Source organism: uncultured Nisaea sp. (genome assembly GCF_963974195.1).
In the GTDB taxonomy this organism is placed as follows: domain Bacteria; phylum Pseudomonadota; class Alphaproteobacteria; order Thalassobaculales; family Thalassobaculaceae; genus Nisaea.
This window is the reverse complement of sequence record NZ_CAXBDC010000029.1, coordinates 1-43,284: the sequence shown is the minus strand read 5'-3', so window position 1 is coordinate 43,284 and position 43,284 is coordinate 1. Positions and strand designations below refer to the sequence as shown.

The 43,284-nt window shown below is 63.4% G+C and carries 27 protein-coding genes; 20 read left to right on the top strand and 7 right to left on the bottom strand.

Translation table 11 applies throughout. From position 1 onward, the window contains the following. Positions 1 to 1,794: calcium-binding protein (locus AAC126_RS08625; RefSeq protein WP_339852214.1), on the bottom strand; the 1,794-nt coding region annotated here is incomplete at its 3' end. Between the two features lie 449 nt (positions 1,795 to 2,243). Between AAC126_RS08625 and AAC126_RS08620 the strand changes: the two genes are divergently transcribed. Further along, positions 2,244 to 2,915 (top strand): glutathione S-transferase family protein, encoded by a 672-nt coding sequence (locus AAC126_RS08620; RefSeq protein WP_339852211.1) that lies wholly within the window; start codon positions 2,244 to 2,246, stop codon positions 2,913 to 2,915. A 56-nt stretch (positions 2,916 to 2,971) separates the two neighbouring features. Here AAC126_RS08620 and AAC126_RS08615 read toward each other — a convergent pair whose 3' ends face one another. Continuing rightward, positions 2,972 to 19,372, bottom strand: a complete 16,401-nt coding sequence (locus AAC126_RS08615) for a calcium-binding protein (RefSeq protein WP_339852209.1) — start codon at positions 19,370 to 19,372, stop codon at positions 2,972 to 2,974. A 384-nt stretch (positions 19,373 to 19,756) separates the two neighbouring features. On the opposite strand from AAC126_RS08615, the gene AAC126_RS08610 reads away from it, so the two are divergent. The 3 genes from AAC126_RS08610 (at position 19,757) to AAC126_RS08600 (ending at position 22,492) form a co-directional block, all read left to right on the top strand. Then, positions 19,757 to 20,341 carry a D-sedoheptulose 7-phosphate isomerase gene (locus AAC126_RS08610; RefSeq protein WP_339852207.1) on the top strand — a complete coding sequence of 195 codons (585 nt, stop codon included), beginning with the start codon at positions 19,757 to 19,759 and terminating at the stop codon, positions 20,339 to 20,341. Further along, positions 20,341 to 21,816, top strand: coding sequence for a D-glycero-beta-D-manno-heptose-7-phosphate kinase (rfaE1, locus tag AAC126_RS08605; protein ID WP_339852205.1), 1,476 nt, complete (start codon positions 20,341 to 20,343; stop codon positions 21,814 to 21,816). Before AAC126_RS08610 ends, rfaE1 begins: the two co-directional genes overlap by 1 nt. 133 nt (positions 21,817 to 21,949) lie before the next feature. Further along, entirely contained in the window at positions 21,950 to 22,492 is a 543-nt protein-coding gene (locus AAC126_RS08600; protein ID WP_339852204.1) for a hypothetical protein, read from the top strand. On the opposite strand, the gene AAC126_RS08595 is transcribed toward AAC126_RS08600, so the two are convergent. Continuing rightward, positions 22,467 to 24,659, bottom strand: a complete 2,193-nt coding sequence (locus AAC126_RS08595; RefSeq protein ID WP_339852202.1) for a tetratricopeptide repeat protein — start codon at positions 24,657 to 24,659, stop codon at positions 22,467 to 22,469. The genes AAC126_RS08600 and AAC126_RS08595 overlap by 26 nt on opposite strands. 136 nt (positions 24,660 to 24,795) lie before the next feature. On the opposite strand from AAC126_RS08595, the gene AAC126_RS08590 reads away from it, so the two are divergent. The 4 genes from AAC126_RS08590 to AAC126_RS08575 are packed head-to-tail and all read left to right on the top strand — an operon-like array spanning position 24,796 to position 27,119. Then, entirely contained in the window at positions 24,796 to 25,548 is a 753-nt protein-coding gene (locus AAC126_RS08590) for a biotin/lipoate--protein ligase family protein (protein ID WP_339852201.1), read from the top strand. A gap of 13 nt (positions 25,549 to 25,561) precedes the next feature. Beyond that, entirely contained in the window at positions 25,562 to 26,593 is a 1,032-nt protein-coding gene (locus tag AAC126_RS08585; RefSeq protein WP_339852200.1) for a DUF6352 family protein, read from the top strand. A 26-nt stretch (positions 26,594 to 26,619) separates the two neighbouring features. Continuing rightward, positions 26,620 to 26,826, top strand: a complete 207-nt coding sequence (locus AAC126_RS08580; RefSeq protein ID WP_339852198.1) for a DUF6494 family protein — start codon at positions 26,620 to 26,622, stop codon at positions 26,824 to 26,826. A gap of 5 nt (positions 26,827 to 26,831) precedes the next feature. Then, entirely contained in the window at positions 26,832 to 27,119 is a 288-nt protein-coding gene (locus AAC126_RS08575; RefSeq protein WP_339852197.1) for a hypothetical protein, read from the top strand. Between the two features lie 21 nt (positions 27,120 to 27,140). Here the strand turns inward: AAC126_RS08575 and AAC126_RS08570 are convergent, their stop codons facing one another. Continuing rightward, complete coding sequence (locus tag AAC126_RS08570; protein ID WP_339852196.1) at positions 27,141 to 29,171, bottom strand: 4Fe-4S binding protein; 2,031 nt, start codon at positions 29,169 to 29,171, stop codon at positions 27,141 to 27,143. 120 nt (positions 29,172 to 29,291) lie between these two features. On the opposite strand from AAC126_RS08570, the gene AAC126_RS08565 reads away from it, so the two are divergent. The 11 genes from AAC126_RS08565 to AAC126_RS08515 all read left to right on the top strand — a co-directional run bounded on the left by AAC126_RS08565 (position 29,292) and on the right by AAC126_RS08515 (position 39,199). Further along, positions 29,292 to 29,837: a DUF3305 domain-containing protein gene (locus AAC126_RS08565; protein WP_339852194.1), complete on the top strand. Its 546-nt coding sequence runs from the start codon at positions 29,292 to 29,294 to the stop codon at positions 29,835 to 29,837. Next, positions 29,830 to 30,483, top strand: coding sequence for a DUF3306 domain-containing protein (locus AAC126_RS08560; protein ID WP_339852191.1), 654 nt, complete (start codon positions 29,830 to 29,832; stop codon positions 30,481 to 30,483). Before AAC126_RS08565 ends, AAC126_RS08560 begins: the two co-directional genes overlap by 8 nt. A 169-nt stretch (positions 30,484 to 30,652) precedes the next feature. Next, positions 30,653 to 31,255: a molecular chaperone TorD family protein gene (locus AAC126_RS08555; protein ID WP_339852188.1), complete on the top strand. Its 603-nt coding sequence runs from the start codon at positions 30,653 to 30,655 to the stop codon at positions 31,253 to 31,255. A gap of 86 nt (positions 31,256 to 31,341) precedes the next feature. Next, positions 31,342 to 31,536, top strand: coding sequence for a twin-arginine translocation signal domain-containing protein (locus AAC126_RS08550; protein WP_339852186.1), 195 nt, complete (start codon positions 31,342 to 31,344; stop codon positions 31,534 to 31,536). A 112-nt stretch (positions 31,537 to 31,648) separates the two neighbouring features. Further along, positions 31,649 to 34,519, top strand: coding sequence for a formate dehydrogenase subunit alpha (locus tag AAC126_RS08545; RefSeq protein WP_339852184.1), 2,871 nt, complete (start codon positions 31,649 to 31,651; stop codon positions 34,517 to 34,519). A 12-nt stretch (positions 34,520 to 34,531) separates the two neighbouring features. Continuing rightward, positions 34,532 to 35,128, top strand: coding sequence for a formate dehydrogenase FDH3 subunit beta (gene fdh3B / locus AAC126_RS08540; protein ID WP_339852181.1), 597 nt, complete (start codon positions 34,532 to 34,534; stop codon positions 35,126 to 35,128). Positions 35,129 to 35,311: 183 nt separating this feature from the next. Beyond that, positions 35,312 to 35,518: a hypothetical protein gene (locus AAC126_RS08535; RefSeq protein ID WP_339852178.1), complete on the top strand. Its 207-nt coding sequence runs from the start codon at positions 35,312 to 35,314 to the stop codon at positions 35,516 to 35,518. A 20-nt stretch (positions 35,519 to 35,538) separates the two neighbouring features. Next, positions 35,539 to 36,624, top strand: coding sequence for a formate dehydrogenase subunit gamma (locus tag AAC126_RS08530; protein ID WP_339852175.1), 1,086 nt, complete (start codon positions 35,539 to 35,541; stop codon positions 36,622 to 36,624). Positions 36,625 to 36,676: 52 nt separating this feature from the next. After that, entirely contained in the window at positions 36,677 to 38,026 is a 1,350-nt protein-coding gene (locus AAC126_RS08525; protein ID WP_339852172.1) for a c-type cytochrome, read from the top strand. 10 nt (positions 38,027 to 38,036) lie between these two features. Continuing rightward, positions 38,037 to 38,168, top strand: coding sequence for a hypothetical protein (locus AAC126_RS08520; protein WP_339852171.1), 132 nt, complete (start codon positions 38,037 to 38,039; stop codon positions 38,166 to 38,168). Positions 38,169 to 38,287: 119 nt separating this feature from the next. Continuing rightward, positions 38,288 to 39,199: a helix-turn-helix transcriptional regulator gene (locus AAC126_RS08515; RefSeq protein WP_339852170.1), complete on the top strand. Its 912-nt coding sequence runs from the start codon at positions 38,288 to 38,290 to the stop codon at positions 39,197 to 39,199. An 18-nt stretch (positions 39,200 to 39,217) separates the two neighbouring features. On the opposite strand, the gene AAC126_RS08510 is transcribed toward AAC126_RS08515, so the two are convergent. From AAC126_RS08510 to AAC126_RS08500, 3 genes are read right to left on the bottom strand one after another with little or no spacing between them, the layout of a single operon-like run. Continuing rightward, positions 39,218 to 40,048, bottom strand: coding sequence for a substrate-binding domain-containing protein (locus AAC126_RS08510; protein WP_339852167.1), 831 nt, complete (start codon positions 40,046 to 40,048; stop codon positions 39,218 to 39,220). Between the two features lie 38 nt (positions 40,049 to 40,086). Next, positions 40,087 to 40,866, bottom strand: a complete 780-nt coding sequence (locus tag AAC126_RS08505; RefSeq protein WP_339852165.1) for an ATP-binding cassette domain-containing protein — start codon at positions 40,864 to 40,866, stop codon at positions 40,087 to 40,089. After that, positions 40,859 to 41,566, bottom strand: coding sequence for an ABC transporter permease (locus AAC126_RS08500; protein ID WP_339852162.1), 708 nt, complete (start codon positions 41,564 to 41,566; stop codon positions 40,859 to 40,861). The genes AAC126_RS08505 and AAC126_RS08500 overlap by 8 nt, the downstream gene beginning before the upstream one ends. Before the next feature lie 214 nt (positions 41,567 to 41,780). Here AAC126_RS08500 and boxC point away from each other — a divergent pair. Then, a partial coding sequence (boxC, locus tag AAC126_RS08495; protein ID WP_339852160.1) for a 2,3-epoxybenzoyl-CoA dihydrolase occupies positions 41,781 to 43,284 on the top strand: 1,504 nt, incomplete at its 3' end.

Here is a 43,284-nt window from a genome sequence, read left to right as displayed (position 1 = left end):
GGTGTCCGTGCCGTCGGTTGCGTCAATCGTATCGTCGCCGGCACCGCCGTCGATGACATCATTCCCGGCGCCGCCGGTGATCTCATCGTTACCTGCGCCGCCGTCCAGGACGTCGTCGCCGTCGCCAGCGGAGACGGTATCGTTGCCGCCGAGGGCGGAGATGGTGTCGGCATCGTTGGTGCCGACGAGGGTGTCATCACCGTCCGTCCCGGTTATCGGGCCGGTGACGAAACTGAGGCTTGTGCCGTTTTCGCCAACGGACACATTGATCGATTCGAAATCGCCTTCGATGGAGAAATAATATTCGGGCCAGCCATTGCCGTCCGTGTCGATGACGACATAGGTGGTCCCGTAATAATTCATCAGCGAGACATCGTCGGAATCAAGACTGATGTCGGTCAGAAGCAGGGTGTCGCTGCCGTCCAGTTTGAGGTGGTCGCCCTGGAATTCGGAGGCCTTGCCGGTGATCAGGTCGCTGCCGTCGCCGCCATCGATGGTGTCGTATCCGCGGCCGCCTTCGATGGTGTCGTCACCGTCGCCGCCCGAAAGGCTGTCATTGCCGTCGCCACCGGTGATCTGGTCATTGCCCGCGCCGCCATGGATGGTGTCGTGCTCATCGCCGCCATCCAGAACGTCGTCGCCGGTGCCGCCGTCGAGACTGTCATTGCTGCCGGCGCCGGTCAGCGTGTCATCTCCGGCGCCGCCGATGAGTGTGTCACGGCCGTAGCTGCCGCTCAGGCTGTCATCGCCATCGCCGCCATCGATAGCGTCATTACCGCCGCCACCGATGATCGTGTCGTTACCGCTTCCGCCCTGGAGAGAGTCATTGCCATAACTGGCGCGCAGATAATCGTTCCCGGCACCGCCATCGATGGTGTCGTTGCCGCCGCGTCCGGAGATCGTGTCGTCGCCGTCCCCGCCGGAGATCAGATCGTTGCCCGACTCGGCGAAAATGCTGTCGTTGCCGGCTCCGCCGTCAATGCTGTCATTGCCGCCGCGCCCGGAGATCGTATCGTCGCCGGCTCCGCCGAGAAGCGTGTCCCTGCCGCTGTCGCCGGACAGAAGATCGTCGCCCGCGCCGCCATCGATGGTGTCGCTGCCGCCCCGGCCATAGAGCGTGTCGTTGCCATCACCGCCGTTCAGCGCGTCATTGCCGTAATCACCGGAGACAGTATCGTCGCCGGCACCGCCATCGAGGCTGTCATTACCGCCGCGGCCCCGGATCAGGTCGTTGCCGTCACCGCCCTGGATGGTGTCGTTGTTGTAGTCCCCGGAGATGGTGTCGTCGCCAGCCCCGCCATCGATGCTGTCATTGCCCGCACCGCCGGTGATCCGGTCATTGTCGGCGCCGCCAAGAATGGTGTCGCTGCCCTGGCCGCCGGTGATTGTGTCCTCACCCGCGCCGCCGTCGAAATAATTGTTGCCGCTGGTATCGCGCAGGGCGTCGTCGCCGCCATTGCCGATGATCGTATCGTTGCCGTGACCGCCGGAGAGGGTCTCCGCATCATCGCCGCCATGAAGATAGTCTTCGCCGTTATCGCCGAACAGGCTGTTGCTGCCATCGCCGCCATACAGCGTGTCATTGCCATCGCCGCCGCTCAGCGTGTCGTCGTCTGCTTCGCCATAGAGAATATCGGCACCGTCACCGCCGACCAGATAGTCTCTGCCATCGCCGCCAAAAAGCTGGTCGTTGCCGCCCGCGCCGGAGAGCGTGTCACGATCTCCATACCCATAGATCGAATCATCATCGGACGAGCCGGTGATGGCGTCACGGTCATTATCGCCGGTAATCAAACCAGACCTCTGAGTATCTCTGTCATACGACGAGCGCCGTGCCATTTTTTTGCTCCGGTTCGCGGGCGATTGCGGCTGTGTTCTATAGCCGGGAAGTCCGTTGACCTTACGTTACCTTGGAATACGGATGTTTGAGGATAATTTCAATAAAAATTTATCTAAATTCATCCTATTAGGAGGTGACGTGGACCCTGACTTTATCGGGCAACCACTAAGAAATGGTTATCTTTGTGCGACATAAAAGTAAATTTATATGCATTGACGATCTGTTTGGAGGCAATCGCGCCGCCAGTCGCCCGCTACATTGACGGGGTATCTATTTTGTTTCTCTTTGCCAATTCAGAACCGGGACATGAGCGTATCGGGCATCTCTGCGATGACGGAAATGCGCGCCAGGGAATAGAGCCAGAAGATAGAAGTAAGTAAACTACCAGTTGGGGGAAAATGAGATGACCATCAAGATATGGGGGCGTCCGTCGTCAGCGCGGACGCAGAAGGTGCTGTTAGCCATGGCTGAGCTCGGCCTGCCGCATGAGCTTGTTTTGGCCAGCGGGACCATGGGAGCGGGCGGCCATGTGGCGAAAGGGAATCAGGCTTTCGGGGTGGTGAATACGCCGGAATACAGGGCGATGAATCCGAACGGCACGGTGCCGACGATCCTGGATGACGGCTTCGTTCTCTGGGAATCGAACGCGATCCTGCAATATCTTGCGATGAAATACGATCCGGACGGGTTCTACGGCGCGGACATTGCGTGCTTCGTGTCGGCCAGCCGCTGGATCATGTGGGAGAATAACGAGCTGATCCCGCCGATGCATACCCTGGTGAAACATACCATCAGGCTGCCGGAGGAGCAGCGCGAGCCCGCTGTTGCGGAGGCGGCCCGGACGGCATTGCTCAAGGCATGGGATATTGTCGAGGATCAGCTCTCCCGGACAGAACATATCGCGGATGATCGCTGGAGCTACGGCGATATTCCGATGACGATCCGGGTGCATCGCTGGGCGCTTCTGGCGGGAGAGGAAGCGCTGTCGCCGAACCTTGCGCGTTACTACGGCCAGGTGTCCGCCCGGCCGAGTTTCGATGCAATTCGTGATCCGGCGATGCATCTGGCGGGATAAAGAAAAAGGCCCCCGGGGACGCAATCTGTCTCCGGGGGCCTTTCTTGTAACTGAGCCTAGATGAACGGCGTGTCGATGTAATAGTGACCGCCCTGAACAACCTTCTTCAGATCGCTGCCATCCATCTCCCAATAGGAAACGCCGTCGTTGGCGGCGGATGTGATCTGGATATCCGCATTGCCGTCGCCATTGACGTCTGCAATGTCTGTGATGCTCTCGCCGGCACCGAGGGACTTCACGAAGCCCTTGTTGGTCGCCATCGAGCCATCCATCTCCCAGACCGTGACCGCACCGGTCGCGGTGTTTTCCGCCAGGATGTCCGCCTTGCCGTCGCCGTTGAAGTCGGCCAGGCCGCGGACGGCCCAGTCGGCGGTAAGATCACCCGCATACCCGGCATTGAGCAGGGTGGCGCCATCCATCTCCCAGACCGAGACCGCACCGCTGTCGCTGCGCACCAGCATGTCGTCCGTGCCGTCGCCATTGAAGTCCGCGAAGCCTTCGACGGACCAGCCGCTGTTGAGGGTGCCGACATAGCCCTTGTTCGAGGCGACGCCGCCATTCATTTCCCAGACCGAGACGGTGCCGTCGGCGGTATTCCGAAGGACCAGATCGTCCGTGCCGTCGCCATTCATGTCGGAGACATGCTCGACGGACCAGTCGGAGTTCAGGGTGCCGGCATCGCTCTTGCCCGAGGCCGTGCCGCCATCCATTTCCCAGACCGAGACGGTGCCGGTATTGCTGCTGCGCAGAAGCAGATCGTCCTTGCCGTCGCCATTGAAGTCGGCAACCGATTCCAGAGTCCAGTCCGCACCGATGGTCCCGGCATTGCTCTTTTCGAGCGCTGTGGAGCCATCCATGCGCCAGACCGAGGCGGTTCCGTTATCGTTCCGGGCGAGGAAGTCTTCCTTGCCGTCACCGTCGAAATCGCCAGTACCGAGAATATCCCAGTTGTTACCGAGGAAGCCGGAGAAGCCCTTGGCCGGCTCGTCTGTTCCGTCGATTTCCCAGACCGAGACCGCATCGGTGGCACTGTTCCGGATCAGCAGATCGTTGGTGCCGTCGCCGTTGAAGTCCTTGATGGCCTCAACCGACCAGTTGTCGTCCAGGGTGCCGAGATTGCTGCGCTCGACCACGACGGAGCCTTCCATGGCCCAGGCCGTGACCTTGCCGCTATCGTCGTTGCGCCAGATCATGTCCTCGTCGCCATCGCCGTCGATATCCGTCGAGGTCAGGAGGGACCAGCCGGATTCCCACGATGCGTTCGCGGTGAGTTCGATCTGTTCGACATTCTGGAAGTCCGCGCCGTCACGGGCATCCCGGATATTGATGAAGGCCCGGTCGAAGCCGTCTCCACCGTCAATCACCTGATCGTCCGCATCGGCATAGAGGCTGTCGGCACCGTCGCCGCCATGCAGGCTGTCCGCGCCATCGTCGCCGCTGACCCGGTCGTCGCCGGCACCGCCATAGATCACATCGTCGCCAGCCAGGCCGTTGAGAGTGTCGTTCCCGGCCAGTCCGTCCAGCGTATCGTCAAGTTCGGTCGCGCCGAGGGAGTCGTCGCCCTCGGTGCCGTAGATGGCGTCGTCTTCCCCGTCGTCTTCGCCCGCATCGGCGGAGAAGGTGAGGGTGGTGTCGCCATCGGCGGAAACAGTCACGCTTTCGAAGCTGCCGACCAGCAGGAAGGAGGTATCCGGCACGCCGTCATTGTCGGTGTCGAGCCAGACCCGGGTGTTCGCGCCGTCCGCCATCAGGCTGACATCGCCGTCTTCGAGAGACAGGCCGGTCAGGGTGATGGAGTCGCCCTGCTGGTAATCGGCGATGCGGTCGCCTTCCAGCTCCGCTGCCGTGCCGCGGAAGACGTCGTTTCCGGCGCCGCCCACCAGGCTGTCCGCCCCTGTGCCGCCGGAAATCACATCGTCACCGGCACCGCCGACAAGGGTGTCGTTCAGGCTGGCTTCGGTAATCTGCCGCAGCGAGACATTGTCGATCAGGGCACCGTACTGGTCGGAGGTGCTGTCGGCATCGCCGCCGCTGAAGGCGATGACATGGGCGCCTGCCGTCAGGCTGACGGATAGTGTCTGGTGCGACCATTCCCTGGCCGCGTCATCGATCTTCAGCACCTGCTCGCCATCGACCCAGACAGTGATCTCGCTGGTTTCCTCGACCTGATTGCCGAGCTGGCGCGCGGCGAAATCGAAGCTGAAGCGGAAGTCGCCGTCTTCCGTGATATTGACGGTCTGTGCCATCAGCACATTGGTGTCGCCGACGGTGCCGCCGGTTTCCGGATGGCTGTCGAGCTCGGCGACATGGTTGTCGTCCGCCCATTCATCCGGCTGCTGCGGCGTGCCGTCCAGCTCGCCCCGGTGGATTTCGATCGGCGCCGTGCCGCCGCTGGCCGGGGTCAGGTCTTCGGCGGTCCAGCCGTTGATGGCCGTGAAGGTGCCCCAGTTGCCGTGCTGCAGATTGCCGGGCAGATCCTCGAAGTCGCCATTGACGATCAATTCCGGGCCAAGTTCTTCGGAGGCGCTGGCATCGCCGCCGATCAGCGTGTCATTGCCGTCACCGCCCTCGAGCAGATCGTTGCCGGCCCCGCCATCAAGAACGTCGCTGCCCTGCTGTCCGTAGAGGACATCGTCGCCTTCGTTGCCGATCAGGGTATCGTCTGCCGCGGCCGAGAGGCTCGGGTCGGTGGTCACCTCGATGCTGCGGATCAGGTAATCGCTGCTGTCATGGGCATTGCCGTCATCGCCGCCCGCATAATCGGTCGCGGAGAAGACAAGCCTGTCGAAGCCGCCATCGATATCGATGCTGATTGTCGTCTCGTCGCCGCTCGCGGCTGTGAAGTCCGCCTCACCGACAAGCTCGCCGTCCCGGTATGCCGCCCAGTGACCCTGCTCGCCGCCATTCCCCTCGTTGGAGAACAGTCGGAGGATATCGACGCTGGCGCCGGTGGCCATGTCGTCGAAATCGACGATCAGTTCCTCGGAGAAACCAAGGGCCGGGTCGTAGCCGAGCTGATCCGGAATGCCGCCCGGGGTCATGGTGCCATCGACGCCGAGTGCATCCCGCTCGACAACGATGTTGTCGACGCTTGCATCGCTCTGGCTGCCGTCCGGAAGCGCCCGGGTCGCGGTGACCGTGAAGCCGCTGCCGGTCTGGCCGAAGTTCGAGGAGTCGATGCGGAAGGTTTCGGTCTCGCCACCCGGAGCGCTGTCTCCATCGCCATAGAGCGTGTCGCTGCCGGCTCCGCCTTCAAGACGGTCGCTGCCAAGGCCGCCACTAAGGGTGTCGTCACCCTCGCCAGCCGTCAGGGTGTCATTGCCGGTACCGCCGTCGAGACTGTCGTTGCCCGTGCCGCCGCCAAGGGTGTCATCGCCGGAGCCGCCGAGCACGGTATCGTCGCCCGCGCCGCCGGTGACCGTGTCATCACCCGCACCGCCGGAAACCAGATCGTTGCCGTCGCCGCCATCGATGGTGTCATTGCCGCCGAGACCGTCGATCGTGTCACCCGCAACGCTGCCGAGCAGGCTGTCATCGCCTTCGGTGGCGCTGTCCTTGACCGGTTCGGCCGGGGTGAAGGAGAGGGTGGTCTTGCCGTGATGGCTATCCGCCTCGACCGCCGTGAACGTGCCGTTCAGGACGAAGGTCGCTTCGGCATGGCCGTTATGATTGGTGTCGATGGAGACCGTGGTCTTGCCATCCGCAACCGTCAGCGTGATGTCGTCCTCGTCGATAGTGCGATCGACGATCACGACGTCGCCGTCATCGGTGCTGTAATCCTCGATGACATCGCCGTCGAGATCGGAGAGCTCGCCATAGAAGCGGTCCGCACCAGCCCCGCCGGAGAGCGTATCGCTGCCGGATTCGCCTTCCAGGAAGTCGTCGCCCGCGCCGCCGACCAGCACGTCGTTGCCGCTGCCGGCCGTCAGGGTATCGTTGCCGGCCCCGCCGTCGAGGCTGTCATCGCCGCGTCCGCCGCCGAGCGTATCCTCGCCCTCGCCGCCGAGAACGGTGTCGTTTCCGTCACCGCCGGTGACCGTGTCGTCTCCGGTGCCGCCATCGAGAACATCGTCTCCGTCATCGCCGGAAATGCTGTCATTGCCCGCACCGCCGGAGATCGTGTCGTTACCGTCATTGCCGCGCAGGTAATCCCTGCCATCGCCGCCGTCGAGGCTGTCATCGCCGTCGCCGGCAATCACATAGTCGTCGTCCGCCCCGGCTTCGACTGTGTCGTTGCCGTCGCCCGCGATTATCCGGTCGTTACCATCACCGCCGATGATGGAATCGTCACCATCCTCTCCTGACAGGCTGTCGCGACCTGCGCCGCCGTTGAGCACGTCGTTACCGTCGCCGCCCTTCAACTCGTCATTGTCATTGCCGCCGTCGAGCGTGTCGTCGCCCTTGCCGCCGATCAGGGTGTCTTCATCGTCATTGCCCGCGAGACTGTCGTCGCCGTCGTCGCCACTCAGGCGATCCCGACCTTCGCCACCCGAAAGGGTGTCATTACCGTCACCGCCGCTGATCTGGTCGTGGCCTTCACCTCCGTTGACCAGATCGTCGCCGTCACCGCCGTCAACCCAGTCCTGGCCGTCGCCGCCGAGCACGGTATCGTTTCCGTCTCCACCTGCGAGCTTGTCGTCGCCATCGCCACCGTCGAGTGAATCGTCACCGTCGTTGCCGCTCAGATAATCGTTGCCGGCATCGCCAATCAGACTGTCATTTCCATTGCCGCCGCTCAGGATGTCCGCGTTGCCGCCGCCATCGAGCAGGTCGTTGCCGTTACCACCGTACAGCCGGTCGAAATCGTTTCCGCCGCTGAGGGTATCGTCACCGTCACCGCCATACAGCCGATCGTCGCCGTCCATGCCGGAGACCAGATCGTCGCCATCGCCTGCCTGGACAACATCGCTGTTACCGAGGGCGCTGACCGTATCGTCCCCTTCGGTGCCTGAAATGTAGTCCTGATGTGGGGTGCCGATGATGACCCGGCCCTGCACTTCCTCGGTGAAGACGAGATCCGTGCTGCCATTGCCGTCGGTGGCGATGACGCCGCGATATTCGCCGTCGATCGTGAAGGTGGTGTCCGCACTGCCATTTCCGGTGCTGTCGATCGCGACCGTGGTCTGGCCGTTTGCGACCGTCAGGGTCACGGCGTCCGGACCAAAGGCTGCGTCGGTGATGGAGACCACCTCGCCACCGGTGTAATCCGCGAGCGTGTCGCCGTTCAGGTCAGCTGCGGTGCCTTGATAGAGGTCTTCGCCGTCTCCGCCGCGCAGTGTATCGGCCCCGGTGCCGCCATTGAGCGTGTCGTTGCCTGCACCGCCCTCAAGGCTGTCCGCGCCGCTGCCGCCGTTGAGCACATCGCTCCCGGTACCGCCCTCGAGCGTGTCCGCATCGCTGCCGCCGTCGAGCGTGTCCGCACCGGCGCCGCCGACCAGGCTGTCCGCGCCGCTATTGCCGTCGAGCCTGTCATTGCCCGCGCCGCCATCCAGCGTGTCGTCGCCGGAATTGCCGGCCAGCCAGTCATTGTCGGCCCCGCCGTCGAGATAATCCTCGCCCTGGTTACCCCAGAGCACGTCATTGCCTTCGCCGCCGATCAGTGTGGCGTCGCCATAGCCGTACCGGTTGCTGGCGAGATCGAGCACATCGTCGCCCGAGCCGCCATCGATGACTTCGATGCCCTGCAGCCGCTCGCCACCGAAATCAAGAGCGATATTGTCGTTGCCGTCGGTGCCGGTCAGCGTGTCGATGCCGGTCTCGCCGTCATCCTTGTAATTGTCGTATTGGGCGTGGCCCGGGTTGGCCGGATCGAACGTTTCCGCCGCGCCGATCAGGGTCGGATTGTCCGGATCGCCAGTCTGGTGATGGCGGATATTGCTGTTCGAGTCGACGCTCCATTCGTACAGGTCGCCGCCTTCGCCGCCATTCAGGCTGTCGCGCCCGGCGCCGCCGGAAAGGGTATCGGCGCCTTCGCCGCCAACCAGCGTGTCGTCACCGGCCCCGCCGTCGAGACGGTCGTCCCCGGCATCGCCGGAAAGTGCATCGCTGCCGTCGCCGCCGGACAAGATGTCATTGCCCGCGCCGCCTTCGGCAACATCGTTGCCTGCGCCGCCGACCAGTGTGTCATCGCCGTCGCCCGCGGTCAGAATATCGTTGCCGGTGCCGCCGTCGAGGCTGTCATTGCCGGTGCCGCCGCCGAGCGTGTCTTCACCCGCTCCGCCAAGCACGGTGTCGTCGCCCGCGCCGCCGGTAACCGTGTCATCACCGTCGCCGCCATCGACCAGATCGTTTCCGTCGCCACCATCGATGGTGTCGTCCCCGGCGAGGCCGGTGAGCGTGTCATCCCCGTCGCCGCCGACGAGGCTGTCATCGCCTTCGGACGCGGTGACGTCCGGCGAGAAGGTGATCGAGGTCGCACCGTCTTCTGTCACCGTGCTGACCGAGTTGAACTCGCCGGCCAAGGTGAAGGTGGCTTCGGCACTGCCGTCGCCATTGCTGTCGATCACGACGGTGGTTTCGCCATTCGCGACGGTCAGGGTAACCGCATCGTCACCGAATTCGGCATTGGCAATCACCAGATCGCCGTCTTCCGGATTGTAGTCGGTGATGCTGTCGCCGTTCAGATCGGTGAGGGAGCCGACAAAGCTGTCCGCGCCGGAGCCGCCGGTCAGCGTATCCGCACCCGCGCCGCCTTCCAGCACATCGTCATCGTCGCTGCCGTCCAGCACATCGTCTCCGATGCCGCCGGAAAGCTGGTCATTGCCCGCCCCGCCGATGAGGCTGTCCGTGCCTTCGCCGCCATCGAGCGTATCGTCGCCCGCGCCGCCATCCAGCGTATCCGCGCCATTGCTGGCGTCCAGGCTGTCATCGCCGTCGCCACCGTCGAGCGCGTCATTGCCGGTGCCAGCCGAAAGCGTGTCATCCCCGGCCCCGCCATCCAGCACGTCATCACCGTCGCCGGCCAGGACCGTATCGTCGCCTGCACCGCCGGAAAGCGTGTCGTGACCCGTATGGCCGTCGAGGACGTCATTACCGTCACCGCCATCGAGGCTGTCATTGCCATCGCCGCCGCTGAGAATGTCGTCACCCGCGCCGGCCGACAGGGTGTCGTTGCCGGTATGGCCGTCGAGACTGTCATTGTCCGCGCCGCCATCGAGGTAATCATTGCCGTCGCCGCCGCTGAGCGTGTCATCGCCCGCGCCTGCCGTCAGGATATCGTCGCCGGTATGGCCATCGAGGCTGTCGTTACCGTCCCCACCGCCGAGCGTATCGTTGCCCTGGCCGCCGAGCACAGTGTCGTCTCCGGCGCCGCCGGTGAGTGTGTCGTCACCCAGTCCGCCATCGACGAGATCGTTTCCGTCGCCGCCATCCAGCGTGTCATTACCCTGACCGGCCGTCAGAATGTCGTTTCCGCTGCCGCCATCGAGGCTGTCATCGCCAAGCCCGCCGCCGAGCGTATCGTCGCCCGCGCCGCCGAGAACGGTATCGTCCCCGTTGCCGCCGGTGACCGTGTCATTGCCGTCACCACCATCGAGCAGATCGTTTCCGTCGCCGCCATTGATGGTGTCGTTACCGCCAAGGCCGGAAATGGTGTCGTCGCCGCTGGTGCCTGTCAGGCTGTCATCGCCTTCCGTGGCGGTGACGTCCGGCGAGAAGGAAATCGAGGTCGCACCGTCTTCGGTCGACGTGACAACCGAGTGATATTCGCCGTTGACCGTGAAGGTTGCGCTCTCGCCGCCTGCGTCGATGGAGACCGTGGTCTGGCCGTTCGCGTAGGAGAGGGAGACCGCGTCGTCGCCGAATTCCGCATTGGCAATGACGAGATCGCCTTCATCCGCGTCGTAATCGGAAATCAGGTCGCCATCGAGATCGGCAACATCGCCAACAAAGCTGTCCGCACCGGAGCCGCCCTCAAGCGTATCCGCACCCGCGCCGCCTTCTAGAACATCCGCGCCGCTGCCACCATTGAGCAGGTCATCACCGGCGTCACCCTGCAGCGTGTCATCGTCCGATCCGCCTGAAAGGATGTCGTTCCCGTCACCGCCTTCAAGCATATCGTCGCCGCTGTCGCCGAGCAGCGTGTCTTCGCCGTCGCCCGCGGTGAGAATGTCGTTGCCTTCGCCGCCATCGAGGCTGTCATTGCCGAGGTCGCCGCCGAGGGTATCCTCGCCCGCGCCGCCGAGCACGGTGTCGTCGCCAGCCCCGCCGGTGACCGTGTCGTCACCGTCCATGCCGTCGACCAGGTCGTTACCGTCGCCGCCGTCGATGGTGTCGTTGCCGGCAAGACCGGAGATCGTGTCGTCGCCATCCGTGCCGATCAGGCTGTCGTCGCCCGGTGTCGCGGTGATGTCCGGTGAGAAGCTGATCGAGGTCTGGCCGTTCTCGGTCGCGGTGGTGACCGAGTGGTATTCACCGGTCACCGTGAAGGTTGCGTCGGTGCCGTCCGCGTTGATGGTAACTGTTGTCTCGCCATCCGCGTAGTTCAGCGTAACCGCATCATCACCAAACTCTGCATTGGCGATGACGAGATCGCCGTCTTCCGGATTGTAGTCGGTGATGCTGTCGCCGTTCAGGTCCGCAAGATCGCCGACGAAGCTGTCCGCACCGTCGCCGCCCGCAAGCGTGTCGGACCCTGCGCCGCCTTCGAGGACGTCGTCGCCGTCCCCGCCATCAAGGTTGTCCGCACCCGCGCCGCCGCTGAGCGTATCCTCGCCCGCATCGCCGGAAATCCGGTCGTCGCCATCACCACCTTCGGCGAGATCGTTGCCGGAACCGCCTTCAAGCGTGTCGTTACCTTCGCCAGCGGTGAGGATGTCGTTTCCTTCGCCGCCATCGAGGCTATCGTCGCCGAGGCCGCCGCCGAGCGTGTCTTCACCCGCGCCGCCAAGAACAGTATCGTCGCCCGCCCCGCCGGTGACCGTGTCGTCACCGTCCATGCCGTCGACCAGATCGTTTCCGTCGCCGCCATCGATGGTGTCGTTACCGGCAAGGCCGGAGATCGTGTCGTCTCCATCCGTGCCGATCAGGCTGTCGTCGCCCGGTGTCGCGGTGACGTCGGCCGAGAAGGCGAGATAGGTGTTGTTACCGTCCATCGTGGAGGTGACGGAGTTGAATTCGCCGACCAAGGTGAAGGTCGCGTCATTGTCGCCGTCGCCGTCGATATGAACGGTGGTTTTTCCGTCCGCGACCGTCAGTGTGATGTCGCTGATATCGAACGCCGCCGGGGTGGAGACGCCATCTGAATAGACCACAACCTTGTCGCCGGCATCGGCGTCATAGTCCGTGATGGTGTCGCCGTTCAGTTCCCAGAGCTGGCCGGAGAAGGTATCGGCACCCGCGCCGCCTTCCATGGTGTCGTTGCCGCCGCCGCCGTCGAGCCGGTCGTCGCCATTGCCGCCCTGCAGCAGGTCGTCGTCGTTGTAATGGTTCTCGATCAGGGTGTCGTTGCCGTCACCGCCAATCAGCGTGTCGTTATGGTCGCCGCCGATCATGTAGTCGTCGCCGTCGCCGCCGTCGAGAAGATCCTCGCCGTCCCCGCTGAACAGGGAATCGTTGCCTTCGCCGCCGGAAAGCGTGTCGTTTCCGGCCCCGTCGGCGAGGTTGTCATTACCCGCGCCACCGATGATCAGGTCATCTCCGTGGTCTCCGGTGCCGTAATGAACCGTATCGTCTCCGGCACCACCGAGGACTGTGTCGCTGCCCTCACCGGTATAAATGGAGTCGTCGCCCGCGCCGCCTTCGATACTGTCATCGCCGTTGCCGGCATTGATCGTATCGTCGCCGTCGCCGCCGAGCAGGGTGTCGTCGCTGCCGGATGCCGCGGTCTCGGTGGTGAACTCAATGGACTTGATCAGATAGTCGCTTGAGTCGCTGCCGCCGTTCGGGCCGTTCGCATAATCGGTTGCGGAGAAGACGAGTTTGTCGAAGCCGCCATCGATATCGATGGAGAGGGTTGTCGAAGAGCCGCCCTCAGCCGTGAAATCGGCTTCACCGACAACCTCGCCATCGCGATAAGCTGTCCAGTGACCCTGTTCACCGCCATTGCCTTCATTGCTGAAGAGGCGGGAAATCTCGATCGTGGCGCCCGTGCTCATATCGTCGAACTCGACGATCAGCTCTTCGGAGAAGCCTAGCCCGGTATCGTAACCGAGCTGTCCGGAGGGGCCGCTGCCGTTGGCGCCGTCGACGCCGAGGCCGTCGGAGCTTGAGGTCACATAATCGACGCTCGGCTCGCTGCGGCTGCCATCACCAAGCGAACGGGTCGCGGTGATGCGGAAACCGCTGTCGGTGGAGGTGAAATTGCTGCCGTCGATGCGGCCGGTTTCGGTAACCGGCTCGCCCGTGCCGTCGCCGCCCGTCAGGCTGTCATTGCCTTCGCCGCCTTCGAGCAGATCGTTTCCGTCGCCGCCATCAAGCGTGTCGTCGCCTTCACCAGCCGTCAGCGTGTCGTTGCCGGTGCCGCCATCAAGACTGTCATTACCGGTGCCGCCACCGAGCGTGTCGTTACCCTCGCCACCGAGCACGGTGTCGTCGCCCGCACCGCCGGTGACCGTGTCATTGCCTTCCTGGCCGTCGACCAGATCGTTCCCGTCGCCGCCGTCGATCGTATCATCGCCAGCCAGGCCGGTGATCGTGTCGTCACCATCCGTGCCCGTCAGGCTGTCATCGCCCGGGGTCGCGCCAGAGACGGTGTCATTTCCGTCGCCACCGGAGACGGTGTCGTTGCCGTCGCCGCCAGAGACGGTGTCATTGCCATCACCACCGGAGACGGTGTCTTCGCCATCGCCACCGGAGACGGTGTCGTTGCCGTCGCCGCCAGAGACGGTGTCATTGCCATCGCCACCAGAGACGGTGTCATTGCCATCGCCACCGGAGACGGTGTCGTTGCCGTCGCCACCGGAGACAGTGTCGTTCCCGTCACCACCGGAGACGGTGTCATTGCCATCGCCACCGGAGACGGTGTCGTTGCCGTCGCCACCGGAGACGGTGTCATTTCCGTCGCCACCGGAGACGGTGTCATTGCCATCACCACCGGAGACGGTGTCTTCGCCATTTCCGAAGAGGAGGCGGGTGTTGCCGTCGACTTCGCTGGTTGTGACGGAGCTGTATTCGCCGAGGACGGTGAAGGTCGTGTCCGCTGTTCCGTTGCCCGTGGTGTCGATAGAAACCGTGGTCTTGCCGTCAGCAGAGTCGAACGAGAAGGCATCGGCGCTCAGAACCACGCCATCGACCTGAATGGCATCGCCGCCATCCTGGTCATAATCGGCGATGGTTTCGCCATTGAGCTCGGCCGCCGTGCCCGCGAAGGTGTCCGCGCCGTCGCCGCCATAGAGCAGGTCGCTGCCCGCGCCGCCCCGGATCACGTCGTCACCGGTGCCGCCGAGGACGGTATCGTCGCCCGCGCCGCCATCGACCGTATCGTCACCGGCGCTGCCGAACAGCAGGTCGCTGTCGTCGCCGCCATTGACCAGGTCGTTTCCTTCGCCGCCAACCAGCGTGTCGCTGCCTGCACCGCCAAGAAGGGTATCTTCGCCTTCCTCGCCGAGCATCAGGTCGTCGCCGTCGCCGCCCAGCATGGAGTCGTTGCCGATACCGCCGACTAATGTGTCGTCGCCAGTGCCGCCGTCGATGGTGTCATCGCCCGCGCCGCCGAAGGCAATGTCGTTGCCCGCGCCGCCATCAAGAAGGTCGTTACCGCTGGCCGCCACACCGTCGGCGCCATCACCGCCGCCCGTGGTGTCGTCGCCGATCAACACGTCGTCGTCGTCACCGCCACTCAGGGTATCGTCGCCGCCATCGCCGGAAATCGTGTCGTCGCCAGAGCCGCCGGTGACCGTGAAATCACCTTCGTCGAAACCACCGTCGCTTGTGTCTTCACCAACCACGGTGTCGTCGCCATCTGACCCGGAAACGCTGTCGTCCCCGTCGGACCCGGAGACACTATCATCGCCATCTGACCCGGAAACGCTGTCATCGCCATCTGACCCGGAAACGCTGTCATCGCCGTCGGACCCGGAGACACTATCATCGCCATCTGACCCGGAGACACTGTCGTCACCGTCGGAGCCAGAGACGCTGTCATCGCCGTCGGATCCGGAGACGCTGTCATCACCATCGGATCCGGAGACACTGTCGTCCCCGTCGGACCCGGAGACGCTGTCGTCGCCGTCGGATCCGGAGACACTGTCGTCCCCGTCGGACCCGGAGACGCTGTCGTCTCCATCGGATCCGGAGACACTGTCATCGCCATCGGACCCGGAGACACTGTCGTCACCATCGGATCCGGAGACACTGTCGTCACCATCGGATCCGGAGACACTGTCGTCTCCATCGGAGCCGGAGACACTGTCATCGCCGTCAGATCCGGAGACACTGTCATCGCCGTCGGACCCGGAGACACTGTCGTCTCCGTCGGATCCGGAGACACTGTCGTCTCCATCGGATCCGGAGACGCTGTCGTCTCCGTCGGACCCGGAGACACTGTCGTCGCCATCGGACCCGGAGACACTGTCGTCGCCATCGGACCCGGAGACACTGTCGTCGCCATCGGACCCGGAGACGCTGTCATCGCCGTCGGATCCGGAGACACTGTCATCGCCATCGGATCCGGAGACGCTGTCGTCACCGTCGGAACCGGAGACGCTGTCTTCGTCTTCGTTGAATTCATCCCAGTCGTCGCCGATCACGGTGTCTTCGACGCCGTCACCGAAGAGCGTGTCGTTGCCAGCTTCGCCGCTGAGCGTATCGTCACCTGCGCCGCCGATCAGCAGATCGTCGTCGCTACCGCCAACAAGGCTGTCGTTTCCGCTGCCGCCTTCGAGCGTATCGTCGCCCGCATCGCCAGACAGGCTGTCATCGCCACTGCCGCCATCCAGACTGTCGTCGCCGGAGCCGCCTTCGGCGACATCATTGCCGCTGCCGCCAATCAGTGTGTCGTCACCGGCGCCAGCCGTCAGCGTGTCGTTATCCGCGCCGCCATCCAGGCTGTCATTACCGTCGCCGCCGCCGAGCGTATCCTCGCCGTCACCGCCGAGAACCGTATCGTCGCCCGCGCCGCCGGTGACCGTGTCGTTGCCGTCTCCGCCATCGACCAGATCGTTTCCGTCACCGCCGTCGAGCGTGTCGTCGCCCGCGCCACCAAGCACGGTGTCATTACCCGCACCGCCATCGGCAATGTCGTTACCGTCGCCGCCATCGACCGTGTCCTGGCCCGCGCCTCCGTCGAGTACGTCGTCGTCCGCGCCGCCGTCGAGGCTGTCGTTGCCGTCCCCGCCATTGAGCGTATCCTGGCCTTCATTGCCGAGAACGGTATCGTCGCCCGCGCCGCCGTCGAGGCTGTCGTTGCCGTCCCCGCCATCGACCAGATCGTTTCCGTCGCCGCCGTCGAGTGTGTCGTCACCGGCACCGCCGAGAACAGTATCGTCGCCGGAGCCGCCATCCGCGCTGTCATTGCCCGCACCGCCGAGCACGGTGTCGTCACCGCTGCCGCCGTCGAGCGAGTCATCGCCATCACCGCCAACGACAAGATCATTGTCCGCGCCGCCATCAAGGGTGTCGTCGCCCGCGCCGCCGCTGACAGTATCCGCACCGTCGCCGCCTTCGAGCACATCCTCGCCGTCACCACCATCGATCGTGTCGCTGCCGGCATCGGCGTCGATGCTGTCATTGCCAACACCGCCGTCGAGGCTGTCGTTACCGAGGCCGCCGAGCAGCGTATCGTTGCCGCCCTCGCCATCCATGGTGTCGTTTCCGTCACCGCCGATCAGGAAATCGTCGCCGTCACCGCCGGAAATATCGTCGCTGCCGGCACCGCCATTAATGGTGTCGTCGTCGGCCGTTCCGGAAAGGGTGTCGTCGAGGGATTCCGTGCTGAATTTCAGCTCGGTATCGTCGCCGTTCTGGGTAACGATGGCAGCGGCGAATTCACCGTTGACGGTGAAGGTCACATCCGGCGTACCGTCGCCATTGGTATCGATCTGGACCGTGGTCTGGCCGTTTTCGGCCGTGAGGGAGACATTGCCCTCGGAGAACTGCGTATCGTCAAAGCGCAGAACGTCCTGATCGTCATAGTCCGCGATCAGATCGCCGTTGAAAGAGTCGGGTGTGCCCGAGAACGTGTCCGCGCCGGAACCGCCGACGAGTGTATCTCTGCCTGCGCCGCCCTCAAGCAAATCATCGCCGGAGCCGCCAACGAGGCTGTCGTCGCCGTCGCCGCCAAGCAGCACGTCGTTTCCGCCAGCGCCTGACAATGTGTCGTCACCGGCGCCACCCTCGAACCGGTCCGCATAGGCGCTGCCATTGACCTGATCGTCACCAGCGCCCGCATTGAAACCGAGGCCGATGAAATCCGCATCAATGACATCGTTGCCACTGGTGATGGAGCCGAACACATCCATCAGCTGGTCGTCGGTGATGGTCACGCCATCGTCGGTAAATTCGAACCCTTCGACGCGGCGGAAATCCTCCGTCCAGCGCTGGATCTGAACGAGATCGTCGTAATCGTCCAGACTGGCCGCACCGGGCTGCCAGACAGAGACATTCAGCGTCGAGCCATCGAGCGAGAAGGTGGTGTTCTGAAGAATATCGTCGCCGACGAGCTGCAGGCTGTCGGCCGTACCGCCGTCTTTATCGACAGGCGAGTAAACCGCACCGAGAGGGGACTGGCCGGTGAAGACATATTCATCGAGGATCGTGTCGCGGCCTTCGCCGGCCCGGTAGACGTAGCTGTCATTCCCGCCGCCGCCGCGCAATTCGTCGTCGCCCGCGCCACCCGACAGGGTGTCGTTCGCGGCTCCTTCATTGATCGTGCCGCGTTGGCCGGCGCTGCCTCGAATGGTGTCGTTGCCGTCATTGCCCATAAGGACATCTTCGCCGGCACCGCCGTCGATATAGTCGTCTCCGGTACCGCCGCTGATCGTGTCCTTGCCGGATCCGCCATAGATCGCGTCCGCGCCGTCTCCGCCATCGCCCAGATTACTGCCGTTGCCGAGACGGATGGTGTCGTCGCCATCACCACCGGAAAGCGTATCGTTACCACCGGCCGCCGAGAGGGAATCATTCCCGCCGGCACCGTCCATTCTGGTGCTGTCGGTACCGCTCCAGGTCAGCGTGTCGTTCCCGGCACTGCCTGAAATATTTTGCAGGATGTCGGTGACATCCATCTGGCTGCCGTCGGAGAATTCGAAAGTCTCGACCCGGTTCAGCGAGTCACGCCAGTCGATGATGGTGATCTGGTCGTCAAGATCGAGAATGTCTGAATCGCCATCCCGGATGCCGACGACAAGATTGTTACCGACCAGATCGATCCAGATATCATCCGCGGTGATCCCGTCCTCGAAGGAGAGAACGTCATTCCCCGCAAACTCGTCGCGGGTGAAGAGAACGACCTGCCCGCCCGGTGCCATCTGGGTATGGACATATTCGTCGTGGATCTGGTCCTTGCCGTCACCCACGCCGTAGCGATAGACATCGTCGCCGCCGCCGCCGCGCAGGGTATCAGCGCCAGCGCCGCCACTCAGCGTGTCGTTTCCGGCTTCTTCATTGATGTTGCCGCGTTCACCGCCCGAGCCGCGCAGAAGGTCATCACCGTCGCCGCCCTCGAGGCTGTCATCGCCGTCGCCACCGTCGAGCGTATCGTTGCCCACACCGCCATCGATGGTGTCGTCGCCATCTTCGCCAAAGAGGTGGTCGCCCCCCTCGTCGCCGAAAACGCCATCATTGCCCGCACCGGCATTCACGGTGTCGGCACCGGTGCCGCCATCGATTGAATCAGCGCCTGAACCCGAACTCACCAGGTCGTCACCGTCTCCGGACGAGACTGTGATTTCCTCGCTGCTGCTCCAGTCGATTGTGTCGGCATCATTGGAGCCGGAGATGTTTTCCAGGATGTCGGCCGACGTCCAGATTGTGCCGTCGTCGAATTCGAACTGCTCGATCCGGGTATCCGTGTTTTCCCAGCCCTGGATCACCACCAGATCATCGGAATCATACAGATCGACGCCCGGCTGCCGGATGGCGACGTAAAGATCGCCGCCGCTGACCGTGATCCAGAGATCGTCGGCGGAGAGTCCCGAGCCGAAGCGCAGCGTATCGAAGCCGCCATTAACCTGCTGAACCGGTTGCAGGCCGCCAAGCGGGTTCTTCGGGTAGATGTGATATTCGTCGAGGATCTCGTCCCGGCCGCCGCCGATCCGGAATTCGTAGGTGTCGTTACCGCCGCCAGCGCGCAGAGTATCGTTACCCGCGCCGCCATCCAGCGTATCGTCATAGGCCAGTTCGTTGACGGATGTTTCAGCGCCCGCGCTTCCGAGCAGCAGGTCATCGCCGAGGCCGCCAACGAGCGAATCTGCTCCGGCGCCGCCGTCAATCGTGTCCGCCCCGGCGCCACCGTTGATCGTGTCGGCGTTGCCGGTACCGATTAACGAGTCATTCCCGTTCGTTCCGTTCAACTCGGCCATTTAACGTCTCACGAGGCACAGATATTGTGTACCGGTTATGCCAAGCCGCAATTTATTGCATGGAAAGATGAAGAAATTACGAACGGCGTCGTACCAAAGGGTGCATTTTGCATACATCTTTATGTCTCATTCTGCGACAATAAGTACTTGTATCACAACATACTAAGGATACATCGGAAACTATGATAAAAAACTGCATAAAAAGCCATGTAATTCTTTTCGATATATCGAATCAGAGGTTCGCTTGATGCGGCAGGCAGCATTTGGGATAACATCCCCGCGCCGTGAACTAAAACCGGGCGCAGCCTACCGATCCTGCCTGTATGCCGCGTTCTTTATCCGGCTGGAATGGGCGTAATCTGCAGAGCCGGAGCGCGAGACAGCATGAACCTGACTGCCTTTTTCGAAAGCGAGCTGAGTGAGCATCTGAAAGTTGCCGAGGCTGTACGGACAAGCCTTGCGGAGCCGTTTGCGTCCCTGACCGAGAGCTGTGTGTCTTCGCTCCGGGGGGGCGGCAAGATCCTGTTCTTCGGAAACGGCGGCAGTGCATCGGACGCGCAACATCTCGCCACCGAACTCACCGTGCGATACATCAAGGATCGACCGGCCATCGCGGCAATTGCATTAACCACCGACGGCTCAGCACTGACCGCCGGGGGCAATGATCTCGGGTTCGACAAGGTGTTCTCCCGGCAGATTGAGGCGCTGGGTAAGCCGGGCGACGTTGCCATTGGTATTTCAACCTCTGGCCGCTCGCCGAATATCATCGCCGGCCTCAAGATGGCGCGGGAAAAGGGGCTTGTCGCAGCCGGGCTTACGGGACGCACTGGTGGTGATATGGTCGGCCTCGCGGATCCACTGATTATAGTGCCGCATGATGCGGCGGCGAGAATTCAGGAAATGCACATCACCATCGGTCAGGCTCTTTGCGGTGCCATCGAGATCGAGTTGGGGCTCGTGGAGGCGTAATGACGCACGATTCCGACCTCTCCGCCAAAGTCGAGTCCCTCGCCGGGGTTCGCCTGCTCTGTGTTGGCGATGCCATGCTCGACCGGTTCGTCTACGGGACGGTCGACCGGATTTCGCCGGAAGCGCCGGTCCCGGTTTTGCGGATCGAGCGCGAGGCGGCGATGCTTGGCGGTGCCGGGAATGTGGTTCGCAATCTGGTCGCTCTTGGCGCGGAGGCCTGCTTCATTTCCGTGATCGGACGCGACGCGGCGGGCCGGGAGCTGACCGGTCTGGTGGCCGAGGAGCCGGGCGTTGAGAGCCATCTGCTGACGGTTCCCGGGCGCGAGACCACCATCAAGACCCGGTATGTCGCCGGTGCGCAGCAGTTGTTGCGCGCGGATCAGGAAAATGTGCACGCAATCGATGCCGGTCTCGAGGAAGATCTGATTTCCCGGGCCGTGGCCGATCTCGAGGATTCTTCTGCCCTGGTCTTGTCGGACTACGGCAAGGGGCTGTTGACGGACTCCATTCTGGGCGCGTTGATTTCGGCGGCGCGGGGCAAGGGCCGTCCGATCATTGTCGACCCGAAAGGCAGCGATTATACGCGCTATCGAGGGGCGACGGCGATCACGCCGAACAGGCGGGAGTTGTCCGAGGCAAGCGGGATGCCTGCTGGATCGACCGATGAAATCGTGGCCGCCGCGCGGCATATAATCGAGACGGCGGGGATTGGGGCCGTTCTCGTTACCCGGAGCCAGGATGGCATGACCTATGTGTCAGGCAACCCGGGTGAGGCGCCGCTGCATTTCGACGCGGTGGCGCGGGAAGTCTTCGATGTTTCCGGCGCCGGCGACACGGTTGTCGCGGTGCTCGCGGCATCCCTTGGCCGCGGCATTCCCGTCGCCGAGGGGATCGAGCTGGCAAATGCGGCCGCCGGGATTGTGGTTGGCAAGATGGGGACCGCGGTGGCCTACGCCTCAGAGCTCGCGGCGGCATTCCGGGCCCACGATCTGCTGCAGGGCGAGGTCAAGGTCGCGTCGCCCGACATGATCGCCAAGCGGGCGGAAGAATGGCGCAAGCAGGGCCTGAAAGTGGGCTTCACGAATGGCTGCTTCGATCTGCTGCATCCGGGGCACGTCTCCCTGATGCGTCAGGCCAAGGCTGCCTGTGACCGGCTGATCGTCGGCCTGAACAGTGATGCCTCGGTGGCGCGCCTGAAAGGGCCGGCCCGTCCGGTGCAGTCGGAGGCCGCGCGCGCGGCGGTATTGGCGTCTCTCGCATCGGTGGATGGAATTGCGATCTTCGGCGAGGATACGCCACAGGAACTGATCGAGATGATCCGCCCCGACGTGCTGGTGAAAGGTGCCGATTATACGGTCGAGACCGTGGTTGGCGCCGAGTTCGTGCAATCCTATGGCGGCAAAGTGGTGCTCGCCGGGCTTGAGGACGGCCACAGCACGACGGCGACCATCGCCCGGATGAACGCGGGCCGGTAACTGGTTTTATCCCGATTGGCCCCGTTGCGCTTCGGGCGCATCGGCGCAAGAATGCCGGATCTGCTTGTACTCCCCGGTTCCGCCCGGAACCTCTTTTTGGGGAGGCCGAAAAAAAATCAAAGGGAGATCCTGGATGGCCTACGGTCTGAACGAATTTTGTCGCGAAAGCCATGACGCCCTGGCCCGTGACAACAGTCCCGCGGGCCGGGAAGTGGTTCGCAAGAACCTTGAAAAGCTGCTCACGAACCAGGAATTCGTCGAGGAAGTTTGCGGCAAGGATGCGCCGGTCGGCGTGACCGAGCTGTATCGTGACGATGAGCTTGAGTTTGTCGTGCTGGCCCATGTGAACGACAAGCCGCACGCCTCGCCGCCGCACGATCACGGCACTTCCTGGGCGATCTACGGACAGGCCAAGGAATATACCGACATGAGCGAGTTCAGCCGTCCCGACGGCGGGGACAGCGATGGTGACGTCAAGATCGAGCATGTGAAGACCTACCGGCTCGCGCCGGGTCAGGCCGGTCTGTACGATATACGGGCCATTCACGCGATCGATTATCCGGCCCGGGCCTGTTTCGTGCGGGTGACCGGACGGCCGCTGGAGAATGAGCCGCGGCTGCGTTACGACATGGACGCTGGCAAAGCCATCTTCATCGCGAACCGCTCCGCGAGCTGACGGCTTCCGCGAGAAGGTTGCCAAGATCCCGGGCCGCGCCCGCCGTCCCGACGACGGACGGACGGGCGGCCCGGATGTGGCTGATGATCTCCGCCCGCTTCACCGGATCGTTGGCGATCTTCGTCGCCCTTGCCGCATAGTCGGCGCGCCCTGAAGCGATGCACTCCTCGACCCCCATTGTCCGGTACAGCCCCGTGGTCATGCGGCCGCGCATGAAAGCGCTCGGCCAGGTGATCGCGGGCGTTCCGGCGGCAAAGCCGCCGAGTGTGGTGTTACTGCCGCCGAAATGGATCGGGTCCAGCATGACCTCGGCCGCGCCGAGCAGGCGCATATAGTCGACCTTCGGCAGAAACGGCACAAACCGCACCCGGTCCATGTCAGCTCCGAGAACGGGGGCGAGCCGGGTCTTGACCCGTTCTGTCCATGCGCTGTTCGCGCCTTCGATCAGGCCGATGATGCCGTTCGGGTCGGCTTTCAGAATATCGCCGAGCCAGTGATCGAACTCGGGGTGCAGCTTGAACAGATTTTGCGGGCAGAGATAAAGCGGCTGGTTATCCGGCAGGCCGAAATCGGACTTCTTGCCGGCCGGCGGCACATGCTCGTCGCGATAATTCATCGGAATGCTGGGACTGCGCACCAGACGTTCCGCATAATGTGCCTCCGCGCCGTCCGCTTCGAAACAGTCCGGCGAGAGATAGGCGTCGATTGTGCTGATGCCGGTGGTCACGGGATGGCCCCAGGTGACCCATTGCACCGGTGCCAGACGGGAGTGGGCGAGGAAGTAGGTGAATGGCTCCATGCCGATATCGGTATAGAGCAGCGCATTGAGCCGGCAGGCCGCCGCACTCTCCGCCGCTCGTGCGATATCCGCCGGCAGTTCCACAACCTCATCGAACCGGGAGGCAATCTCTGCCGCCGCCGCATCCCGGAGGCCGGGCGGGCGGAGCAGGGTGAGCGAGAAGCGCTCCCGGTCGATCCCGGTCACCAGATCACCGAACACCGCCCCGATCGTGTGCCCGGCGAGATGTGCCGAGCAGATGCCGAGGCGGATTTTCCGCCCGGAGGGAGGCGGGCCGTCCTCTGCGTGAGGCGCGGTGAAGTTCAGCATCGGGCAGGCGCGTCTGTAAAAACGGCTGATGCCTTGCGCCAGATCCCGGTCGTTCCGGCCGTGATAGACGAGATAGAAATTGGCGGCGCCGATTTCGGTAAGCGGGTCTCTGAGCGTGATCCGTTCAGCCTCGGGAGAGGCGAGGAAGGTGGCGATCTTGTCCCGCGCGGTATCGATCTGTGACAGGTCGTGGGGAATTACCGGCAGGGAAAAGGCACGCCGGACCCTGAAGGCTGGCTCTGCCGGAAAACGCTCTATTGCCGTGACGTAAGTGTCCAGCGCGGTCTCGTACTGCCCGGCGCTCAGCTGTGTATTCGCCAGGTTGCGCATGATCTCGGCCTTGTCCGGGGCGGCGGCCAAGGCTTGGCGGTAGAGCGCGATGGCGCGGGTGCTGTCTTTCCGCTCCTGCAGCAGAATGCCGAGATCGTTCAGCAGATCGGCGAGGCCGGGGGAGAGGATAAGCGCGCGCTTGAAGTCCTGTATGGCGTCCGCCGTCCGGCCAGTCGCGCGCCGTGCTTGCGCACGGTTGGCGAAGGGTGTGTGGCCGGAAGCCTGAAGAATGATGGCCCGGTCATAGAGCGGCAGGGACTCCGCATGATGACCCTGTCCCTGCAAGTGGAGGGCAAGATTATAGAGGGCCGTGAAGTCACCCGGCGTCAGAAGGATCGCGCGGCTTGAAGCCGTGCTCGACCCCAAGGGGTCGCCTGCCTGCTTTTTTGCCGATGCGCAGGCATTCCAGAACGCGGCGTTGCCCGCCAGGTTGCCGGATGCCTCTGCCAGCGCTGAAACTGCCAGCTCTGGCGCGCCGGAATCGATCAGGGCATAGCCGAGATTGAGGCGGAAATCATGCCGCTTCGGGGCGGCAACAAGGGCGCGCTGGATATGAATGCTGGCGCGTGCTGGATGGCCCGCCTGAAGCATCGCGGTTCCAAGCAGGTGCCAGCTATCCGCTTCGGCGGGCGCGGCGCAGAGCACGCGGCGGTATCCGCTGACGGCCTCGGCGATCCGTCCGGCCTGGTGAAGGCTGTGTGCCGCGATCAGCATGTCGCGAATCTGCACGCCTTGTCTCCTTTCCCGTCGGTTGCCCTCGATTGCGGCCAAGTCTCTCGAATCGCTTATCATGCCGGCATGCCGATGGCGATTCCCGATGACAGGCGCGGCGGCCATGGTAGGTTTCGCGGCAAGGGAGTGAAACATGCAAGACGAGCTGACTTTCCCGCCGATTTACCGTCCCCAACGCCATCAGGCAGGGACGGATATTCAGGCGGTCGCCGTGGAAGCGGCAAAGACAGGGGCCGAGCCGGCGAGCCTGTTCTGGGTCGACAGCGCGGACGCGATGCTATGCGCGGTCGTACTGGCGCCGGACCGGCCGCTTTCCGAAAGCCTCGCGGTGGTTCATGTGGCGATGGTCGCGCTCGGCGACTGCCTTGGCGCACAGGTTCCGCCGCAGGTCGAAGTGATGTTCGGCTGGCCGGACCGGCTGATCGTGAATGGCGGTCTGGCCGGTGGGGTTCGCCTCGCGGTGGACCCGTCCGCGTGGGACAATCTGGCTGACGATCCGGTGCCGGACTGGGCCGTGCTTTCCGTCGAGGTGGCAATGACGCCGCGCGAGGATGCGCCGGAGCCGGGCATGATACGGCAACGGACGACGCTCTTCGATGAGGGCTGCGGCGAGCTGACCACCGGCGGGTTGCTGGAAAGCTTCTCGCGCCATTTCCTGCTCTGGACCAACCGCTATATGTCCGACGGCTTCCGCCCCATCGCCGATAACTGGGTGCCGCGCGCGGCGAAGCGGGGCGAGGTGGTGGAGTTGAAATTCGGTGGTGGTCAGTGGAAAGGCACCTTGCTCGGGCTGGACGAAAATGGCGGACTGGTACTCGGCGATACGAAAACGCCACTGGTGCCGTTGACCGATGTGTTGCGCAAGCCAACCTGGTCCCTTGATTGAGGCGGGCGGATAGATGACAGTTTTGGACCCGTCACGGGATTTCTGGATCAGCTCCGGCCATGCGCTGCTCGATCGGACGGCGGACGGACGGCTTGCGGTCACGGACGATTTCCTGCGCGCGATCCTGGCCCGGCCCGAGGTCGCGCCGGTGGAGGAATCCTGCGCGACGGAGCGCAGTTTGCACGCGGCGCTATTGGACGACCCGCGACGGCCGGTCAGCGATATGGAGCTTTCCGCCTTTGGCGATCCGGACGGCCGCGAGAATTACCAGATCGTGCTTGGCTTCCGGGACGCCCTGCTGGCGGCGGACAGTCTCGAAGCCTTCTATCTCTCGACCTTTCTGTCCGGCGATATTTCCATCCCGCCGCTGTTCCTCGATCAGATCGCCCATGTGGTGACCCGCAACATGCTGGAAGGCGTGAATGATCCGTTCCGGGCACGCGCCGCCGAGCTTCTGTTCCGCAGCCAGCGCGTGACGTTGCAGGAGGGCACCGTGATGTGCGCCGACGAGGAGATCGTCGACATGCATGCGGCGGGGCAGGGCCAGAGTTCGCTGGAACGTCTGATCGCGGAGAACGACACGCCGTTGCGCTCCGTCGAGCTGGATGTGCTGACCGAGGAAAACGCGGAGATCTACTGGGAGCGGAGCGACCGCTTCGACACCGTGCTCGATCTCACCTTCACCCGCCCCGGGCTGGATGCGCTGTGCCGGGTGCTGGAAAGCTGGACGGCTCATTTCCTCGGTGCCGACGTGTCCGTGACACCGGTGCGCAGCATCAAGGACGAGCGCTGGGTCTGGCATGTCGGCCTCGATGCGACCTCGACCGGCATTCTGAACGCGCTCTACAAGGGCGAGGATGTCGGCGAGGAGACGCTGGTCAATCTGATCGCCCTGTTCCGGCTCGAATTCAAACAGCCGGAAGCGATGCGGGCGGATATCGCCGGGCGTCCGGTCTATCTCGGGCTGGCGCAGGATGCGAAGGGCGTGCTGCGGATGAAGCCACAAAATCTGCTGGTTAATTTACCGCTGGCCGTGCCGGCGTGATGGAGCCAGCGTAAGGGAGGAAAGAAATGAACGAAGACATCTTCAACATGAGTGTCCGCAAATTTCTGAAGAAGGTCGGCGTGACCAGTCAGCGCGAGATCGAGACCGCGATCCGGGCGGCGGTGGAAAACGGCTCTCTGAAGTCCGGCGCGGCACCGGAAGCCAAGGTGGTGCTCTCGATCCCGGCCGTTGGTCTTGAAGTGATCATCGACGGCACCATCGAGACCGAGTAACCACCATGACCGCCGAGCCTTTCATCGACAGCTGGCGGGCCCGCCTTGTTGCCGGTCTGGTTCTGGTGCTGGCCGCATCGTCTCTTGTCTATATTCACCGCGAAGATCTGGCCGTGCTCGCGCGCGGTGAAGCGGAGAGTGTCGTGCCGGCCAATCCCGAACTGGCAAAATGCCTTTCGGAACGGAATGGCGCGGTTGACCGGATGCTGGCAGAGGGTGTGATTGACGATGCCAAGCACACCCTCTTCAAGCAACGCGCCGCCGCCATGTGCCAGGACAGGTTTGGCGGCTGACAATCCGGTCCGCTTGCGGCGTCAGTGGATGCTTTCGTCCTCGTCGGGGACCTTGCCCTCCTGATAATCCGCTGTCGTCCGGACCATCGGACGGGCGCCGCCGGTCATCGGGTTGCCCGCCTCGAACTGATCGGCGACACGGCAATCCTCGCACATCTGCAGGCGCCGGGCCGCTTCCGGCGTTGCGAACATCGAATGCTTCTCCGCCAGCGTTTTGACGATTCTGTCGATCGTGCTTTTCGCGGCGAAGGGCTTGTCGCAGCGGACGCAATGGAACGGTTCTTCCTCCTTCATCACCACGGGAGATTTGGCCGCGGTCAGGAAGTTGATCCGGGGCTCCAGTGTGATGGCGCTTTCCGGGCAGGTGTTCTTGCAGAGACCGCATTGCACACAACTGCTTTCAACGAAGGAGAGCTGCGGCGCGTCCGGATTGTCGAGTAACGCGCTGGCCGGGCAGGCGCTGACGCAGGCAAGGCAGAGCGTGCAGGCTTCCGTATCGACATTCACCGCGCCGTAGGGGGCGCCGGGCGGCAGCGCGATGCTGTCGACCGGGGTCGGGGCCGCCAGCCTGAGCTGGGCGAGGGCGGTGTCCATGATTTCCCGCTTGCCGCCGAGAGGCAGGAAGAAGCGCGGGGCAACGCCAGCGGGCCGATCCATTGACCAGAGCCGGGTTTCAACCGCGTCCGGATCGGCCTCGACGAGCAGTTCCACCCGGCCGCTTTCGAAGCCGAGGCCGGTCAGGACGGTCTCGGCAAGGCCGATCTGGCCCGCCAGTCCGCCGATTTCCTCCTGCTTGCGCGGATGGGCGTACAGCACCACCCGCCCGGCGCCGAAGGCAAAGGCGGCTGCGAGGAAGTCGAGTCCGATCTGGGTCACCTGCGTTACCGCGAACGGGATCACGTGGGCGGGCAGGCCGCGCCCGAACCGGGCCGACATGTCGATCATCGCGTTACCGTCGGTGGTATCGTGGATCAGGAGAGCGGCATCCCGGCCACCGGCATCCGCATAGGCCTGCATCAGCACGGACAGACGCTCGACCAGGGTCGATGTTGGCGGGAAGGCGTAATGCGCGGCACCGGTCGGGCAGACCGAATTACAGGAACCGCAGCCGCCGCAGATATGCGCATCGAAGGCGACGACATCGCCGTCAGAGCTGATGGCGCCTGCCGGACAGACATCGATGCAGCGCGAACAGCCGGTCTTGCGGCTGCGGGAATGGGCGCAGAGATCGGCTTTGAAATCGACATAACGCGGCTTCGCGAACTCGCCGACCATGTCCGAAAGCTCGAACAGGGCCTTCTGCACGGCGACCGGATCGCCCGGATCGGGGCGGAAATAGCCGTCGCGCTTGTCATGGCCGGTGAAAAGCGGGGTCTCTCCGGTCAGGTCGAGAATGAGGTCGCATTTCGAGACGGCGCCGTTCTGCGGCCGTTCGAAGGAGAAGGCGTCGCGGCTTGCAGGATTGGCGGGCGCGTAATCGTCGACGCCGATCTCGAAAGCCCCGAGATACCCGGACGAGCGGATGATCCGGCCATGGAAGACAGGCACATCCATGACGGAAGGTGGCACGATGCCCGCGCTTTCTTTCAGCAGCAGCGTGACGTCGAGCCGCTCCGAGAGCTGGCGCGCGGCGTCGAGGGCGGACTGATCCTTGCCATAGACCAGGCAGATGCCGTCGGATGAGAGGGACACCTGTGTCGTCGGTGTGCCCGCGACTGCGGCTTCCGCGATCAGGGCCGCGATTTTAGGCCCGGCTTGCGAGGCTTCCCCGGACCAGCCGGCTCTTTCGCGGATATTGACGAAGGTCAGAGCCTCCTCGTCCAGCCCGGCTTCCTGTCCGATCTCACGGAAAAGTGGCGCTTCCTGGGTGCAGCAGACGGTCAGCGGTGTGCCCGCTGCTGCCGCATCGCGAAAATTTCCGAGCTGGGACCGGCACAGGGCGGAATGGATGAAGGGGGCCGTCCCGCCTTGCGCAACCGCGCCCGCGACAGCCTCGAGGGGCATGGTCTGATTGCAATTGCAGACCAGCAGCCGCCCGCTTTCGGTGGCCATATATCTCTCTCCTGTGCGCTTTCTGTGTTTCAGTCTTTTCGGCGCGCACTTTTGGTACACATATTTGCAACACGGGAGCGCCGGGGCAATGACCCCGAGCGGACAATCCAAGGAGTGGAAATGGAACGCAGCCGGACAATCCCGGTTGGACTGGTGCTGGAGCGCCGGAAAATCGACAATCCGTGGCAGAATTATCGCTGGAACGCGGTCTCCGTGATCGTCGGGGCACCGGACGTCGGAGAGTGGACCTTGCTCGACCGGGGGCCGGATTTCGAGCGCTACCACGCGGCGACGCTGCCGCTGACCCTGTATCGGAAAGAGACTGAATCCTACAAGGTGAACCTGTCGGGCCAGCCGTCGGTCTATGTCGTGCTGCGGACGGATGACGATCCGGACTCGCCTTACGAGGTCTACCCCTTCCTGGCCACGGCCTCGGCCTATGAGGCGCAGGATTATCTGGATTCAGGCGAGGAGACCGTCGAAAGCGTCCCGATGCCCGAGGGGTTGATCGCCTGGGTGCAGGATTTCTGCGACACGCATCACGAGGATGAGGTGTTCATCAAGCGCAAGCGCAGCGATCACCGCCACGAGCAGGAAAAATTCGCCCGCCAGCCCAGGGTCGATGACGGCGGGCGGCGCATACCGGGGAGACGCCGCCTTGACTGACGCCCACGACGATGGCGGTGACAATTTCCTCGCGCGCTGGTCCAGACGCAAGGATTCCGCCCGGATTGCCGAAACGGCCACACCGCGCGAAAAGCGTGGTGGCGCGGCCCCGGTTCTTCCCGAGGAGGCGCCGGAAGATCAGCTCCCGGCTCTGGTCACCGGAGACGAGCGCGCCCTGACGGAAGAGGAGCAGGAGTTGGTCGACGGCCTGCCGGATATCGAAACGCTCGATGCTGAGAGTGATTTCACGCCGTTCATGCAGAGCAAGGTTCCCGAGTTTCTGCGCCGGCGCGCCCTGCAGGCTCTGTGGCGCAGCAATCCGCTGCTGGCGAATGTCGACGGTCTGGTCGATTACGGCGAGGATTTCACTGATTCGGCCATGGTGATTGAAGGCATGCAGACGGCCTACCGGGTCGGCAAGGGGTTCATGACCGATGAGGAGCTTGCCGAAAACGCCAGGGAAGATGACGCCGGGGCTGACGGTGCCGATGCTGAAAACGAGCCGGATGATGAGGAAGAGGCGCGGCGCCTGGCTGCTGCCGAAAGGGCAGAAACCGGGGCGGATATGGATCCCGCGCCTGACGCAGGCGATGACGGCCAGGCCGAAATCGATGACGACGAGGTTGGTGACGGCGACCTCGAATAACGCGTGGCGTTCTTCGCAGGGTGGAAAACCTTTGCCGTACCGGCTGCGTCCATATGGACTTATGGACTGGGCGAGCGTACTTTAACGATTCTAAGAACGGCACTAAGCCGTTGCAACGAAGCTTGCGATTCCCATCGGTTTACGCGGGCACGTTTGGGAGAGTGGGTCGGTGACAGAGACCGCCCGAAGTCTGGTGTCTGAAGAAGACGCCGTCAGAGCGCACTGGTACGGTCTACTTGCGCATTACCTTGCGCGTCCGCCGCACCAGGACAGTCTTGAGCTCGCCCGTGGCCTCGAAGGGGACGACACGCCGCTTGGCAAGTCCGTCGCCGCCTTTGCGGCCGCGGCGCGCGCGGCGACTGTCGAGACCGCTGACGAAGAATTCCATAAACTGTTTTACGGAGTCGGGCGCGGTGAACTTGTTCCCCACGGCTCCTTCTATCTGACAGGTTTCCTGAACGAAAAACCCCTGGCCGAGCTCCGTAAGGATCTCGCGCAACTCGGTGTTGCCCGTGCCGATGATGTGAAAGAGCCGGAAGATCATGTCGCCGCGCTCTGCGATGTGATGGCGGGGATGATCCGTGGCGATTTCGGCCCTGCCTGCCATCTGGAGCGCCAAGCCGAATTTTTTGACCGGCACATGGCGCCGTGGGCCGTGAAGTTTTTCGAAGATCTCGAAGGCGCCAAGGCGTCCACGCTCTACATGCCGCTCGGCGCTATCGGGCGGCAGTTCATCGAGATCGAGATCGAGTCGTTCCGGATGCTCGACTAGGGCACCGGCGATACTTTCCCGCAACCGGGCACGGGCCGGCGGCGGATCGGCATATAGGACCCGTGCGGAGCAGAACGGAGTTGGAGATGGCGAAAACAAAAAAGCCCGAATCCACACGCCGTGATTTCCTGAAATTGTCGGGCATCGGCGCTGCCGCCGGTGCTGCGGCAATTGCCGGGGCGCAGAAACCTGCCGAGGCCGCATCGCGGCCCGAAAAGGTCAGTGCCGGCTACAGGGAAACCGCGCATGTGAAGACGGCCTACGCTCTGTCGCGCTTCTAGGAGCAAGACGGGGAGGGTCCTCTCACTTGGGAGGTCCCGGGGCGCCACATGCTGGGGCGCCTGCTGAAACATAAGCGGTCGATAAAGAGGCCGTAATGTTCGGGAGAACGATATGTTGATGAAGAAGACGGGCGGGCGATCCGGATCGCCCCGCATGTCGCGTGCATTGGCCGCCCAGGCCGGCAGCGCGATCGACCGGAGAACGTTCCTGAGACGCTCCGGTATTACAGTCGGCGGTCTTGCCGCCGCAGCCACCCTCGGCGGTGGCATGGTCAAGAAAGCCGAAGCTCAAGCCAATCCGATGGCCGGTGTCGAGAGAATCCGGTCTGTCTGCACGCACTGCTCCGTCGGTTGTACGGTCGAGGCGGAAGTGCAGAACGGTGTCTGGATCGGCCAGGAGCCGGGCTTCGACAGCCCGTTTAACCTCGGGTCCCATTGCGCCAAGGGCGCATCGGTGCGCGAGCATGCGCATGGCGAGCGGCGCCTGAAATACCCGATGAAGCTGATCAACGGCAAATACACCAAGGTCAGCTGGGAGCAGGCGATCAACGATATCGGCGACCAGATGCTGAAGATCCGGGAAGAAAGCGGCCCGGATTCGGTGTACTGGCTCGGTTCCGCCAAGCACAGCAACGAACAGGCCTACCTGTTCCGTAAATTCTACGCCTTCTGGGGTTCCAATAACGGAGACCATCAGGCGCGTATCTGTCACTCGACCACGGTCGCGGGTGTTGCAAACACCTGGGGCTACGGCGCGATGACGAACAGCTACAACGACATCCACAACAGCCGTGCCATCTTCGTCATCGGCGGGAACCCGGCGGAGGCCCACCCGGTCTCGCTGCTGCACCTGCTGCGGGCGAAGGAGCAGAACAATGCGCCGCTGATCGTCTGCGACCCGCGCTTCACGCGGACCGCGGCACACGCGACCGAATATGTCCGGTTCCGTCCGGGCTCGGACGTCGCGCTGATCTGGGGCCTGCTCTGGCACATCTTCGAGAATGGCTGGGAAGACAAGGAATTCATCCGCCAGCGCGTCTGGGGCATGGAAGAAATCCGGGCCGAAGTGAAGAAGTGGACGCCGGAAGAGACCGAGCGGGTCACCGGGGTTCCGGGCTCGCAGATGCGCCGTGTCGCGCGGACCATGGTCAACAACCGTCCGGGCACCGTGATCTGGTGCATGGGCGGCACCCAGCACACCAACGGCAATAACAACACCCGTGCCTATTGCATCCTGCAGCTCGCGCTCGGGAACATGGGCAAGGCCGGTGGCGGCACCAACATCTTCCGCGGCCACGACAACGTGCAGGGCGCGACCGATCTTGGCGTGCTGTCCCACACCCTGCCGGGCTATTACGGCCTGAGCACCGGTGCCTGGAAGCACTGGTCCCGGGTCTGGGATGTCGATTACGACTATCTGCTTGGCCGGTTCGCCGACAAGAAGCTGATGGAATCCAGCGGCATTCCGGTGTCGCGCTGGATCGACGGCGTGCTTGAAGACAAGGCCAACATGGATCAGCCGAACAATGTTCGGGCTATGGTGCTGTGGGGCCACGCGCCGAACTCGCAGACCCGTATGGTCGAGATGAAGAAGGCGATGGAGAAACTCGATCTCCTTGTCGTCGTCGATCCGTACCCGACGGTTTCCGCCGTGCTGCATGACCGCAAGGACGGGGTCTATCTGCTCCCGGCGGCAACGCAGTTCGAGACCTATGGTTCGGTTACCGCTTCCAACCGCTCCATCCAGTGGCGCGAAAAAGTGGTGGAGCCGCTGTTCGAATCCAAGACCGACCATGAGATCATGTATCTCTTCGCCGAGAAATTCGGCATGGCCGACCAGATGTTCAAGAACATCAAGGTCAACGGCAAGGAGCCTTACGTCGAGGATATCACCGCCGAGATCAACAAGGGCATGTGGACCATCGGCTATACCGGCCAGACGCCGGAGCGGCTGCGCAAGCACATGGCCAATCAGCACACGTTCGACAAGACGACGCTGGAAGCCAAGGGCGGTCCGTGCGACGGCGACTATTACGGTATGCCGTGGCCGTGCTGGGGCACGCCGGAGATGAACCATCCGGGCACCCCGATCCTGTACGATCCGTCGAAGCCGGTTTCCGAGGGCGGACTTACCTTCCGCGCCCGGTTCGGTGTCGAACGGAACGGCGAGAACCTTCTGGCCGTGGATTCCTATGGCGCCAATTCGGATCTGAAGGACGGATATCCGGAATTCACCATGGCCATGCTGAAGAAGCTTGGCTGGGACAAGGAGCTGACGGACGAGGAACGGAAAACCATCGAAGGTATTTCCGGCGACAAGACGAACTGGAAGACCGACCTTTCCGGCGGTATCCAGCGCGTTGCGATCGCTCACGAATGCTCGCCCTTCGGTAATGCCAAGGCCCGGGCCGTGGTCTGGACCTTCCCGGATCCGGTGCCGTTGCACCGCGAGCCGCTCTACACGTCCCGGCGTGACCTCGTGGCGGATTATCCGACCTACGAGGACAGGAAGTCGTATCGCCTGCCGACACTCTATGCGTCGATCCAGAAGAACGATTTCTCGAAGGACTTCCCGGTGATCCTCACCTCCGGCCGGCTGGTCGAATATGAGGGCGGCGGGGACGAAACCCGGTCCAACCCATGGCTGGCCGAGCTGCAGCAGGACATGTTCATCGAGATCAATCCCCGCGATGCCAACAATTACGGCGTCAAGGACGGGCAGATGGTCTGGGTAACGGGTCCGGAAAACGGCAAGGTCAAGGTCAAGGCAATGGTCACCGAACGGGTCGGCACGGGCGTCGCCTTCATGCCGTTCCATTTCGGCGGGCATTTCCAGGGCAAGGATCTCCGGAGCAAGTATCCGGACGGTGCGGACCCTTATGTCCTCGGCGAATCCACCAACACTGCGCAGACCTACGGCTACGATTCGGTCACGCAGATGCAGGAAACCAAAGCGACCCTGTGTCGTATTGAGCCTGCGTAAGGGAGCGAAACAATGGCACGTATGAAGTTCCTGTGTGACGCCGAGCGCTGCATCGAGTGCAATGCCTGTGTCACGGCCTGCAAAAACGAAAATGAGGTGCCCTGGGGTGTAAACCGCCGGCGCGTCGTCACGATCAATGACGGCAAGCCGGGTGAACGGTCCATCTCGGTCGCCTGCATGCATTGCTCCGACGCACCCTGCATGGCGGTGTGCCCGGTCGATTGCTTCTATCAGACCGACGAGGGTGTGGTTCTGCACTCCAAGGATCTGTGCATCGGCTGCGGCTATTGCCTCTATGCCTGTCCGTTCGGGGCACCCCAATACCCGCAAGCGGGTAATTTCGGCAGCCGCGGCAAGATGGACAAGTGCACCTTCTGCTCCGGCGGTCCGGAAGAAGACAACAGCAATGCCGAGTTCCAGAAGTACGGACGGAACCGGCTGGCCGAGGGCAAACTCCCGCTTTGTGCGGAAATGTGCTCGACCAAGGCGCTGCTGGCCGGTGACGGGGACATTGTCTCCGCCATCTATCGCGAGCGTATCGTCGCCCGCGGCTTTGGCTCCGGCGCTTGGGGCTGGGGCACGGCCTACGACCAGAAAACCGGCGGGTAATCGCCTGTTCCGGAGGCCGCATAGTGCGGCCTCCGGTCCGGTCTGTAGAGCAAACACGTGCGTGTAGCCGATTCCGATCCGGCGCGTGGCGTCAGGGGACGCCATTCCTGGACAGTGACCGGTCGTCCATGGATCGCGATTGCGAGAACGGACGCATTGCATTTTTCGGGGAGTCAAACGGACATGATGTCATTTCGTCCGACATGGATTCGCGGCGCGGCACTCGCGGTGCTTGTCCTGGCGCTGCTTGGCGGCTGCCGGGAGACAGAGCAGGACCGTGTGCTCCTGTATAAAAAAGGCACCTATCTGGGCAAGGCGGACCAGCACTTGTCAGAAGAAACCCTGTCGGAAATCCGCGAGCGCGGCCGCCGGCAGAGCTTCGACCTCTAGGCCCCGGGGGAGATCACAACATGACATTCTCGGCTTTCACCAAATATCTCGCCGGCCTGGCCGCGGTCGTGACGCTTATCGCCGGGCTCGGCCTGATGACCGGTGCGAACCTCCTCGTCCCGGAAGCTTCCGCGCAGCAGACCGGCCACGTGCCGGGCAATACGCTCGGCACCTCGAGCGATGCTGATTTCTGGCGTCAGATCCGCAAGGGCGAGCAGGGGAATGTTTCGATCCCGAATGCCCGCGCCGGTGTGCTGATCCAGTCGGAAGGGGATAACTGGCGGGCTTTCCGGAACGGGCCATTGTCCGTGTTCGGCGCCTGGGCGCTGCTTGGCATCATCATCCTGCTCTGCATCTTCTTTATCATTCGCGGCCGGATCCGGGTCGAGCATGGCATGAGCGGCAGGCTGATCGAGCGTTTCAACACGGTCGAACGATTTGCCCACTGGCTGACCGCGACAAGTTTCGTGGTGCTGGCGCTTACCGGACTCAACGTGCTGTACGGCCGCTATGCTCTGAAACCGCTGATCGGCGCGGACGCTTTCTCGGTCATCACCATCGCGGGCAAGTATCTGCACAATTACCTGGCCTTCGCCTTCATGGTCGGCGTGATCATGATGTTCGTGATGTGGGTCGGCCATAACATTCCGAACCGGACCGATCTGAACTGGATCGCCAAGGCCGGGGGCCTGCTTTCCAAGGGTGTCCACCCGCCGGCGAAGAAATTCAATGCCGGTCAGAAGCTGATCTTCTGGTCCGTCATCATTGGCGGGGCCTCGATCAGCGTCTCGGGTATCGCCCTGCTGTTCCCGTTCGAGATTCAGATGTTCGGCAAGACCTTCGCCTTCATCAATATCTTCGGCGCGGATCTGCCGACCGAGCTGACGGTGATGCAGGAAATGCAGCTTTCCCAGCTCTGGCATTCCATCGTCGGGATCGGCCTGATCATGGTCATCATCGCCCATATCTATATCGGCTCCATCGGCATGGAGGGCGCGTTCGATGCCATGGGCAGCGGCAAGGTGGACGAGAACTGGGCCAAGGAACATCACAGTCTCTGGGTCGAGGAAGTCCGGGCGCGTCAGGCTTCGTCCGGCTCGGACTAGGCGTTCGCCAGAGGCCATGGTGCGCCGGGACAGCGGCAGGACATCGGCATTTTTGCAGGGTGCGATCCGGCGCCGGATCGCACCGCTTCTTGTTGCCATGCCCCTTGCGCTCTCCCCGGTGCCACCGGCCGGTGCGGAGCTGGTCGGTCATGGCGGGCCGGTTCACGCCATCTCCATTTCCGGTGACGGCAAGACGGCCCTGACCGCGGGCTTCGACTATTCCATCATCCATTGGGACATGCAGACCGAGCAGGCGCGGGTCCTGATGTATGGCCATGACGCGGCTGTCAGTGATGTGGCTTTTGTGCCGGGAGGCGGCTTCGCCGTTTCGGGCGGGAATGACGGCGCGGTCTATCTCTGGCGGATTGGCGCGGTGGAACCGTTGCGCCTGCTGCACAGGCATGAGGGTAACGTGTCGTCGCTCGCGGTATCGCCGGACGGGAGGTTTGCCGCCTCGGCGGGATTCGACGGGCTGGTGCGGATGACGCCGCTCACGGGCGATGCGGAGACCGTGACCCTCAAGGGGCATGCCGGGCCGGTCAATGCGGTGCTGTTCGCGGGAGACGGGAGCCGGCTGCTGACGGCCGGTTATGACGGCACCATCCGGCTCTGGCCTGTTGCTGCCGGCGCCGCGCCGGAGCTGTTCGCCGAAATCGGATTGCCGGTGAACCGGCTGGCGCTTTCCCCTGACGGGGGAACCCTGGTGGTTGCCGGGACAGACGAGGCCGTGCGCCTGTTCGATATGGAGAGCCGGGAGGAACGCCGCTTCATGCTCGGCCACGAAGCGCCGGTGCTTTCAATCGCGATCACGCCGGACGGGGAGCGGTTTGCGACCGGCGGCGCGCGGGGGCAGATCGTCTTCTGGTCGCTCGGGGACGGGCGGCCGCTCAAGACATTACGGGGGCATAAGGGGCCGGTCTGGTCGGTTGCCTTCACGCCGGATGGCAGCCAGCTTTTGTCCGCCGGACGGGACGGGCGGGTGATCCGCTGGGATCTTGAAGCAGGCACGGAGATCGGCGCCAGAAGAAAACCGGAGGAATCCCCCTATATCCCGCCGGGCGATGCGCTGGCGGCGCGCGGTGCTGAGCTGTTCAAAACCTGCGGCGTATGCCACACCCTGACGCCGGATGGCGGCCACCGGGCGGGACCCACTCTCTACGGTGTGTTCGGACGCCGGGTCGGCACCGTTGACGGATATCCCTATTCGAAAGCGCTGCGCGAGAGCGATATTATCTGGAACGAACAGACCATCGGGGCATTGTTCGAGAAAGGACCGCAGCATGTGGTCCCGGGCACCAAGATGCCCTTGCAGCGCCTCGGGAATGCGGAAGACCGCCGCGCATTAATCCATTTTCTGCGGCAGGCACTGGCTTTTGCCGAACGCCGGGCCGGACAAAACTAGGGAGAACGACATGAAAGCCTTCGTCGCTGCATTGATCGGGGTCTGTGTGATTTCAGGGATCGCCTGGGGCGGCCTTCACATGGTCGATTTCAGCACAAAGACCGTTTATCAGTCCGCAACGGGCGATGTCCGGCTTGAGTGATGCTTCGGGCTTCGTTTTGCCTCCTCTCTTGAACCCGCCGCCGCCACAGATTGACGGAAGCGGGTGTCGCCAGTAAGGCTTCCCGGGATGATTTTCACGATCGACACGTCGCGAGGCCGATGACCGTTCCGCCCCCTGCATTCCTGACCGTGCGCGAGCTTGCGGAATTGCTGCGGGTGAAAGAGCGCAAGGTCTATCAGCTCGTGGCCGATGGGGAGGTTCCCTGCCGCCGCGTTACCGGCAAGTTGCTGTTCCCCCGCCAGGAGATCGAGGCCTGGATCACGGGGGAGGCAAGCGCTCCGCCTGCAACACCATCAGCGCCTTCCCCGAGTGTTCTTCCCGGCCGTGCCGGGATTGTCGCGGGCAGCCACGATCCCCTGCTCGACTGGGCATTGCGGGAATCCGGCGCTGGTCTGCCGACCCTGTTCGATGGAAGCCTCGACGGTATTGCCCGGTTCGAGAAGCGGGAGGCGTCCGTCGCGGGCATTCATATTCCCGAGGAAGACGGTGCGGGCTGGAACCTGTCCGCCGTACATGCTCTCGGCCCCGCGCGGGATGCCGTCCTGATTTCCTGGGCAATTCGCAGCCGCGGCCTGATCGTCGCGCCGGGAAATCCGCGCGCTATCGGCGGGATTGCGGATCTTGCCGGAAAGGCTGTGGCGCAGAGGCAGGCGCATGCCGGAAGCCAGTTGCTGCTGGAGCAATTGATGGTGCGTGCCGGCCTGACGGAATCGGATGTGAACTGGCTGGACTCTCCGGCGCGCACGGAAACGGACGTGGCCGAAGCGGTGCGTGCGGGCCGGGCCGATGCCGGTCTCGGGCTGGTCGCGGCGGCAGTGCCGCATGGCCTCGATTTCATTCCCCTGGTCGAGGAACGGTTCGATCTGCTGGTCTGCCGGAAGTTTTATTTCGAGCCGCCGTTCCAGGCCCTGCTCGCTTTTGCGTCGGGACAGGCTTTCCGCGCGCGGGCGGCGGAGCTGGGCGGATACGATGTGGCCGAATGCGGTCGGGTCAGGGACAACGCGCCCTGACCCTTGCCTTGATGTGGTTCAGCTTGCGTTCGCGAAGAACAGCTGCTGGCCATTCAGCTTGTAGCTGTTGATGGTCTTCTGGCCTTCCTCGCCGGTCACCCAGTCGATGAAGGTCTGGCCGAGTTCCTTTTTCACCGCCGGATGCTTGGCCGGGTTTACCAGAATGACGCCATACTGGTTGAAGAGAACCTTGTCGCCCTCGACCTGAATCTTGAAGTCACCCTTGTTCTTGAAGCTGATCCAGGTGGCCCGGTCGGTCAGGGCGTAGGCGCCCATGCCGACGGCCGCATTCAGGGTCGCGCCCATGCCGGAGCCGGTTTCCCGGTACCAGGAGCCGCTGGACGCGTCCGCATCGACACCGGCCGCTTTCCAGAGAAGCTTTTCCTTCTTGTGCGTGCCGCTGTCATCGCCGCGCGAGGCGAAAGGTGTCTTCGCATCGGCGATCATTTTCAGCGCCGCCGGGGCGTCCTTCATGCCGCCGACTTTTGCCGGATCGGCGGCCGGGCCGACAATGATGAAATCGTTGAACATGACATCCTGGCGCTTAACGCCGAAACCGTCGGAGACGAATTTCTCTTCCGAGGGCTTGGCGTGCACGAACAGCACGTCGCCGTCACCGTTCCGCGCATTCTTCAGTGCCTGGCCGGTGCCGACGGCCACGACCCGGACTTCGATGCCGGTCTTCTTGGTGAAGATCGGCAGCATGTAATCGAACAGACCCGAATTCTGCGTCGATGTAGTCGATTGCACGGTGATGAACTTGTCGGCGGCAAGGGCGCCGCCGTTGCCCGTGACGGCAAGCATCGCGGCGAGCGCGAGCCCTCCGATCAAAATTCTCAAATGCTTCATCTCATTCGCTCCCATTGTCCGTTTCAGTGACGGCTTGGTCAGGCACCGTCCGGCAGATGCAGCCGTCCGGCCAGGTAGTCGCGCGCCGCGGCGCTCGACGGTTTCTCGAAGAAGGCGGCGGCGGCGCTTTGTTCCGCGATCCGGCCCCGGTCCATGAAGATGATCTCGGCGGCAAGGCGCCGGGCCTGGTGGATATCGTGGCTGATCATGACGATCTTGCAGCCGCGCCGTTCCGCCGCCAGCACCAGCGTCTCGATGGCGGCGGTGGAGGCGGGGTCGAGGCTGGCTGTCGGCTCATCCAGGAACAGCACGTCCGGCCGCAGGCTGAGGGCACGGGCGAGGGCAAGGCGCTGTTGTTCGCCGCCGGACAGAACCCGGGCCGGGCGCGTCGCCAGATGCGCGATACCTGCTTCCTTCAGGGCCTCGGCCGCCCGCATGTCCCGTTCGCCACGGGGCACGCCCGCCGCTTTCAGGGCGTGGTCGAGATTGGCGGCGGCGGACCGGCGCAGCAGCACCGGCTTCTGGAACACCATGGCCTGGCGCTTGCGGATCTCCCGATTGGCGGTCTGTCCCCGCCAGGTCACCGTACCGGCGCTCGCCGGGATCAGCCCGTGCAGGATACGCATCAGAATGCTTTTTCCGGCACCGTTCGGACCGAGGATCATGCTGATGCCGCCCTCGGTGATTTGCAGGCTTACCCTGTCCAGCAGGGCCAGCCCGTCGGGTGCGTAGCTGATATCTTCCGCGCGCAGCGGCAGCAGCGGATTGGTTGCCGCGAAGCTCGCATTCTGGCTGACATTCTGCGGAATGTTATTCATAGGCAAACCGCCGCGCCGTCCCCTTCAGGGCCATCAGGGCGGCATTCACGCTGATCGAGATGCCGATCAGGATGATGCCGAGCGCCAGCGCCAGGGCGAGGTCGCCTTTTGAGGTTTCCAGCGCGATGGCCGTGGTCATCACCCGGGTCACGTGATTGATGTTGCCGCCGACGATGATCACCGCTCCGACTTCCGCGACTGCCCGGCCGAACCCGGCCAGCGCCACGGTGATCAGCGAAAACCGCGCATCCCAGAGAAGGGTTGTGAGGGTGGAGAGCGGCCCGAGGGCGAGGGAGCGCAATTGCTCGTCATATTCCTTATGCAGATCGGCGATGACCTGCCGGGTCAGCGCCGTTGCGATCGGTGTCACCAGCACGGTCTGCGCGATCACCATGGCGGTCGGCGAATAGAGTAGCTGGAAGGTGCCGAACGGCCCCGCGTTCGACAGCAGCATGTAGATCGCCAGTCCGACCACCACGGGCGGCAGGCCCATCATGGCGTTGGTCAGGACCAGAAGCAGACCGCGCCCCGGAAACCGGAAGATGGCGATGGCCGCGCCAAGGGACATGCCGATCATGCAGGCGCACAGGGTCGCGGACAGGCTGACCTTCAGCGACAGCAGTACGATCTCCGCGAGATCTGCGTCGGCGGAAAGGATGAGCCGGAAGGCCAGCGAGAATGATTCTGCAAAATCCTGCATAATTTTACATTACAGGGTGTTTTTTACCGAATCCAGTTGGTTTTCCGGCATGCGGGCAGGACGGGAGACGGCGGCTTTGCTGATGGCGCGGAGTCAGGTGAGCCTCAACATGCAAAATAATGCATGTCAATTTTGGTGATTGCATTATAGTGCGTTCTCGATTGAAGAAGACGGAGCGCCCCGGCGAGTGGCGCCCTCATGGGAGATGCGCAAAATGATGATCGATTTCCGGACCGATCCGTCCCGCTACAAGCACTGGAAGCTGGTGTTCGACGGCGCCCGTGCCGACCTTGTCATGGATGTGGACGAGAAGGGTGGCCTGTTCGAGGGCTATGAGCTGAAGCTCAATTCCTACGATCTTGGCGTCGATATCGAGCTTTATGACGCGATCCAGCGGCTGCGGTTCGAGCATCCGGAAGTGAAGGTCGTCGTGCTGCGGTCGGCCAAGGACCGGGTGTTCTGCGCCGGCGCCAATATCCGCATGCTGGCGGGCGCGGCCCATGCCCATAAGGTGAATTTCTGCAAATTCACCAACGAGACACGGAATTACATGGAAGAGGCCAGCGCCGAGTCCGGCCAGAAATATCTGGCGGCGGTGACGGGTGCCTGCGCCGGTGGCGGCTATGAGCTGGCCCTTGCGACCGACCATATCATCCTGACCGACGACGGCTCCTCCGCCGTCTCTCTGCCGGAAGCGCCGCTGCTGGCCGTGCTGCCGGGTACCGGCGGCCTGACCCGCGTCACCGACAAGCGCAAGGTCCGGCGGGACCGCGCGGATGTGTTCTGCGCCATCGAGGAAGGCATCAAGGGCAAGCGCGCCGCGGACTGGGATCTGGTCGATGAGCTGGCCCCGAACTCGAAGTTCGACGAGGTGGTCGCGGCCCGTGTCGCCACGATGGCGGAAGGCTCCGATCGGCCGTCCGATGCCAGGGGTATCGCTTTTCCGCCGATCGAGCGGAAGATCGAGGGCGATCTGATGCAATACGATCTGGTCACGGTCGAGATCGACCGGGACGAGCGGAACGCCACCATCACCCTCACCGGACCGGAACAGGATGTGCCGGCCGATACCGACGCCCTGGCCGCGCTCGGCGCCGATTACTGGATGCTGAAGCTATGCCGTGAGCTGGATGACGCGATCCTGCATCTGCGGATCAACGAGCTGGAAATCGGCACGCTCATTCTGAAAACCGCAGGCGACGGCGCGAAGGTGCTGGCGCACGATGCTTTTATTGCTGCCAACCGCGGCAACTGGCTGGCCCGCGAGATCTCGCTTTACTGGAAACGTGTGATGAAGCGGATCGACGTGACCTCGCGCTCGCTTGTGGCGTTGGTCGAGCCGGGAAGCTGCTTTGCCGGATCGCTGGCCGAGCTGCTGTTCGCCGCCGACCGCAGCTACATGCTGGAAGGCCAGCTTGACGGCGATAACCGTCCGCCGGCCGAAATCGCGCTTGGCCCGGCCAATTTCGGCCCGTTCCCGATGAGCAACGATCTGACCCGGCTCGAGACCCGGTTCCTCGGCGCGCCGGAGGCGGTGACGAAAGCGGAAGGCTCGATCGGCGAGAGTCTGGATGCGGAACGGGCGGATGAGCTTGGCCTCGTCACCTTCATCTTCGACGATATCGACTGGGAGGACGAGGTCCGGATGTTCCTCGAGGAACGCTCCAGCTTCTCCCCCGATGCGCTCACCGGCATGGAGGCGAACCTGCGTTTCGCCG

Excerpts from the sequence above, each read along its gene's own strand:
- AAC126_RS08620 (WP_339852211.1), top strand. The coding sequence starts at position 2,244 with ATGACCATCAAGATATGGGGGCGTCCGTCGTCAGCGCGGACGCAGAAG.
- AAC126_RS08615 (WP_339852209.1), bottom strand. The coding sequence starts at position 19,372 with ATGGCCGAGTTGAACGGAACGAACGGGAATGACTCGTTAATCGGTACC.
- AAC126_RS08610 (WP_339852207.1), top strand. The coding sequence starts at position 19,757 with ATGAACCTGACTGCCTTTTTCGAAAGCGAGCTGAGTGAGCATCTGAAA.
- rfaE1 (WP_339852205.1), top strand. The coding sequence starts at position 20,341 with ATGACGCACGATTCCGACCTCTCCGCCAAAGTCGAGTCCCTCGCCGGG.
- AAC126_RS08600 (WP_339852204.1), top strand. The coding sequence starts at position 21,950 with ATGGCCTACGGTCTGAACGAATTTTGTCGCGAAAGCCATGACGCCCTG.
- AAC126_RS08590 (WP_339852201.1), top strand. The coding sequence starts at position 24,796 with ATGCAAGACGAGCTGACTTTCCCGCCGATTTACCGTCCCCAACGCCAT.
- AAC126_RS08585 (WP_339852200.1), top strand. The coding sequence starts at position 25,562 with ATGACAGTTTTGGACCCGTCACGGGATTTCTGGATCAGCTCCGGCCAT.
- AAC126_RS08580 (WP_339852198.1), top strand. The coding sequence starts at position 26,620 with ATGAACGAAGACATCTTCAACATGAGTGTCCGCAAATTTCTGAAGAAG.
- AAC126_RS08575 (WP_339852197.1), top strand. The coding sequence starts at position 26,832 with ATGACCGCCGAGCCTTTCATCGACAGCTGGCGGGCCCGCCTTGTTGCC.
- AAC126_RS08570 (WP_339852196.1), bottom strand. The coding sequence starts at position 29,171 with ATGGCCACCGAAAGCGGGCGGCTGCTGGTCTGCAATTGCAATCAGACC.
- AAC126_RS08565 (WP_339852194.1), top strand. The coding sequence starts at position 29,292 with ATGGAACGCAGCCGGACAATCCCGGTTGGACTGGTGCTGGAGCGCCGG.
- AAC126_RS08550 (WP_339852186.1), top strand. The coding sequence starts at position 31,342 with ATGGCGAAAACAAAAAAGCCCGAATCCACACGCCGTGATTTCCTGAAA.
- AAC126_RS08545 (WP_339852184.1), top strand. The coding sequence starts at position 31,649 with ATGTTGATGAAGAAGACGGGCGGGCGATCCGGATCGCCCCGCATGTCG.
- fdh3B (WP_339852181.1), top strand. The coding sequence starts at position 34,532 with ATGGCACGTATGAAGTTCCTGTGTGACGCCGAGCGCTGCATCGAGTGC.
- AAC126_RS08535 (WP_339852178.1), top strand. The coding sequence starts at position 35,312 with ATGATGTCATTTCGTCCGACATGGATTCGCGGCGCGGCACTCGCGGTG.
- AAC126_RS08530 (WP_339852175.1), top strand. The coding sequence starts at position 35,539 with ATGACATTCTCGGCTTTCACCAAATATCTCGCCGGCCTGGCCGCGGTC.
- AAC126_RS08520 (WP_339852171.1), top strand. The coding sequence starts at position 38,037 with ATGAAAGCCTTCGTCGCTGCATTGATCGGGGTCTGTGTGATTTCAGGG.
- AAC126_RS08515 (WP_339852170.1), top strand. The coding sequence starts at position 38,288 with ATGACCGTTCCGCCCCCTGCATTCCTGACCGTGCGCGAGCTTGCGGAA.
- AAC126_RS08510 (WP_339852167.1), bottom strand. The coding sequence starts at position 40,048 with ATGAAGCATTTGAGAATTTTGATCGGAGGGCTCGCGCTCGCCGCGATG.
- AAC126_RS08505 (WP_339852165.1), bottom strand. The coding sequence starts at position 40,866 with ATGAATAACATTCCGCAGAATGTCAGCCAGAATGCGAGCTTCGCGGCA.
- AAC126_RS08500 (WP_339852162.1), bottom strand. The coding sequence starts at position 41,566 with ATGCAGGATTTTGCAGAATCATTCTCGCTGGCCTTCCGGCTCATCCTT.